We start from the raw sequence: 56,767 nt of genomic DNA on the forward strand, positions 1-56,767 counted from the left end.
AGGCAGGGAGGCGTGCATGACGATCGGCCTGACGGGACTGTTGCTGGTGGCCGGCGGGGGTGCCCTGGGCGGTATGGGACGCCTGGCCCTTGCCAGCCTGGTGGCCCGCCACCTGGGCGCCGGCTTTCCCTGGGGCACCCTGGCGGTCAATCTCAGCGGTGCGCTGCTGATGGGATTGCTGGCGGGCGTGCTGGGGCCGCCGACCCCTGGTGGCGCCGGGCCGGTCTGGCAGTTGCTGGCGATCGGGCTGCTCGGGGGCTATACCACGGTGTCGTCGCTCAGCCTGCAGACCCTGACGCTGTGGCAGCAGGGACGCACGCACGCCGCCCTCGCCAATCTGCTGGCGACGCTCGTGGTGGGCCTGCTGGCACTCGTGTTCGGCAGGTGGCTGGCGCTGGTCTGGTGGTCGCCATGAGTGGCGGCATGACCGCCTGGCCTGCCTATCTCGCGGTGGGGCTCGGCAGCGCCCTGGGGACCTCGCTGCGCTACCTGGTCGCGCTGGCGATGGCGGGTAGCGCCGCCCCCGCCTTTCCCTGGGCGACCCTGGCGGTGAATGCGCTCGGTTCCTGGCTGATCGCCGCTTTCGCCGCCTACGCCGCGCGGCGCACCAGCGGGCGAGTGGCGCGCTGGCAACCCTTCCTGGTGGCCGGCTTCTGCGGTGGCTTCACCACCTTCTCGCTGTTCGGGTTCGAGACGCTCCGGCTGCTCGAGCAGGGCAGGGCGGGCCTGGCGCTCACCTATGTGCTGCTCAGCGTGGTGCTCTGGCTGGCGGGGGCCTGGTCGGGCCATCGCGTCGGGCACCGCGCCGCGACGCGGGCCTGACGCCATCTGCCTATCGGACGGGGGCGGGCTCAGCCCTTGCGGCTTCGCTTGCCGGCCTTGCCGCCGCCAGCGGTGGCGGTCGCTGCCGGCTCGGCCACGGCGCCGCCGTGGCCACGCCCTTCTTCCTGGAAGTGCGCCCGTACCAGGGCCAGCAGCCCCTGGGTCGAGGCATCGAAGTCCTGGCTGTGCTCGTCGATGCGTTCGCTGATCTCGCCGGCGATGCGCTTGCCGAGCTGCACGCCCCACTGGTCGAAGGAGTTGATGTTCCAGATCACCCCCTGGACGAACACCTTGTGCTCGTAGAGCGCGATCAGGGCACCGAGATTCTTCGGCGTCAGCTCGTCGAGCAGCAGCACGCTGGAAGGGCGGTTGCCGGGGCAGCTGTAGGGGTCGAGCCGGCTGCCGCTCTGGCTGCCCTCCATGAAGGCGTTGGCCTGGGCCAGCATGTTGGTGAGCAGGGCGAAGTGATGGTCTTCCACCCCCGGCTCGGGCTTCAGCGAGGCGATGAAGTCGATGGGCACGTAGCGGGTGCCCTGGTGCAGCAGCTGGAAGAAGGCGTGCTGGCCGTTGGAGCCGGTCTGCCCCCAGACGATGGGGCCGGTCTTGTAGTCCACCGGGTGGCCGAAGATGTCCACCGACTTGCCGTTGGACTCCATGTCGAGCTGCTGGAGGAAGGAGGGCAGCTGATGCAGCGCCTGGTCGTAGGGCACGATGGCCTGGGTCTCGGCGCCGACGAAATTGATGTACCAGATGCCGATCAGCGCCATCAGCACCGGCATGTTCTCGCGGAAGGGCGCGGTCAGGAAGTGCTGGTCCATCTCGTAGGCGCCCTCGAGCATCTCGATGAAGCCGTCGAAGCCGATGGAGAGCGCGATGGGCAGGCCGATCGACGACCACATCGAGTAACGCCCGCCGACCCAGGCCCAGAACTCGAAGACGTTCTCCTCGCGGATGCCGAACTCCATCGCCGCCTGGCGGTTGGTGGAGGCGGCGATGAAGTGGGCGCCGACGTCGGCGTCCTCGCCGGCATTGTCGAGGAACCAGCGGCGCGCGGTCTTGGCGTTGAGCAGCGTCTCCTGGGTGGAGAAGGTCTTGGTCGAGACGATGAACAGGGTGGTGGCCGGGTCGAGGCGCTTGAGCACCTTCTGGATATGGGCGCCGTCGACGTTGGAGACGAAATGGAAGTTGAGCTCCGGGTGGCGGTACTTGAGCAGCGCCCGGCTGGCCATGTTGGGGCCCAGGTCGGATCCGCCGATGCCGATGTTGACCACGTCCTTGATGCGCTCGCCGCTGTAGCCCTTCCACTCGCCGCTGCGCACGGCCTCGGAGAATGCCCGGATCTGCTCGCGGGTGCGCTGGATCTCCGGCATCACGTCCTGGCCGTCGACCATCAGCGGTCCCTCGCCCTGGTTGCGCAGGGCGGTATGCAGCACCGGGCGGTTCTCGGTGACGTTGATGATGTCGCCGGAGAACATCTGGGCGCGGCGCTGCACCAGCGCCGAGTGGTCGGCCAGCTCGAGCAGCTTGTCGAGCACGGCGCCCGAGATGGCGTGCTTGGAGTAGTCGAGGAACAAGCCGCCGACGCGCAGGCTCATCTTCTCGAAGCGCTGCGGGTCGGCGGTGAAGTAGTCGCGGATACGGTCGTCGGCGGTCTGCTCGTGCAGGCGCGTCAGGGCCTGCCAGGTGACGCTGCGGGTGAGCTGGAACATGGTGGCCTCACATCTCGTGGCGTTATGCGTTGTCGTAATAAGGGTGTCATTCGCCGGTGCGGCTGGCGACCCAGGCCCCGGCATCGGGAACGGCCATCTCGTAGGCCTGGGTGAGCCAGGGCGAGCTGATCAGGAAGTCGGCGCTGGCCGCGTTGCAGGCCACCGGGATGTTCCACAGGGCGGCCAGGCGCAGCAGCGCCTTGACGTCGGGGTCGTGGGGCTGGGGGGCGAAGGGATCCCAGAAGAAGATCAGCAGGTCGAGCTTCTGCTCGGCGATCAGGCCGCCGATCTGTTGATCGCCGCCCAGCGGGCCGCTCATCAGCCCGGTCACCGGCAGCGCCAGGGTGTCCGAGACGCGCCGGGCGGTGGTGCCGGTGCCGATCAGCTCGTGATCGGCCAGGGTCTCGCGCCAGCGCGCGGCCCACTCCAGCAACTCCTCCTTCTTGCCGTCGTGGGCGATCAGCGCGATGCGCTTGCGCGCCGGCAGGGTGCGGCGCACGCTGCGCCGCGGGCGTGGGTCAGTCATGGTCTCCCACCTCGAGGATCTTCAGGGTGTTGGTCCCGCCATGGGCGTTCATGTGATCGCCCCGGGTCAGGATGACATGATCCCCGGGCTCGGCAATGCCTTTCTCCACCAGCAGCGCCAGCGCCCGGTCGTTGACCTCGGTGGGTGCCATCTCGCTGGTGTCGAAGGGCAGCGAGACCACGCCGCGGTAGAGCGCCATGCGCCGCTGGGCGATGGGGCTGTGGCCGAGGCCGACGATCGGCAGCCCCGAGCGGATCCGCGAGGCGATCAGCGGCGTGTAGCCGGAGGCGGTCATGCAGGCGATGGCGGCCACCCCGGCGAGGTGGTTGGCGGCGTACATCGCCGACAAGGCGATGGTCTCGTCGATCTGGGTGAAGCCCTCGTGGATGCGGTGCCCGGACTCCTGGGCGATGCGCTCGCGCTCGGCGCCCAGGCAGACCCGGTCCATGGCCTCGATGGTCTCCACCGGGAAGTCGCCGGCGGCGGTCTCGGCCGAGAGCATCACCGCGTCGGTGCCGTCGAGCACGGCGTTGGCGACGTCGAACACCTCGGCGCGGGTGGGCAGCGGCGATTCGATCATCGACTCCATCATCTGGGTGGCGGTGATCACCGCGCGGTTCAGGGCCCGGGCGCGCTTGATGATGCGCTTCTGGATGCCGATCAGCTGGGCGTCGCCGATCTCCACGCCGAGGTCGCCGCGCGCCACCATCACCGCCTCGCTGGCCTCGATGATGCCGTCGAGGGTCGCCGCGTCGGCCACTGCCTCGGCGCGCTCGAGCTTGGCCACCAGGCCGATCTCCTTGCCGGCATCTCCCAGTAGTTCCCGAGCTTCGCGCATGTCGGCGGCGGAGCGCGGGAAGGACACCGCGAGATAATCCACGCCGATGGCGATCGCGGTCTGCAAGTCGGCGCGGTCCTTGTCGGTGAGCGCCGGGGCCGAGAGCCCGCCGCCCTGCTTGTTGATGCCCTTGTTGTTGGAGAGCTTGCCGCCGACCGCCACGCGGGTGTGGATCTCGCGGCCCCTCACCGCATCGACGTCGAGCACCAGGCGGCCGTCGTCGAGCAGCAGGCGGTCGCCGGGGGCGACATCGTCGGCCAGGGTCTTGTAGTCGCAGCCGACGCGCTCGACGGAGCCTTCATCGCTGCCCAACGCCATATCGAGGATGAAGGGTGCGCCCTCCTCGAGGGTCACCGCACCGTCGCGAAAGCGGGCGATGCGGATCTTGGGCCCCTGCAGGTCGCCCAGGGCGGCGACGCTGCGGCCCTGGCGGTCGGCGATCTCGCGCACCGCCGCGAGGCGACGGCGGTGGTCGTCGGGCGCGCCGTGGGAGAAGTTGAGGCGCACCACGTCGACGCCGGCGGTGATCATCGCCTCCAGCACGCCGTCGCGGTCGCTGGCCGGGCCCAGCGTGGCGACGATCTTGGTGCGGCGGATGGGATCGTGAAGCGGTGTGCTCGACATGGCGGGCTCCTCCGGTGGGCGGTGTTGTTGTGGGGCTACGATAGCGTCTTTCTGGTAAGTTTACTACATAAAGGCGCATCATGATGCTGCAAGGCCTCTGTGGGATCATGCAGATGAATCGAGGCATCAGATCGAACTTCATCCGCGTGGTGCGGCATTGCGGGGATATCTGTGGCTTGGCCATGGCAGAACCATATGTTGTAAAGTTACTAAAAAGTACTTGAGTCTTTTTGTTGGGTGGTCCACATTGAGGGGCAGAATGAGCCGCAGGCCGTCACGCAGGGACGAGATCGACGCCGGTCGCCAAGCCTGGATGCCTCCGCCAATCGGCTCAGCCACGACCCACCAGAACGCCACTGGAGCGAGAGGAAACGCCATGACGCTCAAGATCGCCATCAACGGCTTCGGCCGCATCGGCCGCAACGTGCTTCGCGCCCTGTACGAGAACGGCTACCGCAACCGCGTGAAGGTGGTCGCCATCAACGACCTGGGTGATCCGGCCCTCAACGCTCACCTGCTGCGCCACGACACCGTGCATGGCCACTTCCCCTTCAAGGTGGAGCACGACGAGGAGAGCCTCAGCGTCGACGGTGACCGCATCGCCATCCTCTCCGAGCGCGACCCGGCCGCCCTGCCCTGGAAGACGTTGGGTGTCGACCTGGTGATGGAGTGCACCGGCCTGTTCACCAAGCGGGACGCGGCCGCCAAGCATCTCGAGGCCGGTGCCCAGCGGGTACTGATCTCCGCCCCGAGCCCGGACGCCGACGCCACCGTGGTCTATGGGGTCAACGAGGACGTGCTGACCGCCGAGCACAAGGTGGTCTCCAACGCCTCCTGCACCACCAACTGCCTGGCGCCGGTGGCCAAGGCACTGAATGACAGCGTGGGCATCGAGAACGGCCTGATGACCACGGTGCACGCCTACACCAACGACCAGAACCTGTCCGACGTCTACCACAGCGACCCCTACCGGGCGCGCAGTGCCACCCATTCGATGATCCCCACCAAGACCGGGGCCGCCGCCGCTGTGGGCCTGGTGCTGCCCGAGCTGGCCGGCAAGTTCGACGGCCTGGCGGTGCGGGTGCCGGTGATCAACGTCTCCCTGGTCGACCTGGTGTTCACCGCCGGTCGCGACACCACCAAGGAGGAGATCAACGCCATCGTCGCCAAGGCCGCCGAGGCATCCAAGGTGCTGGCGGTCAACGCCCAGCCGCTGGTCTCCATCGACTTCAACCACGACGCCAACTCCTCCACCTTCGACGCCAACCATACCCGGGTGAACGGTCGCCTGGTCAAGGTGATGGCCTGGTACGACAACGAGTGGGGGTTCTCCAACCGCATGCTGGACACCGCCCTGGCCATGCAGGCGGTGAGCGACGCCAAGCGCGAAGCGGCCTGATCGCCTGACTTGACCCGGCCAGCCGTCGGGTCTTGAATCGAACGCCGGGACGGGAGACCGTTCCGGCGTTCGCGCGTCCTGGGTCCGCCCGTACCGAGTGTCGCTCCGATCCCTTCTTTCGCAAGGACGCGTCATGCTGCCCGATTACTCCTGGCTCGCCTGGAGCCTGATCGTGACCTCCACCTACCTCACCGGCGTCTCCAAGGGGGGCTTCGCTGGCGGTTTCGGCACCCTCTCGGTGCCGCTGATGGCGCTGGCCATCGGGCCCATCGAGGCAGCCGGCCTGCTGCTGCCGCTGCTGCTGGTGATGGACGCCGTCACCGTGCGCGCCTGGTGGGGCCGCCACGACGGTGCCGAGGTGCGCCGACTGGTGCCCGGCCTGGGGGTCGGGGTGGTGATCGGTACCCTGCTGGCCGGCACCCTCGACGAGGACGGGGTGCGCCTGCTGCTCGGCGTGCTCTCCCTGCTGTTCGCCGCCTATATGCTGCTGCGCCCGGCGGCGGGGCGACCCATCTCGCCGCGCTGGGCGCTGCCGGCCGGCACCGGCTGCGGCTTCACCAGTTTCCTGGCCCATGCCGGGGCACCGCCACTCAACCTCTACCTGATCCCGCGCCGGCTCTCCAAGGAGACCTTCATCGCCACCAGCGCCATCGCCTTCGCCGCGGTCAACCTGATCAAGCTGCCGCCCTACCTGTGGCTCGGCGAGATCAACCTGACCAGCGCCTGGGCGTCGCTGGCGCTGGTGCCGGTGGCCTGGGCCGGGGTGAAGAGCGGCCTGTGGTTGCAGCACCGGGTCAGCGAGGTGCTCTTCTACCGCCTGGTGATACTCGCCATGGCCATCGTCGGCGTGCAGCTGGTGGTCAAGGCGCTGGGGTAGAGGAACAAAGCCACGCCGAGGCGGGTGAACTGACCCCAGTGGTTGGGCGGTTCATTCACCCGGGGCCCGACACCTACTCAGGAATATGCCAGGTCTCGGGGCACTCACTGCTGCGAAACAGCCGCTGTGCCGTGTCACGGTTGCGCCGCTCGGCGAGGGTCTCGCGGTTCCCGCTGAGCGCCGCCAGCAGGGGTTCGGTGGCGTGGCGCACGGTGAGCAGCGTCAGGTCGTCGTGGCGCTCGAGGGCATAGTCGGCGGCCAGCGCCTCGACCAGTGGCTCGAGGCGTGCGGGGTGTGAGTCGAGGCAGAGCGACAGACGCATGGCGCCGCTGTCGGCCAAGTTGGCGTGCACGCCGGCCTCGACGAGGCGGCCGAGGATATCGTGTTGCCGGGCCTCGTCCATGAACGAGAGGTCCCGGGGGTGGATCTCCAGCAGCACCTGCTCCTCGGCGAGGATGAAGGCCGGCGTGGCGGCACTCGCCCCCTCGGCCGAGATGACGCTGGGCGGGGCATCGAGCGTCTCGAAGGAGCGTACCGTCAGCGGGATGCCCTTCTCCCGCAGCGGGGCCAGGGTCTTGGGGTGGATCACCTTGGCGCCATGCCAGGCCAGCTCGATGGCCTCGTCATAGGAGAGCCGCTTCAGCTGTATGGCGTTGTCGAAGCGGCGCGGGTCGGCGTTGAACAGCCCCGGCACGTCCTTCCAGATCACCAGCTCCCCGGCGTCCAGGCAGTGGGCGAGAATCGCCGCGCTGAAATCCGAGCCCTCTCGGCCGAGGGTCGTCGAGACCCCGTCGGGGGTGCCGCCGATAAAGCCCTGGGTCAGCAAGAGCCTGTCGCCGTCGAGGGCGCGGACCCGTTCGCGGGTGGCGGGCCAGTCGATATTGGCGGCCTGGTGGCAATCGTCGGTGATGATCAGTTCACGGGCGTCTCGCCACTCGGTGGCCACGCCGGCCTCGTTGAGCCAGGCAGCGATGAGGGTGGTCGAGAGCAGTTCACCGAAGCCGACCGTCTGGTCGTAATGGAAGGCACGCGGTTCCCGCCGGTGTGCCTGATGCCGCCGGTCGAGCTCTGCGAACAGCGCCTCGAGTTTCTCGGCGACAGGCGCGGCCAGGTCGCCGAACAGGGCGTCGACGGTGGCGAGGTGGGCGTTCCTCATCTCGTCGAGTCGGCTGCGGTAGTCCCGGTCATCGTCGCTGCGCGCGGCGGCGAGCAGCGCCTCCAGGGCATTGGTGGTCTTGCCCATGGCCGAGACCACGACCACCAGCGGTCGCGTCCTGACGCTTGCCAGCAGTTCGCCCAGATGGCGGATGGCCGCGGCGTCCTGGATCGAGGCGCCGCCGAACTTGTAGACCGTGGTCATCCCTGGCTCTCCCTGTCAGTCGAGGTGGCTATGGGCACCATGCGGCAATTCCGGGCCAGGGAAAAGGGGGAATGGTGGGAGAGGGAAAATGAGTGGCTCAGGAACGAAAGAAGCACCCGCGGGTGCTTCCTTCGTCATGGTGCTTGGAGCTCAGCTCAGCCGCTGCATATAGTCCACATAGCCGAAGGTTTTCACCGTGCGCACCTCGCGGCTCGCCTCGCCGACCCGGCAGATCGACGGCAGGCGGATGCCGTTGAAGGTGGTGGTCTTGACCATGGTGTAGTGGGCCATGTCGGTGAACACCAGGCGGTCGCCGATGGCCAGCGGCGCATCGAAGCTGTACTCCCCCACCACGTCGCCGGCGAGACACGTCAGGCCGCCCAGCCGGTAGCTGTACGCCTTCTCGCCCGGTTCACCCGCGCCGATGATCTCGGGCCGATAGGGCATCTCCAGCACGTCAGGCATGTGCGCGGTGGCCGAGGTGTCGAGGATGGCGATGGGCCCGCCGTTCTCGACGATGTCCAGCACCGAGCAGACCAGGAAGCCGGTGTTCAGCGCGATCGCCTCGCCGGGCTCCAGGTAGACGGTGAGGTGCGGATGGCGCGCCTTGAAGTCGCGGACCACCCGCACCAGCCGCTCGACGTCGTAGTCCTCGCGGGTGATGTGGTGACCGCCGCCGAGGTTCATCCACTTCATGCTGCCCAGATAGTCGCCGAACCTGGCCTCGAAGGCGGCCAGGGTCGCTTCCAGGGCGTCGCTGTTCTGCTCGCACAGGGTGTGGAAGTGCAGCCCCTCGAGCCCTTCCAGGTCCTCCGGTTCGAGGTCCGCGGCCCGGGTGCCGAGCCGCGAGCCCGGGGCGCAGGGATCGTAGAGCGGCACCGTGCCGGTGGAGTGCTCCGGATTGACCCGCAGCCCGCAGGAGACGCGGCGGGGCGCCGCCGCGACCGTGTCGCGAAAGCGCCGCCACTGGCCCGGCGAGTTGAAGCTGAGGTGGTCCGCATAGCGCAGCACCACGGCCATCTCCGGCTCGGTGAAGGCCGGCGAGTAGACATGCACCTCGCCGCCGAAGGTCTCGGCGCCGAGGCGTGCCTCGTCCTGGCCGCTGGAGGTGGTCCCCACCAGGTAGTCGCGGATCATGGGGAAGCAGTCCCACATGGCGAAGCCCTTGAGTGCCAGCAGGATCCTGGCCCCACTGCGCGTCTGGACCTCGCCGAGGAGCTCCAGATTGCGGCGCAGCAGGGCGTCGTCCACCACGTAGGCCGGCGACGGGCAGGCGTGGATATCGAAGGGATAAGCCGTGTCTGCCATCGTCGATCAGGCCAGCGGGTCGTGGTCGGGGTCGAGCTCGACCATCTGCCACGGCAGGCCCATCTCGCCGATGCGCGCCATGAAGGGGTCGGGATCGAGCTGTTCGACGTTGAACACGCCCGCGCCCTTCCAGAGGCCCTCGAGCATCAGCATGGCGCCGGTCACCGCCGGCACGCCGGTGGTGTAGGAGATCGCCTGGGACTTGACCTCCGCATAGCACGCCTCGTGGTCGCAGATGTTGTAGATGTACACCTTGCGCCGCTTGCCGTCCTTGATGCCGTCGAGGATCACGCCGATATTGGTCTTGCCCTTGGTGCGCGGGCCGAGCGACGCCGGGTCGGGCAGCACCGCCTTGAGGAACTGCAGCGGGGTGATCTCGCGGCCCTCGAACTCGATCGGCTCGATGCTGGTCATGCCGACGTTCTCGAGCACCTTGAGGTGGGTGATGTACTTCTCGGAGAAGGTCATCCAGAAGCGGATGCGCTCCAGACCCTTGATGTTCCGCGACAGCGACTCGAGTTCCTCGTGGTAGAGCAGATAGAGGTCCTTCTCGCCGATGCCGTCGAAGTCGAAGGTGCGCTTCTCGGCCAGTGGCGCGGTCTCCTTCCACTCGCCCTTCTCCCAGTAGCGACCCTTCGCGGTGATCTCGCGGATGTTGATCTCCGGGTTGAAGTTGGTGGCGAACGGGTAGCCGTGGTCGCCGCCGTTGGCATCCAGGATGTCGATGCGGTGGATCTCGTCGAACAGGTTCTTCTGGCCGTAGGCGCAGTAGATGTTGGTCATGCCCGGGTCGAAGCCGCAGCCCAGGGTGGCCATGTTGCCGGCCTCGGCGTAGCGCTCCTGGAAGGCCCACTGCTCCTTGTACTCGAACTTCGCCTCGTCGGGGTGCTCGTAGTTGGCGGTGTCGAGGTAGGGCACGCCGGTGCGCAGGCAGGCCTCCATGATGGTCAGGTCCTGATAGGGCAGGGCCACGTGGATCAGCACGTCCGGCTGGAACGACTCGATCAGCGCCACCAGCGCCTCCACGTCGTCGGCATCCACCTGGGCGGTCTCGATCGGGCGATCCAGCTGGTCGGCGATCGCCTTGCACTTCGCCTCGTTGCGACTGGCCAGCAGGATCTCGCTGAAGACCTCGGGGTGCTGGGCGCACTTGTGGGTGACGACGCCGCCGACGCCACCGGCGCCGATAATCAGGACTTTGCTCATGGGGGTTCGAATCCAGATCGGGAAATGTCAACAGTGGTAGGGTCTTATCGGTAGTGGGCCGCCTCCGCGCCCCCGACCCGATGCCACCCCGGTCTTGGCCTCGCCCGGCTCCCCGACAGGAGGAGGCGAGTGGGCGCTGATAATGGCGTCCCCTGAGGCTGGTATCAAGTGGTTTTCGCGTCAAGGCCCGGACGAAAGTGCCGGGGGGTGGGGGCGGAGGGTGGCGCCTTCCCCGCGGGCAGACTGTGGAAGGAGACCCGGGCGGGCGGGGCGGCGGCACTGGTGAACGACCAGACACGAAAAAAGCACCCGCAGGTGCTTGATTCGTCGACTTGATTGGTGGAGGCGGCGGGAATTGAACCCGCGTCCGCCAGCACTCGCCCATTGGCTCTACATGCTTAGGTCCGTCTTTTGATTTAACGCGACTGGCTCCGACGGGCAGGATCCAGCCTCGCGATTCCTCGTCAAGTTTAGCGATTGGCGAGAGGACACCACCAACCGCGATCCCATCAGTCTTGGCTCATATCCCGTCGGCGATGAATGGGCACATCGCGTTCGGGCCGGGCTAGAAGCTAACAGCGTTTAAGCTGCCAGCGCGCCCTGAGCGTAGTTGTCGTCGTTTGCGACTATTTAGTCGTGATGTTGGATTTACGAGATACATCACGCTCTCGGCATGCACCGCAGGGGTTGTCACCGGCGTCGAAACCATGTCGCCCCCATAGCGCCTATCCTATCAGGATGGACGGTCTTGTGACACCTCAGGCCTTGTTTTGTTCACGCATGATGCGCCCCTTCTGCCGCTGCCAGTCGCGGTCCTTCTCGGTGGCCCGCTTGTCGTGCAGCTTCTTGCCCGTCACCAGCGCCAGCTCGCACTTCACCCGGTTGCCCTTCCAGTAGAGCTTGAGCGGCACGCAGGTGTGCCCCTTCTCCTGGCTGCGCGAGAAGACCTTGGCGATCTCCTTGCGGTGCAGCAGCAGCTTGCGGGTGCGGGTGGGGTCGGTCACCTCGTGGGTGCTGGCGGTGTTGAGCGGCATGATATGGCTGCCCAGCAGCCAGGCTTCGCCATCCTTGATCAGGATGTAGGTGTCCGTCAGCTGCGCCTTGCCGGCGCGCAGGCTCTTCACTTCCCAGCCGGCCAGCACCAGGCCGGCCTCGAAGGTCTCGTCGATGTGGTACTCGAAGCGTGCCTTCTTGTTCAAGGCGATGACGTTGCTGCCGGGCCCCTTGCCCTTGCCCTTCTTGTTGGCCATGAAACCTCGTATCGTGTTCTGCCGATGGCGGCTGCCCCTCCGATATGGGGGGAAGCGTGGTACCATTCAAGGCGCGAAATAACGACTTATGATACGCCCTGGGCACGGTGAAGTCAGCGGAGAGCTCAATGCCAACGGTTAATCGGTCCGCCATGGTGCGGCATACCCCCCAGGACATGTTCGACCTGGTCAACGACTTCGAACGCTACCCGGAATTCCTGCCCGGGTGCCGGCGGGCGCGGTTGATCGAGCATGATTCCGAACACCTGATTGGCGAGATGACCCTGGGGCGGGCCGGTATCGAGCAGAGCATCACCACCCGCAACGATCTCTTCGAGCCCGAGCGCATCGAGATGTCGCTGGTCAAGGGGCCCTTCAAGCGCCTGCGCGGACGCTGGCTGTTCACCCCCATGGGCGAGGACGCCTGCAAGGTGAGCCTGGAGATGGAGTTCGAGTTCGCCAGCCGCCTGCTCGGCATGGCCTTCGGCAAGCTCTTCCAGCAGGTGGCCGGGCAACTGGTGGACTCCTTCAGCCGCCGCGCCGACGACCTCTACGGGCGCTAGGCCATGGGTACCATCGCCATCGAGGTGGCCTTCGCTCTGCCGGAGCAGCAGTGCCTGGTGGCCCTGGAGGTGCCGGCGGGCACCACGGCACGGGAGGCCGTGGCCCTGGCCGAGTTGGAGCAGCGCTTCCCCGAGCTGCCGCTCGAGACCTTCCGCGAGGCCGACCTCGGCCTCTTCGGCAAGCCGCTGCGCGACCCCGAGCACCACGTGCTGCGCCCCGGCGATCGCGTCGAGATCTATCGACCGCTGGCGCTCGACCCCAAGGCGGCGCGCGCCGAGCGCGCCCGCACCAGACGCTGACGCCCCGGGCCGAGGTGGCTCGGCGCCGGGGCGTCGCGGGGGCAGGCGTGGGTCAAAGGTCGAGCGGTTGGCTGGCCGGCTCGCCACCCTGGGGGACGGCAACGCCACCTTCCGGTTGAGGCTGCGGTTGGGGGTCCTGCATGATCGGGTCGTCCATGGGGTCGAGGCCCTCGGTCTGGGGGCCGATGCCCTCGATGGGGCGCAGCTCGATGTCGCCGCTGAGGTCGCCCTCGCGCTCGATATTGGCCAGCCGGTCGTTGGCGAAGGTCAGGGTGACCCGGCGTCTGTCCACGCCGCCATAGGCCTCGTCGAGGCGGAACACGTAGTCCCACTGGTTGGCATCGAAGGGGGCCTCCAGCAGCGGGCGCCCCATCACCCGGACGACCTGCTCGCGGCTCATGCCGGGCTGGAGCTGCCCGACCATGTCGGCGGTCACCAGGTTGCCCTGGGGGATGTCGCGCTTGTAGACACCGAAGTAGCTGCAGCCGCTGCTCAGCAGCAGCAGGGCCGAAAGGGTGACGATTCCTGTCAACTTTTGCATTTGCGCCTGTTCTTCACTATCGTGGAGTTCGGTCGATGATACCCGACCCTACCCGATACTGCGAAGAGCGACCATGGCCGACCAGAACCATGAACTGCGCAAGGCCGGTCTGAAGGTGACCCTGCCGCGCGTCAAGATCCTGCAGATCCTGGAGCATGCCCCGGGACAGCACCACCTGAGCGCCGAGGACGTCTACAAGGCGTTGCTGGAGGCGGGCGAGGACGTGGGCCTGGCCACCGTCTATCGCGTCCTCACCCAGTTCGAGTCGGCCGGCCTGGTGATCCGCCACAATTTCGATGGCGGCCACGCCCTGTTCGAGCTCTCCCAGGACGAGCACCACGACCACATGGTGTGCCTCGAGAGCGGCGAGATCATCGAGTTCTTCGACGAGACCATCGAGCGGCGCCAGCAGGAGGTCGCCGAGGAACACGGCTTCGAGCTCGTCGACCATGCGCTGGTGCTCTATGTGCGCCCCAAGGGCTCCAAGGCGACCCGTCAGGAAGGCATCCACTCGAAGAAGTGACCGCACGCGGCGTCGAGAGTAGCGCCCTGAACAGGCATACGGCCCCGATCGTCGATCGGGGCCGTGTTAGTTCTGGGGCAGGGTGGCGTGATCAGTGGTGCGGGCGCTGGCTGGCGTCGAGCATCTCGCGGGCGTGGGCCAGGGTATGGTCGGAAAGGTTGACCCCGCCGAGCATGCGCGCCAGTTCGCCGACCCGGCCGGCCTCGTCGAGCAGCGCCATGCGGGTCAGGGTGGTATCGCGCTTCGCCCGCTTCTCGATATGCAGGTGGTGATGGGCCTGGGCGGCCACCTGGGGCAGGTGGGTGACGGTCAGCACCTGGCCCTGGCCGCCGAGCCGGCGCAGCAGCTGGCCGACGATCTCGGCGGTGGCACCCGAGACCCCCACGTCGACCTCGTCGAACACCAGGCAGGGAATGGTCGAGTGGCGCGCCGCGACCACCTGGATCGCCAGGCTGATGCGCGACAGCTCGCCGCCGGAGGCGACCTTGGTCAGCGGCCGCGGCGGCTGGCCGGGGTTGGCGCTGATCAGGAAGCGAACACCCTCGAGCCCCTCCGCGGCGGGGGCGTCGCGGGCCTCCACCTCGACCTCGAAGCGCGCCTTGCCCATGGCCAGGAAGGCGAGCTGCTCCTGCACCGCCTGGGCGAAGCGCGCAGCCGCCCGGCGCCTCGTCTCGCCCACGCCGCGCGCCTGCTCGCGCCAGGTGTCGCGCAGGGTGTCGACCTCGGCGGAGAGCGTCTCGAGGTCCTGTTCGCCCCCCTCCAGCCCTGAGAGCTCTGCCTGCAGTTGGCAATGCAGTGCGGTGACCTCCTCGGGCATCACGTGGTGCTTGCGGGCGATGCGGTGCACCTCGCCCAGCCGCTCCTCGACCCAGGCCAGGCGCTCCGGGTCGAGCTCGGTGGTGCCGGCGAAGTGGTTGAGCTCGCGGGACGCCTCCTCGACCTGGATGCGGGCGTCGCCCAGCATGGTCAGGGCCTCGGCGAGGGCGCCGCGGTCGCTGCCCGGCAGTGCCGCGAGCCGGTTGATCGCCTGGGTGAGCCGCGTCAGGGCACCGCCCTCGTCGTTGTCGCAGCACGCGGCGGCGAACTGGGCCTCGCGCAGCCGCTCCTCGGCGTGGGCGAGCTCCTCCTGCTCCTCCTCGAGGGCCTTGAGCTCGTCTTCCGCCAGGGCCAGCTGGTCGAGCTCCTCGACCTGATAGCGCAGCAGTTGACGACGGGCCTGGAGCTCGTCGCCGTCCTCGGCCAGGCGCTTGAGGCGACGCCGAGCCGCCTGCCAGCGGCGGAAGGTCTCGCCCAGCTGCGTCACCGCCTCGCGGTGGCCGGCGAAGTCGTCGAGCAGGCGCAGGTGAGTCTCTTCGCGCAGCAGCGCCTGGTGGGCGTGCTGGCCGTGGATCTCGATCAATCGCTCGCCCAGCGACCTGAGGTCCCCCACCGTGGCCGGCTGGCCGTTGATCCAGGCCTTCGAGCGGCCGGCGGCGGTGACCACCCGGCGCAGCAGGCAGTCGTCCGCCGGTAGCTCGCGGGCCTCGAGCCAGGCCCGCGCCTCGGGAAGGGCGCGGATGTCGAAGCGGGCGGCGAGGTCGGCGCGCTCGCAACCGTGTCGCACGCTGGCGGCATCGGCGCGTTCGCCCAGGCAGAGCCCCAGGGCGCCGAGCAGGATCGATTTGCCGGCCCCCGTCTCGCCGGTGATGGCGGTCATGCCGCCGGAGAGTTCCAGCTCCAGATGGTCGACGATGGCGAAGTCGCGAATGGCCAGCTCTGTCAGCATGACGCCTCCCCGGGGTCGGTTCGAGATCACTGTCTATCCATACACATCATGTGCGTTTATACAGTAGCCCAGGGTGGCCGACAATGCACGTCGGCGACGTCGAAGTGCACCGTCTTTGCGTCCCGGCTTGAGTTCGGCGTACCCAGCCCCATATATCCTCGCAGACTACGTACACGTTTCGACAACCCTGTCGGGTGGCGCCCGCGCCGCCCCGCAACGTTCCATAGCGGCATTTCAGGAGACCTACATGGCCAAAGACCCCCAGACCCCGCTGGACGAGGAACTCGCCCGCCAGGAGGAGGAGGCCGAGCCTCGGGTGCAGGAGGACGAGGTCGAGAGCGCCCTCGAGGGCGCCGAGGAGGCCGAGCAGATCGCCCAGGAGGCCGAGGCCTCCGACAACCCGGAGGCCGAGGTGCTGGCGGCCCGCGTCGAGGAGCTCGAGCAGAGCGTGGCCGAGGCCAAGGACCAGGCGCTGCGTGCCGCCGCCGAGGCGCAGAACGTGCGGCGCCGTGCCGAGCAGGAGGCCGAGAAGGCGCGCAAGTTCGCCCTGGAGAAGTTCGTCAAGGAGCTGCTGCCGGTGGTCGACAGCCTGGAGAAGGCGCTCGAGGCCATGGGCGAGGACGCCACCGAGGCCCACCGCGAGGGCGTCTCGATGACGCTGAAGATGCAGCACGACGTGCTCGGCAAGTTCGGCGTCGAGGTGGTGGAGCCCCATGGCGAGCCCTTCGACCCGCAGTACCACGAGGCGATGGCCATGGTGCCCAACCCCGAGCTCGAGCCCAACACCGTGATGGAGGTGATGCAGAAGGGCTACCTGCTCAACGGGCGCCTGGTGCGACCCGCCATGGTGGTGGTGAGCCAGGCCGCCGGCTGACGGCGATCAACAAATGGGGGCACGGGTCTTGAAAAGCGCCGAGCGGCCCCCAGATAGACGACAACTCCGCGGCGAAGGCCGCAGAACGCGACTTTCAGAAACACTGCAACGACTTTCGAGGATTTCCTATGGGACGCATCATCGGTATTGACCTGGGGACCACCAACTCCTGTGTCGCCGTGCTCGACGGCGACAGCGCCAAGGTGATCGAGAACGCCGAGGGCGCGCGCACCACGCCGTCCATCATCGCCTACACCGATGATGGCGAGATCCTGGTGGGCCAGGCGGCCAAGCGCCAGGCGGTCACCAACCCGCAGAACACCCTGTACGCCATCAAGCGCCTGATCGGCCGTCGCTTCAAGGACGATGTCGTGCAGAAGGACATCAAGATGGTGCCCTACGCCATCACCGAGGCCGACAACGGCGACGCCTGGGTGGAAGTGAAGGGCAAGAAGCTGGCACCGCCGCAGGTCAGCGCCGAAGTGCTGAAGAAGATGAAGAAGACCGCGGAAGACTACCTGGGTGAGGCGGTCACCGAGGCAGTCATCACCGTGCCGGCCTACTTCAACGACTCCCAGCGGCAGGCCACCAAGGACGCCGGGCGCATCGCCGGCCTCGAGGTCAAGCGCATCATCAACGAGCCCACCGCGGCGGCGCTGGCCTACGGCATGGACAAGTCGCGCGGCGACAAGACCATCGCGGTCTACGACCTGGGCGGCGGCACCTTCGACATCTCGATCATCGAGGTGGCCGACGTCGACGGCGAGACCCAGTTCGAGGTGCTGGCCACCAACGGCGACACCTTCCTGGGCGGCGAGGACTTCGACCTCAAGCTGATCAACTACCTGGTCGATCAGTTCAAGGCCGACAGCGGCATCGACCTGTCCGGCGACAACCTGGCCATGCAGCGCCTCAAGGAGGCCGCCGAGAAGGCCAAGATCGAGCTGTCCAGCGCCCAGCAGACCGACGTCAACCTGCCCTACATCACGGCCGACAACACCGGGCCCAAGCACCTCAACGTCAAGGTGACCCGGGCCAAGCTCGAGTCGCTGGTGGAAGACCTGGTGCAGCGCTCCATGGGGCCGTGCAAGACCGCGCTGGCCGACGCCGGCCTGTCGGCGTCCGAGATCGACGACGTCATCCTGGTCGGCGGCCAGACCCGCATGCCCATGGTGCAGAAGAAGGTCGCCGACTTCTTCGGCAAGGACGCGCGCAAGGACGTCAACCCCGACGAGGCCGTGGCCGTGGGGGCGGCGATCCAGGGCGGCGTGCTGGGCGGCGACGTCAAGGACGTGCTGCTGCTCGACGTCACCCCGCTGACGCTCGGCATCGAGACCCTGGGCGGCGTGATGACCCCGCTGATCGAGAAGAACACCACCATCCCGACCAAGAAGACCCAGACCTTCTCGACCGCGGACGACAACCAGACCGCCGTGACCATTCACGTACTGCAGGGCGAGCGCAAGCAGGCCGGCGGCAACAAGTCGCTGGGCCGCTTCGACCTGGCCGACATTCCGCCTGCCCCGCGCGGCGTGCCGCAGATCGAGGTCGCCTTCGACCTGGACGCCAACGGTATCCTGCACGTCTCGGCCAAGGACAAGGCGACCAACAAGGAGCAGTCGATCGTCATCAAGGCCTCCAGCGGCCTCTCCGACGAGGAGATCGAACAGATGGTCCGCGACGCCGAGGCCCACGCCGACGAGGACAAGAAGTTCGAGGAGCTGGTCCAGCTGCGCAACCAGGCCGACGGCATGGTCCACGCCTCGCGCAAGACCCTCGAGGAAGCCGGCGAGCACGCTTCGGACGAGGAGAAGCAGGCCATCGAGAGCGCCATCGCCGAGCTCGAGGAGGCACTCAAGGGCGACGACAAGGACGCCATCCAGAGCAAGCTGGATGCCCTGACCGAGGCCTCCGGCAACCTGGCGCAGAAGATGTACGCCGCCCAGGCCGAGGCCGCGCAGCAGGCCGGTGGCGAGGCCGAGGAGGCCAGTGCCAAGCAGGAAGATGACGTGGTCGACGCCGAGTACGAGGAAGTCAACGACGACCAGAAGAAGCAGTAAACCACGACATCTAAGCCACGGATGACGCCAGCGCGGGGGCCCGACTCCCGCGTTGGTGTTTCCGCGGTGTCGCTACGGAGGCGGACAGACCCATGTCCAAACGTGACTATTACGAGGTGCTGGGCGTTGAGCGCGGGGCCGACCAGAAGGACATCAAGAAGGCCTATCGGCGCCTGGCCCAGAAGTTTCACCCCGACCGCAACCCGGACGACGACACGGCGGCGGCCAAGTTCCGCGAGGTCTCGGAGGCCTACGAGGTCCTGACCGACAGCGAGAAGCGCGCCGCCTACGACCAGTTCGGCCATGCCGGCGTCGACGGCCAGGGCGGCGGCTTCGGGGCGGGCGGCTTCGGTGGCGCCGGGGCCGGGGGCTTCAGCGACATCTTCGGCGATGTCTTCGGCGACATCTTCGGTGGCGGCGGCGGGCGGCGCCATCCCAACGCCCCGGCCCGCGGCAGCGACCTGCGCTACAACCTCGAGCTCGACCTCGAGAGCGCGGTGACCGGCACCACCGTCGACATCCGCGTGCCGCGCCACGTCGAGTGCGAGCGCTGCGACGGCGGCGGCGCCGAGCCGGGCTCCTCCAAGGAGACCTGCCCGACCTGCGGCGGCCACGGCCAGGTGCGCATGCAGCAGGGCTTCTTCGCCGTGCAGCAGACCTGCCCGACCTGTCACGGCAGCGGCCAGCACATCAAGGTGCCGTGCCACAAGTGTCACGGCGAGGGCCGGGTGCGCGAGACCCGCACCCTGTCAGTGAAGATCCCCGCCGGGGTGGACACCGGCGACCGCATTCGTCTCAACGGCGAGGGCGAGGCCGGCATCAACGGCGGCCCGCCGGGCGACCTCTACGTGCAGGTGGCGATCAAGCCGCACCACATCTTCCAGCGCGAGGGCCGTCACCTGCAGTGCGAGGTGCCGATCAACTTCATCGACGCCGCCCTCGGCGGCGAGCTCGAGGTGCCGACGCTGGACGGCCGGGTCAAGCTGAAGATCCCGCCCGAGACCCAGACCGGCAAGCTGTTCCGCCTGCGCGGCAAGGGCGTCAAGCCGGTGCGCGGCGGCCCGCCGGGCGACCTGCTGTGCCGCGTGGTGGTCGAGACCCCGGTCAAGCTCAACGAGGAGCAGAAGGACCTGCTGCGCCAGCTCCAGGAGAGCCTCGGCGAAGGCAACAGCCACTCGCCGCGCAAGACCAGCTTCTTCGACGGCGTGAAGAAGTTCTTCGAGGACATGAAGCCGTAACCTCCCGGCTTCCGCCCCGACGCGAAGGGCCCCCGGTATCGTCGGATGCCGGGGGCCTTCTGTGTTCGGACCTCAGCGCTGAAGATGGTCCAGGCGCCAGGCCAGCGCCTCGCGGGCCGGCTGCCACAGCGGGTCGCGGGGCAGTACCAGCGGTGTGTCATCCAGCTCGCAGAGCCAGCGGTTGTCGGGCGCCAAACAGGGCTTGTTGAGGGCCGGCTGTCCTCGGCTCTGTCCGACCCTGAGGCGTGTCAGGCAGCCAAGCGCGTCGACCATGGGTTGTCCGCCTCATTCCCTGTGCAGTGTTGCTGTCACGTTATCACGCCGGTCGAGAGAAGGTGGTCACCCTCTTTGATAGTAACCAGTCGGTGATCTCGCGACACACTCGCAATGTGTTCGGGGAGGGAGAGCTCGAGCGCCAGACAGTTGTTGCAAAAAATGCACTGACTGCCCTGGCGGCGGGGTGATGCCCGATGATCCGTCTGGTCGAACACGTCGTTCTGCTCGAATAGGCGGCGGGGCTGGCGCCGAGTGGGCGGCTCGTCATAGGCTGAGCCTTCCAGCGACAGACGAAGGGAGAGGGCCATGCCGATTTCACGCGCGGAGATCGCCACCGAGTCCGGGGCGAAGCTGATCAACCGCCTGTGCAAGCACTGGGCGCACAAGCTGGAGGTGGAGCACGAGGAGGGCGAGGGCCGGGTGACCTTCGAGGACGGCACCTGCCTGATGCAGGCCGAGGCGGACAAGCTGGTCGTCGCCATCGAGGCCCTCGACGAGGAGGGCCTGGACCGCCTGGAGGGGGTCGTGGCGAGCCACCTCGAGCGCATGGCGGGCGACGAGGAACTGGTCATCGTCTGGGAGAATTGAGCGTCGCTGCACCGACACCGCGTGTCGCCCACCTGGGCATGCTGCTGTGGGCGGTACTGGTGGGGCTGTCGTTTCCCGCCGTGGGGCTGATGAGCGAGCTGCCGCCGCTGTCGCTCACCGCGCTGCGCTTCGCCATCGCCTGTGCCGGGCTCTGGTGGCTGGTACGGCGTTCCCCGGCCTTCCTCCCCGGCTGGCGGGCGCTGCCGCTCTACGGCCTGATGGGGCTCTGCCTGGCGGGCTTCTTCGGCGCCATGTTCTGGGCGGCGCACCATGCCACGGCGCTCTCCATGGCCACCCTCTTTGTCACCGTGCCGCTGCTGGCCTTCCTGCTGGGGCTGGGGTTCGGGGTCGAGCGCCGGGCCTGGCGGCTGCCGGCGATCCTCGGCCTGGGGGCGGCCGGGGCGTTGGGGCTGGCCTTCGCCGAGTCGCTGGGCGAGTCGGCGGGGTTCGGCCTCGGCAGCGGCGAGGCGGTGTTCTTCCTGGGTTGCCTCTCCTCGGCGCTCTACCCGGTGCTCAGCAAGTGGGGGCTGGCCAGCGGGCGCCTGGCCGATTCGGCGGCGGTGCGCACCTTCTGGAGCCTGGGCCTGGGCGGGGGGCTGATCGGGCTGCTGGGCCTGGCGATCGAGCCCGTCGGGCGCCTCGCCATGATGAGCCGGCACGACCTCCTGCTGCTGGTCTATCTGGGGCTGTTCTCCAGTGCCCTGACCTTCTGGCTGATGCAGCGGGCCACTGCGGCGCTCACCCCCGGGGCGGTCACCGCCTACGGCTATCTGGTGCCCTTCGTCTCCATGCTGTTGCTGTTCATCGAGTCGCCGGAGCGGATCGGCTGGGTGTGGCTGCCGGGCAGCCTGCTGGTGCTGACGGCCATCGCCCTGCTGTTGCGCAACGGCCGGCCGCCGAAGCCGTTGCCCTGAGCCGCCGGGCGGGCTCATTCGGCCTGGTCATCGGCCGCTGGGAGCAGGTGAGCGAAGCGGCCGCGGATCTCGTCGTGAATCGCCCGGGCGTTGCCCGCATGGCGGCGCGAGAAGTGGAAGGGCACCAGCTGATCGACGCCGGCCGCGGCGGCGATCTCGCCGCAGGCGCGGGCGGTGAGGTGGCCGGTGAGTCGTGCCTGGCCGGCCTCGCGGGCCAGGAAGGGGGCCTCGCAGAACAGCACCTGGGCGCCTCGGGCCAGGGCGATCAGGCGCCGGCGGTTCTCCGCGGTGTCGCCGAGGTCGGTGGCGTAGACCAGCCGCTGGCCGGGTTCGGTGAGCAGCAGAGCCTCCGCCAGTCGTGCCGCCTGCCAGCGCTCGCCGTTGGGCAGGGTGAGCCAGGCGGCACCGTCGCCGGCCAGCACATGGTGCTTGAGTTCGCCCAGCCAGGGGCCGGGCGGCCAGCCGAGGGCCTCCAGTCGTTCCTTGCGCACCTTCACCTGGAGGTCGGGCTCGAAGGCGAAGGCGAGCACCGGGGTGCCGTGATCCAGCGTCGCCGCGCTCACGCGAAAGCCGAGCTCCTCGTGCAGCACGCCGTCGGTCGCCGGTCGCGGCGGCAGGGGCGTCGGCCGTTGTTCGCCGGCGGTGAGGCGGCAGCGCTCGAGCCGTTCGCCGTGCAGCTCGTTGACCTCGAAGCGGGGTGCCTTGTCGCCCACCCGATCCCAGAGCACGCCACGGATCTGCCCGGCAAGATGATCGGCCAGGCCCGGCGGGCCGTAGAACCGGCAGGCGGGGAAGGCGCCGATCCGCGAGCGCAGCAGCCAGGGGAAGCCGCCGATATGGTCGAAGTGGGCGTGGCTGATGAAGACGTCGGTCACCTGATGGGCGAGGCGCGCCGGCAGCCGACCGGGGTCGCCCAGGTCGAACAGCAGGCTGCGCTTCTGGTGCCTCAGGCGCAGGTGCAGCAAGGGGTCGCCGAAGACGCCATTGACCAGGGTCGCGGTCAGGGTGGTGAGCCGGATCTGGGGGCGTGGCCCCGGCCTGACCGCCAGGGGGGCGGGCATTTCGGTCGGCTCGGCGGCGGGCCGGGTCGGCCTCGTCGCGGCGAGATGGGGGCGGGCGGTGCCCAGTTGTCCGTCGCCGCGGCGCTGGGCATCGCGAATCACCAGGGTGGCGGTCGGCTCGGTCAGCGGTGGCGCCCGCAGTCGCAAGGATTCTCCCTCCAGGGCGAGCACCTCGCCCAGGGCCTGGGTGCGACCCCGGGCATCGAGCAGCCCGACCTGCCGGCCGCGCCAGGCGGCGGGGGCCGAACGCGGTGGCGGCGTGCCGACCACCGCTAGGCGTGACAGGTCGAGCGCCTGCGCGGTGGCGTCGGCGAGGTAGGCGTTCCAGGCCTCGGTGCGGCGCCGGGTGCGCAGCTGCCGCCCCGGGTGGCGGGCCCGCGGGTCCGGGGGCAGCGTCAGCCGTTCGAGGCCGAGGGCGTGGCACTCATGGCTCAGCGGGCCGGGGTTGGCGTCGGCGGCCAGCATGACCAGGGCGGTTACCCGCCCGGCCGCGGCGAGCGCCGGCAGCAGCTCGGCCCCGGCGGCGCCGCGGACCACGCCGGGGGCATCCAGCAGGAGCGGGCCGTCCGGCACGAGGTCGACCAGCCGGCGTAGCGCCTCGATCAGCGGCAGGCGAAAGCGGGCGCTGTCCAGGGTCGCCAGCGCCTGCATGGCCTCGAACCGCCAGTGGCCCCCCTCTTCCGACTGCGGGTCCCAGCGCCCCAGGCCGACGGCGCCGGGCGGGCCGACGCCGGGTAGCCCGGGGTCGGCGCTCAGGCAGCGGCAGGCCCGGCCTTCGTCGGCCAGGCTGGCGGCCGCGGCCCTGGCCAGGGTGCTCTTGCCGCTGCCCGGGGCGCCGGCCAGCAGCACGCGTTCGTGCCGCTGAAGCAGTGCCAGCAGGGGGTGGTCCGGTGGCAGGCGGTCGGGGGGCGAGTGCATCGCGGTGACCCTCGCATCGATACGCCCAGTGTGGGCGATTCCTCCGCGGCTGCCCAAGCTCATCGTCGCCCTCGGGGAGGGGCGGCTCTGGTATACTCCACCCCATTCTCAATGCCATGACAGTTCAGGAGTCCGCATGACCCGTATCGCCATCGTCGGTGTCGCCGGCCGCATGGGCCGCACCTTGGTCAATGCCGTGCAGCAGGATGCCGGTGCCACCCTGGCCGGCGGCATCGTCGAGCCGGGCAGTTCGCTCGCCGGCGCCGATATCGGCGAGCTGGCGGGCGTCGGCAGGCTGGGTGTCACCGCGGTGGACTCGCTGGAGGCCATCGTCGATGACTTCGACGTGTTGATCGACTTCACCGCCCCCCGGGTGACGCTGGCCAACCTGGCGTTCTGCGCCGCGCATGGCAAGCGCATCGTCATCGGCACCACCGGGCTTTCCGACGACGAGCTGGCCGAGCTCGACGGCTACCGCGACCGGCTGCCCATGGTCTTCGCGCCCAACATGAGCGTGGGGGTCAACCTGACCCTCAAGCTGCTGGAGACCGCCGCCAGGGCGCTGGGAGACGAGGGCTACGACATCGAGGTGATCGAGGCGCACCACCGCCACAAGGTCGACGCGCCCTCCGGCACGGCGCTGAAGATGGGAGAGGTGGTCGCCGAGAGCCTGGGCCGCACCCTCAAGGAGCACGGCGTGTTCGAACGGGTCGGCCAGTGCGGCCCGCGCACCGACAAGGAGATCGGCTTCGCGACCGTCAGGGCGGGCGATATCGTCGGCGAGCATACGGTGATGTTCGCCACCGAGGGCGAGCGCATCGAGATCACCCACAAGGCGTCGAGCCGCATGACCTTCGCCAAGGGGGCGGTACGCGCGGCGCGCTGGGTGGCCGGCCAGGGCAACGGCCGCTACGCCATGCAGGACGTGCTCGGCCTGTGAGCCCAGGACAGTCGTAGATGCCCAAGCGTCCGGGATGTCGGGGCTGATCCGTCGGCAGGCCTGCGAGGAGGCGCTGTGAACCCTTCCCTGGGCGCTACCGATTCCTTCCCTGGAATCGGACCTCCTCTTCGGCCTGCCCCCGGCGCCCCTCGGGTGTCCAGCGGGGTAGGCCTGCAGGGGGTGGTCGTCGGGCGCCATTTCCTGTAACATCTCCAAAATTTTGGCCGGGCGCATGGGCAGGAGCCCTGAACGCGCTTGTTGCTTCGGCCCTGGCATTCCGAGCGAATGACAACAAGCGGGATGAGACCGGTCTTCATCGGGTTTCGTCCCGCTTTTTTGCGGGCCGGCCACCCGGGGCCGCGCCCCGGCGAGCAGTATTCCTTGACGAGCCGTCGTTATATAAACATGGGAGGACGTTGCGTTGAACAGACCCGCGATACTGGCCTTGGAAGACGGCAGTGTATTCCACGGCACGGCCATCGGCGCCGATGGGCAAACGAGCGGTGAGGTGGTGTTCAATACGGCCATGACCGGCTACCAGGAAATCCTGACCGATCCTTCCTATACCCGACAGATCGTCACCCTGACCTACCCGCATATCGGCAATACCGGGGTCAACGCCGAGGACGTGGAGTCGGGCGCCATCGCCGCTGCCGGCCTGGTGATCCGCGACCTGCCGCTGCTGGCCAGCAACTTCCGCTCCGAGCAGTCGCTCTCCGATTATCTCACCAGCCAGAACGTGCTGGGCATCGCCGACATCGACACCCGCCGCCTGACCCGCATCCTGCGCGACAAGGGCGCCCAGAACGGGGCGATCCTGGCCGGTAGCGACGCCGAGGGCGACGCCGCCGTCGCGCGTGCCCTGGAAGCGGCCCGCGCCTTCCCCGGGCTCAAGGGCATGGACCTGGCCAAGGTGGTCTCCTGCCAGACGCCCTACGAGTGGAGCGAGGGCGAGTGGGCCCTGGGCAAGGGCTACGCCGATACCACCCAGGGCGAACGCCCCTTCCACGTGGTCGCCTACGACTACGGCGTGAAGCGCAATATCCTGCGCATGCTCGCCTCCCGCGGCTGCCGCCTCACCGTGGTGCCGGCCCAGACCCCGGCGTCCGAGGTGATGGCCATGAACCCCGACGGCGTCTTCCTGGCCAACGGCCCGGGGGACCCCGAGCCCTGCGACTACGCGATCAGGGCGATCGGCGAGATCCTCGAGACCGAGTTGCCGGTGTTCGGTATCTGCCTGGGCCACCAGCTGCTGGCGCTGGCCAGCGGGGCGAAGACGGTGAAGATGAAATTCGGCCACCACGGCGCCAACCATCCGGTGCAGGACCTCGACAGCGGCCAGGTGATGATCACCAGCCAGAACCACGGCTTCGCCGCCGACGAGGCGACCCTGCCGGCCAACCTGCGCGCCACCCACCGTTCGCTGTTCGACGGCTCGCTGCAGGGGGTCGAGCGCACCGACCGCCCGGCCTTCAGCTTCCAGGGGCACCCCGAGGCGAGCCCGGGGCCGCGCGACGTGGCGCCGCTGTTCGACCGCTTCATCACCATGATGCAGGCACGCCGCTAAGCGCTGATCCTCACCACCGAGTCCGTTCTTACACCGATTTAGCCGCGGGAACCGTCATGCCCAAGCGTACCGACATCCAGAGCATCCTGATCATCGGCGCCGGCCCGATTGTCATCGGCCAGGCGTGCGAATTCGACTACTCCGGCGCCCAGGCCTGCAAGGCCCTGCGCGAGGAGGGCTACCGGGTCATCCTGGTCAACTCCAACCCGGCCACCATCATGACCGACCCGGTGATGGCCGATGCCACCTACATCGAGCCGATCACCTGGCAGGCGGTGGCGAAGATCATCGAGGCCGAGCGCCCCGACGCCGTGCTGCCCACCATGGGCGGCCAGACCGCGCTCAACTGCGCGCTCGATCTCGACAAGCACGGCGTGCTCGAGAAGTACGGCGTGGAGATGATCGGCGCCAACGCCGACGCCATCAACAAGGCCGAGGACCGCGACCTCTTCGACCAGGCGATGAAGCGCATCGGTCTGGAGTGCCCCAAGGCCGAGGTGGCCCATAGCATGCAGGAGGCCTGGCGCATCCAGGCGTCGCTGGGCTTCCCGGTGATCATCCGCCCCTCCTATACCATGGGCGGCTCCGGCGGCGGCGTGGCCTACAACAAGGAGGAGTTCGAGGAGATCTGTAGCCGCGGCTTCGAGCTCTCGAACAACCATGAGTTGCTCATCGACGAGTCGCTGCTGGGCTGGAAGGAGTACGAGATGGAGGTCGTGCGTGACAAGCACGACAACTGCATCATCGTCTGCGCGATCGAGAACTTCGACCCCATGGGCGTGCACACCGGCGACTCCATCACCGTGGCCCCGGCCCAGACGCTGACCGACAAGGAGTACCAGATCATGCGCGACGCCTCGCTGGCGGTGTTGCGCGAGATCGGCGTCGAGACCGGTGGCTCCAACGTGCAGTTCGGGGTCGACCCCGACACCGGTCGCATGGTGGTCATCGAGATGAACCCGCGGGTGTCGCGCTCCTCGGCCCTGGCCTCCAAGGCCACCGGCTTCCCGATCGCCAAGATCGCCGCCAAGCTGGCGGTGGGCTACACCCTGGACGAGCTCTCCAACGACATCACCGGCGGCCGCACCCCGGCCTCCTTCGAGCCGTCCATCGACTACGTGGTCACCAAGATCCCGCGCTTCACCTTCGAGAAGTTTCCCCAGGCCAACGACCGCCTGACCACCCAGATGAAGTCGGTGGGCGAGGTGATGGCGATCGGCCGCACCTTCCAGGAGTCGCTGCAGAAGGCGCTGCGCGGCATGGAGACCGGCAACGACGGCCTCGATCCCAAGGTCACCGATTTCACCGGCGAGGCCCTGGCGCACATCAAGGGCGAGTTGCAGGCCGCCGGCGCCGAGCGCATCTTCTTCGTGGCCGACGCCATGCGCGCCGGCATGAGCGTCGACGAGATCTTCGCGCTGACCAATATCGACCCCTGGTTCCTGGTGCAGCTCGAGGACCTGGTGCTCACCGAGGCCGAGGTGGCCAAGCGCTCGCTTTCCGACTTCTCGGCCCGGGAGCTGTTCCGGCTCAAGCGCAAGGGCTTCTCCGATGCTCGCCTGGCCAGCCTGCTCGGGGTCTCCGAGAAGGAGTTTCGCAAGACCCGCCAGAAGGCCGGCATCCGCCCGGTCTACAAGCGGGTCGATACCTGTGCCGCCGAGTTCGCCTCGGATACCGCCTACATGTACTCCACCTACGAGGAGGAATGCGAGGCCGACGTCTCCGACCGCCAGAAGATCATGGTGCTGGGCGGCGGGCCCAACCGTATCGGTCAGGGTATCGAGTTCGATTACTGCTGCGTGCACGCCGCCCTCGCCATGCGCGACGACGGTTACGAGACCATCATGGTCAACTGCAACCCGGAGACCGTCTCCACCGACTACGACACCAGCGACCGCCTCTATTTCGAGCCGGTGACCCTGGAGGACGTGCTGGAGATCGCCGACAAGGAGCGGCCGGTCGGGGTGATCGTGCAGTTCGGCGGCCAGACGCCGCTCAAGCTGGCTCGCGAGCTCGAGGCCGCCGGGGTGCCGATCATCGGTACCACCCCGGACGCCATCGATCGCGCCGAGGACCGCGAGCGCTTCCAGCAGATGATCGACAAGCTGGGCCTCAAGCAGCCGCCCAACGCCACCGCGCGCAGCTTCGAGGAGGCCTTCGTCAAGGCCGAAGCGATCGGCTATCCGCTGGTGGTGCGTCCCAGCTACGTGCTGGGTGGCCGCGCCATGGAGATCGTCTACGACGCCTCGGAGCTCGAGAACTACATGACCCATGCGGTCAAGGTCTCCAACGACTCGCCGGTGCTGCTCGACCATTTCCTCAACGCCGCCATCGAGATCGACATCGATGCCGTCTCCGACGGCCACCAGGTGGTGATCGGCGGGATCATGCAGCACATCGAGCAGGCCGGGGTGCACTCCGGCGACTCGGCCTGTGCGCTGCCGCCCTACTCGCTGCCCGCCGAGGTGCAGGACGAGATGCGCGACCAGGTCAAGCGCATGGCGGTGGAGCTCGGGGTGGTGGGGCTGATGAACGTGCAGCTCGCCTGGCAGGACGGTGAGATCTACGTCATCGAGGTCAATCCGCGCGCCTCGCGCACCGTGCCCTTCGTCTCCAAGTGCATCGGTACCTCGCTGGCCCAGGTGGCGGCGCGCTGCATGGCCGGCAAGACCTTGGCCGAGCAGGGCTTCGAGCGCGAGCTCGTGCCGCACTTCTACAGCGTCAAGGAGGCGGTGTTCCCGTTCAACAAGTTCCCCGGGGTCGATCCCATCCTGTCGCCGGAGATGAAATCCACCGGCGAGGTGATGGGCAGCGGCGACACCTTCGCCGAGGCCTTCTACAAGGCGCAGCTGGGGGCCGGCGAGGCGATCCCGGCGCTCACGGGCGATCGCAAGGCGTTCCTCTCGGTGCGCGAGCCCGACAAGGCGGGTGTTATCGAGGTGGCCCGTTCTCTGCTAGCATTGGGTTTTGCACTGTGCGCGACCCGCGGCACCGCCGCCGCCCTCCAGGCCGCCGGCCTCGAGGTGGACGTCGTGAACAAGGTCTTCGAAGGTCGCCCGCATATCGTCGATCTGCTCAAGAACGACGAGATTGCCTATATCGTCAATACTACCGAGGGTCGTCAGGCGATCAGTGACTCCTCGGTGATCCGCCGTACCGCGCTCGCCCGCAAGGTGCCCTACGCCACCACCCTGGCGGGGGCCAGTGCCGTCTGTATGGCGCTGGAATACGGTGACGAGATCACGGTGCGACGGCTTCAGGAACTGCATGCAGGAGCTGCACAATGAACAAGGTCCCGATGACCGTTGCCGGTGAGGCACGCCTGCGCCGCGAGCTCGAGGAGCTCAAGAGCGAGGCGCGGCCCAGGGTGATCGCTGCCATCGCCGAGGCCCGCGAGCACGGCGATCTCAAGGAGAACGCCGAGTACCATGCCGCCCGTGAACAGCAGGGTTTCATCGAGGGGCGCATCCAGGAGATCGAGGGCAAGCTCTCCAATGCCCAGGTGATCGACGTCACCAAGCTGCCGCGCACCGGCAAGGTGATCTTCGGCGTCACCGTCGAGCTGATCAACCTCGACAACAACGAGGAGGTGACCTACCGCATCGTCGGTGAGGACGAGGCCGACATCAAGGCCGGTCGCATCTCGGTCACCTCGCCCATCGCCCGCGCCCTGATCGGCAAGGAGGAGGGCGACGTGGTGGCGGTCCGGACCCCCGGCGGCGACGTCGAGTATGAGATCGGCGGGGTCGAACACCTCTGACCCAAGCTCGAAGCCTTAAGCTGGAAGCTTGAAGAAAGACACCCCGCGACCATGGCCGCGGGGTGTCTTGTAGCTGGAGGTGCTGCATCATGCTGGCTTCCAGCTTCCAGCTTCCAGCTTCCAGCTTCCAGCTTCCAGCTCGCGCGAAGCGCGTCAGTGCCGGCCGTGGTGACCTTCGAAGCGCTTGACGTTGGAGAGCTTCGGGTTGGCCTGGGGATTCCGGCGGTAGAGCAGCGCCATCTTGCCGATGGTCTGCACCGGCTCCGCACTGCAGGCGGCGACGAGCTCATCGAGCATGGCGGCGCGGTCGTCGCGCTCGGCCAGGGCCAGCTTGATCTTGATCAGCTCGTGGTCGGTGAGCGCCCGCTCGAGCTCGCCCAGCACGCCCTCCGAGATGCCGTTCTCGGAGACCGTGACCACCGGATTCAGGTGGTGGCCGATGCTGCGATATGCTTTCTTTTGTGCCTGTGACAAGCTCATGGTATCTTGCGTCTTCCCGGTTGCGCGCTGCGCACATGGTACGGTGAAACGCCGCGCGGCGAAAGCGCGGACTCGTTCCACACCGCCCCGGGCCCGCAGGTCAGGACCCTGTCGTATCCCCGGGTTCTGCCGGAATCCGTTCGACCGACCGCCTGTCTGTCATTCCCGCTTCATCCCAGGTGACGCCGTGGCAACTTCCTCCTCTTCCCGCAAGGGCACCGGCCAGGGTGCCAGAAAGCACGGCGCCAGCAAGAGCAGCGCCGGCTGGCTGAAGGAGCACTTCGACGACCGCTACGTGCAGCGTAGCTGGCAGGACGGTTACCGCTCCCGGGCCAGCTACAAGCTGATGGAGCTCGACGACAAGGACCGGCTCCTGCGCCCGGGCATGACGGTGATCGACCTCGGCGCCGCCCCCGGCGGCTGGAGCCAGGTGGCGGCGGAGCGGGTCGGGCCCGAGGGCGTGGTGATCGCCTCGGACATCCTCGAGATGGACGCCCTGGCCGGCGTCGAGTTCATCCAGGGGGATTTCACCGAGGCGCCGGTGCTCGAGGCGATCCTCGCCGCCCTGGGGGGGCGCCCGGTGGACCTTGTGATGTCCGACATGGCCCCCAATATGAGTGGTATGGCGGCAATCGACCAGCCCCAGGCGATGTACCTGGTGGAGCTGGCGCTGGACCTGGTGCACCAGACCCTGTCGCCGGGCGGCCGGTTGCTGGCCAAGGTGTTCCAGGGAGAAGGATTCGATGCCTACCTGAAGGCGCTGCGTGGCAGCTTCGCTCGGGTGGTGACGCGCAAGCCGGAGGCCTCGCGGGCGCGTTCCCGCGAAGTCTACCTGCTGGCAGAGAATTTTCGCGGCTGAGGCGACACCTCGGCCCCAGAGACGTGCGAAGCGCTTCGATAGGCAGGGACTACTGGCGTCATTGCCGGACATGGCGCCTCGACTGTGTCACAGTGGAGCATGAAGCAGACCGGGCGGGCCGATTCGCCCGCCGGTGGCTGAACACGGCCCGCTCATGTAGTGTCCAAGATGCCAGGCGCATCCGGCTGACAGACTTTTGCAATTGAGGGTGGTCCCTTGAACGACATGGCGAAGAACCTGATTCTGTGGTTGGTCATCGCGGCAGTGCTGCTGACGGTGTTCAACAACTTCAGCGTCGACAGCGCACCCCAGACGACGAACTACTCGCAGTTCGTCCAGCAGGTGCAGAACCAGCAGGTCCGCAGCGTGACCATCGATGGCTACAAGATCACCGGTGAACGCACGGACGGCTCCCAGTTCCAGACCATCCGCCCGGCGGCGGAAGATCCCAAGTTGATGGATGACCTGCTCTCCAACAACGTCACCGTGGTCGGCAAGGAACCCGAGCAGCAGAGCTTGTGGACGCGCCTGTTGATCGCCAGTTTCCCGATCCTGTTGATCCTGGCGATCTTCATGTTCTTCATGCGCCAGATGCAGGGTGGTGCCGGCGGCAAGGGCGGGCCGATGAGCTTCGGCAAGTCCAAGGCCAAGCTGCTCTCCCAGGATCAGATCAAGACCACCTTCTCCGACGTGGCCGGCTGCGATGAGGCCAAGGAGGAGGTCGAGGAGCTGGTCGACTTCCTGCGCGACCCGACCAAGTTCCAGCGCCTCGGTGGCACCATCCCGCGCGGCGTGCTGATGGTCGGCCCGCCGGGTACCGGCAAGACGCTGCTGGCCAAGTCCATCGCCGGCGAGGCCAAGGTGCCGTTCTTCTCGATCTCCGGCTCCGACTTCGTCGAGATGTTCGTCGGCGTGGGTGCCTCCCGCGTGCGCGACATGTTCGAGCAGGCCAAGAAGCAGGCGCCCTGCATCATCTTCATCGACGAGATCGATGCCGTGGGCCGCTCGCGCGGTGCCGGCATGGGCGGCGGCAACGACGAGCGCGAGCAGACCCTCAACCAGCTGCTGGTCGAGATGGACGGCTTCGAGGCCAACGAGGGCGTCATCGTCATCGCCGCCACCAACCGTCCCGACGTGCTCGACCCGGCGCTGCTGCGCCCGGGCCGCTTCGACCGCCAGGTAGTGGTGCCGCTGCCCGATATTCGCGGGCGCGAGCACATCCTCAACGTCCACCTGCGCAAGGTGCCGCTGGCCGACGATGTCAAGCCGTCGCTGATCGCCCGCGGGACCCCCGGCTTCTCCGGCGCCGACCTGGCCAACCTGGTCAACGAGGCGGCCCTGTTCGCGGCGCGGCGCAACAAGCGCCTGGTGGGCATGGATGAGCTCGAGCTGGCCAAGGACAAGATCATGATGGGCGCCGAGCGTCGCTCCATGGTCATGACCGAGAAGGAGAAGCTCAACACCGCCTACCACGAGTCGGGCCACGCCATCATCGGCTTGGTGATGCCCGAGCACGACCCGGTCTACAAGGTCACCATCATCCCGCGCGGCCGTGCGCTGGGCGTGACCATGTTCCTGCCCGAGGAGGATCGCTACAGCCTGTCGCGCCAGCAGATTCTCAGCCAGATCTGCTCCCTGTTCGGCGGCCGCATCGCCGAGGAGATGACGCTGGGCCCGAACGGGGTGACCACCGGGGCGTCGAACGATATCAAGCGCGCCACCGAGCTGGCGCACAACATGGTCGCCAAGTGGGGCCTCTCCGAGGAGATGGGGCCGATCATGTACGACGAGGACGAGTCGCACCAGTTCCTCGGTGGCCCCGGTCAGGGCGGCAAGCTCAAGTCCGGCGAGACCACCACCAAGCTCGACAAGGAAGTGCGCAAGATCATCGACGACTGCTATGCCCAGGCCAAGCAGATCCTCGAGGACAACCGCGACAAGCTGGATGCCATGGCCGAGGCGCTGATGCTGTACGAGACCATCGACGCCACCCAGCTCAAGGACATCATGGAGGGGCGCGATCCGCGTCCGCCCGAGGGGTGGGACGACCCGAGCAGCGGTGCCCCCTCGGCCGGGGAGCCCGATGCCGAGGTCGCACCGGAGACGCCGGAGCAGGTCGATGACGGCGACGAGGAGGACGACGGGCCCCGTCGCCGGCCTTCCGACCCGCTGGGCGGACCGGCCGGTTGAGGCCCGCCCCCTCCCGACTGGCAGGCGCCCCGCGGGGGCGCCTGCGCCATTTCTGGCTCTCCGCTCTCCGACTCTCAGGCTTTCGATTCCGACACCATGATGGACGACTCTCCCGCCACCTCCCTGCCGTGCGGTCGGCACCGGCTCGATCTCTCCTTTCCCCGGGTGATGGGGATCCTCAACGTCACCCCCGACTCCTTTTCCGACGGCGGTCACCACCTGGCGCTGGATGACGCCCTGCGCCATGCCGAGCGGATGCTGGCCGAAGGGGCGGCGATCGTCGACGTGGGCGGTGAATCCACCCGCCCCGGCGCCGACCCGGTCAGCCCGCAGCAGGAGCTGGATCGGGTGGCGCCGGTGGTGGAGGCGCTGGTGCGCGAGCTCGATGCCCTGGTGTCGGTGGATACCAGCAGCCCGATCGTCATACGCGAGGTGGCGTCCCTCGGTGCCGGCCTGATCAACGACGTGCGGGCCCTGGAGCACGAGGGCGCGCTGGAGGCGGCGGCCGGCAGCGGCTTGCCGGCCTGTCTGATGCATCGCCAGGGCGAGCCCCGCGACATGCAGCGGGCGCCCCACTATGATGTGCCGGTGGAGGAGGCGGTGGCCGACTTCCTCGAGGCCCGGGTGGCCGCCTGCGAGGCCGCCGGCCTGCGCCGCGAGCGCCTCCTGCTGGACCCGGGCTTCGGTTTCGGCAAGACCGTCGAGCATAACCTGCGCCTGCTCAATCGCATGGAACGCCTGGTACAGCTCGGCCTGCCACTGCTGGTGGGCATGTCGCGCAAGAGCATGATCGGCAAGGTGCTCGCGCGACCGGTGGAGGAGCGCCTGCCGGGCGGGTTGGCCCTGGCGGCGCTGGCCGTCGAGCGCGGGGCGCGAATCCTGCGTGTCCACGATGTCGGGCCCACCGTGGACGCCGTGAACATGACCTGGGCCGTACTCAAGGAAGGTTGCGAGCATGACTAGACGCTATTTCGGCACCGATGGCATTCGCGGCACGGTGGGGGAGGCCCCCATCACTGCCGACTTCATGCTGAAGCTGGGCTGGGCCACGGGGCGTGTGCTGGCCCGCGAGCATGGCCGCGCCCGCGTACTGATCGGCAAGGACACGCGGATCTCGGGCTACATGTTCGAGTCGGCCCTGGAGGCGGGATTGTCCGCCGCCGGCGTCGACGTTGTGCTGCTCGGTCCCATGCCCACTCCGGGCATCGCCTACCTGACGCGGACCTTTCGCGCCGACGCCGGCATTGTCATCTCGGCGTCCCACAACCCCTTCGCCGACAACGGCATCAAGTTCTTCTCCGCGGAGGGCGTCAAGCTGGCCGACGAGGTCGAGGCGCGCATCGAGGCGATGCTCGAGGAGCCGCTGACCACCGTGGCCGCCGACCGCCTGGGCAAGGCGATGCGGGTCGACGATGCCGCCGGCCGCTACATCGAGTTCTGCAAATCGACCATCCCCGACCGGGTCAGCCTCCATGGCCTGCGAATGGTGGTCGATTGCGCCCATGGTGCCACCTACCACATTGCCCCCAGCGTGTTCCGCGAGCTCGGCGCCGAGGTCAGCCTGATCGGGTCCCAGCCGGACGGCCTCAACATCAACCACGAGGTGGGCTCGACCCACCCGGCGGCGCTGCGGGCGGCGGTGATCCAGCAGGGGGCGGATCTGGGCGTGGCCCTGGACGGCGACGGTGACCGGGTGCTGATGGTCGACGCCGACGGCCGCGAGATCGACGGCGACGACATCCTCTATCTGATCGCCCGCGACCGCCATGCCCGCGGCGACCTGGGTGGCGGCGTGGTCGGTACCCTGATGTCCAACTTCGGCCTCGCGGCGGCCCTCGAGGAGCTGGATATCCCCTTCGAGCGTGCCAGGGTGGGCGACCGCTATGTCACGGAGCGCCTGGCCGCCAACGGCTGGCAGCTCGGTGGTGAGTCTTCCGGCCATATCGTCTGCGGCCATGTGCAGACCACTGGCGATGGCATCGTCTCGGCGCTCCAGGTGCTGGCGATCATGGTGCGGGAGGGGCAGCCGCTGAACCGCTTGCTGGCCGGTCTCGAGAAGGCGCCCCAGGTGCTGGTCAATGTGCGGCTGACGCCGGGCACCGATGCCAAGGCGCTGATGGACATGCCGGCGTTGCAGGACGCCGTGGCCGGCGTGGAGGCGGAACTGGGCGATCAGGGGCGGGTACTGCTGCGTCCCTCGGGCACCGAGCCGCTGATCCGGGTGATGGTCGAAGGGCGTGCCCACCTGGATGTCGACGGCCTGGCTCGTCGTCTGGCCGCCGAGGTCGAGGCGCTGCTGACGTGAGCCCGTCTTCGTTCGGATCGACCGCCCTGTCGACGACGGCCTTGTGGTTGTCTTGACAGGGTGGCTCCTATACCATTTCGCACCACCTTGAAAGAGGACAGCCGATGCGTACACCGCTGATCGCCGGTAACTGGAAGATGAACGGATCCCTGGCGCTGATCGAGACCTTCGGTCAGGCCTTCTCCCGGGGAGGGGTACCGGCGGACATCGAGGTGGCGCTGATGGTGCCTTTCCCGTTTCTCGGCGCCGCCGCTCGCGCGCTGGGAGAGACGCCGGTTGCCGTCGGGGCCCAGACGCTGAACGATCAACCGTCCGGCGCTTTCACCGGTGAGGTCAGCGGCGGCATGCTCGCCGAGTCGGGGGCCCATTACGTGTTGGTGGGGCACTCCGAGCGTCGCTCGCTGTACGGTGAAGACGATGCGGCGGTGCTGGCGCGGGTCCGGGCGGCGCTCTCCTGTGGCCTCGTACCGCTGCTGTGCCTCGGCGAGACCCTCGAGGAGCGCGAGGCGGGGCGCACCGAGGCGGTGGTGCTGGGGCAGCTCGAGGCCGTGTTCGACGCCCTGTCTCCGGAAGAGCGCAATAAGCTGGTGATCGCCTACGAGCCGGTCTGGGCCATCGGTACCGGCCGGACCGCCACGCCGCAGCAGGCCCAGGCGGTGCATGCCGCCATCCGTGACCGCCTCGAGCGCTATGACGGTTCCCTGGCCCACGAGATGCGCCTCCTCTACGGCGGTAGCATGAACGCGAACAACGCGGCCGAGCTGCTCGCTCAGCCGGACATCGACGGCGGCCTGGTGGGCGGTGCTTCGCTCAAGGTCGACGATTTTCTAGCCATTTGCCAGTCAGCAGGTTGAATCCATGCAAGTTGCCATTCTCATGCTCCATGTGGCGATCGCCATCGCCCTGGTCGTCCTGATCCTGCTTCAGCAGGGCAAGGGCGCCGAAGCCGGTGCCGCCTTCGGTGGCGGGGCCTCACAGACGGTGTTCGGCTCCCGCGGCAGCGGTGGCTTCCTGTCGAAGTTTACCGCCGTGCTGGCGGCCTCCTTCTTCGCCACGTCCCTGGCACTGGCCTGGTACGCCACCCAGCAGGCGAGCCAGGCGCCGGAGGCCGGGATTCCCGACTCGCGGCTGATCGAGCAGCAGCGGAGCGTCCCGACCCTTGACGACGAGGGCCGAGACGTGGATAATGCCGCGCCAGTGCTGGAGGAAAACGACGGCTGAGCCATCGGCTTCATTGTCCGTCGCAACCCCGGCCTCCCCGATGCCGAAGTGGTGGAATTGGTAGACACGCTATCTTGAGGGGGTAGTGACCTTAGGGTCGTGCGGGTTCAAGTCCCGCCTTCGGCACCATCTGATACGCCATGAGCCGTGACGCCGAGTGCGCAAGGGTCGTCGGATCATCAGACGCAGGATTGGCAGTAGTGGTGGCTTTGATGCCTTGACGACAGCACGCGTCAGGCATACAATCACCGACCTAGATTGATGCGGGGTGGAGCAGTCTGGTAGCTCGTCGGGCTCATAACCCGAAGGTCATCGGTTCAAATCCGGTCCCCGCTACCATCTTCCTGGCAGGCGCCTTCCGGAGGTTGAACCCGGAAACATGGGGCTGCCGCCTAGCCGAAGTGGTATTACAGGTTTCTTGTGAAAGCCCCTTCCTGTGAAGGGGCTTTTTGTTAGCAGCTTGCCTGGAACGCATGGCGTCGAGGGCGCTGTTTCGGGCAACGCCAATCAGCCACCTGACTTTCCTGTTCACTCCCGGCCAGGTGCCTGATGCAACGGCTGTAGGAGCTTTTCCGTGGCAATCAAGGATGCTGCGCTGCATGCGCTGATCGAGCCGGTGGTCACGGCCATGGGGTTCGAACTGTGGGGCATCGACTTCCTGTCCCAGGGCAAGCACTCGCGCCTGGTGATCTATATCGATCACGAGGAGGGGGTGAGCGTGGAGGATTGCGCCGATATCAGCCGCCAGGTCAGTGCCGTACTCGATGTCGAGGACCCGATTCGCGGTGAATACCGCCTGGAGGTCTCCTCGCCTGGTCTGGATCGGCCGCTCTATACCCTCGACCAGTTCGCGCGCTATCGCGGTCACCAGGTGAAGCTCAAGCTGCGTGTTCCCTATGAGGGCCGCCGCAAGTTCCAGGGGCTGCTGGCCGGCATCGAGAACGACGAGGTGTTGCTGCAGCTCGACGGCGAGGAGTACTGCTTTCCCATCGACAGCATCGACCAGGCACACATCGTGCCCCGGTTCGAGGAGTGATCCCGGCCCCCGCGGGTGGCGAACGAGCACGGTGCTCAAGGACAGGTTTTCTGGCGAGGCATAGGCATGAGTAAAGAAATTCTGACGGTCGTTGATGCGATCTCCAACGAGAAGGGCGTTCCCCGAGAGGTGATCTTCGAGGCCGTCGAGGCGGCCCTGGCCAGCGCATCGCGCAAGCGCTTCGAAGGTGAGGAAGCCAGCGTGCGGGTGCACATCGATCGTCGCACCGGTGACTACGAGACCTTCCGCCGCTGGGAAGTGGTCGAGGACGATGACTTCGATGGGCCCGACGCCCAGATCAAGCTCTCCTTCGCCGAGCGTCGCGACCCGCCCCTGGGGCTGGGTGACGTGGTCGAGGAGCAGATCGAGAACGCCACCTTCGGCCGTATCGCTGCCCAGACCGCCAAGCAGGTCATCGTGCAGAAGGTACGCGAGGCCGAGCGCGCCGAGGTGGTGCGCCTGTATGCCGAACGCGAAGGCGAACTGGTCGCCGGCATCGTCAAGAAGACCACCCGCGACGGCCTGATCATCGATCTCGGCGACAATGCCGAGGCCTTCCTGCCGCGCAGCGAGATGATCCCCGGCGAACGCTACCGCATGAACGAGCGGGTCCGTGCGCTGTTGACCAAGGTCGATCCCGAGGCGCGCGGTGCCCAGCTGATCCTGTCCCGCACCTGCCCGGAGCTGATCATCGAGCTGTTCAAGATCGAGGTGCCGGAGATCGCCGAGCAGCTCATCGAGATCAAGGGAGCGGCACGCGATCCCGGTTCCCGGGCCAAGATCGCGGTCAAGACCAATGACCGGCGCATCGACCCGGTGGGGGCCTGCGTGGGTATGCGGGGCTCCCGCGTCCAGGCGGTCTCGTCCGAGCTGCAGAACGAGCGCGTCGACATCGTGCTGTGGGACGATAATCCTGCCCAGCTGGTGATCAACGCCATGGCGCCGGCGGATGTCGCCTCGATCCTCGTCGACGAAGACGCCCATGCCATGGACGTGGCCGTCGCCGAGGATAACCTGGCCCAGGCCATCGGCCGCAGTGGCCAGAACGTGCGCCTGGCATCCGAACTCACCGGCTGGCGTCTCAACGTCATGACCGAGGAGGAGTCCGAGGCCAAGCGCGACCAGGAGATCGACAGCCTGGTCGAGCACTTCATCCAGCACCTGGACATCGACGAGGAGGTCGCGCGCCTGCTGGTCGAGGAAGGCTTCACCTCGATCGAGGAAGTCGCCTACGTGCCGGTGGAGGAGATGCTCGAGATCGAGGAACTCGACGAGGAGCTCATCGAGGAGTTGCGTGCTCGTGCCAAGGACGAGTTGCTGAACCTGGCCATCGCCTCCGAGGAGGAACTCGACGGTGCCCAGCCGGCCGACGACCTGTTGGAGATGGAGGGCATGGAGCGCCACCTGGCCTTCATCCTGGCCAGCCGCGGGATTGTCACCATGGAGGATCTCGCCGAGCAGTCCGTCGATGATCTGATCGACATCGAGGGGATGGAAGAGGAGCGCGCCGCGGCACTGATCATGACCGCCCGTGCGCCATGGTTCGAAAGCGAATAGCCGAGAACGAATAGATCGAGAGCGAATCGCTCGTCGTCGAATCATTCGAGTCAGGAATCATTCGATAGCGAACAGTATTAGGTCACGGGCTGAGGAGGGTCGTAATGTCAGAGATGACCGTTAAGGATTTTGCAGCGAAGGTGGGCCGCGACGTGCCCCGCCTGCTGGAACAGATGAAAGAAGCCGGGCTCGAGCACCAGTCCGAGGTCGATGCCGTGTCCGAGGAGGACAAGCGCCAACTGCTCGATTTCCTCACCAAGAGTCATGGCGGCGGCGGTGCCGGGGCCAGGAATCGCATCACCCTGACCCGCAAGACCAAGAGTCGCATCAAGACCGGTGAGCGGGGCAAGACCATCGAGGTGCAGGTCCGCAAGAAGCGCACCTACGTCAAGCGTGCCGAGGAAGAGGCGCCCGCCCCCGAGCCGGCCGAAGAGAGTGGTCCGCGCCAGTTGGTCGGCGATATGGCCGACTCCCAGCAGGCCCGAGCCGAACAGGAGGCCCGCGAGGCCGAGGCGGATCAGGCGCGTGTCGCCGAGGAGGCGGCGCGTGAGGAAGCCGCCAAGGCCGAGGCATCGCGAGCGGCCGAGGAGGCGAAGGCGGTGCCCGAGATCCCGGTGCCCGAACTGAACGAGCCGCCGGCCGACGAGCCGCCGGCGCCACCCAAGGAGGGGCGCAGCGATCGCCGTACGGCGCCGCCGAAGAAGGCGGCCGCCAAGAAGGGGCGCGGTGGTCGCGACGATGACGATCGCGGCGAGCGCGAGGAGCGTCGCCGTGGCGGCAAGAAGGTCAAGCGTGCCGAGCGTCGCGGCGGGCGCCGTGGCGCTACCCAGGGCGGCGGCAAGCACGGCTTCCAGAAGCCGACCCAGCCGATCGTGCGCGAGGTGTCGATCCCCGAGTCGATCAGCGTTGCCGACCTGGCCGACAAGATGTCGATCAAGGCCAACGAGGTCATCAAGGCCATGTTCACCATGGGCGCGGCGGTGACCATCAACCAGACCATCGACCAGGATACCGCGGCCATCGTGGTCGAGGAGATGGGCCACAAGCCCAAGCTGGTCAAGGACGATGCGCTGGAGACCGAGGTCCTCGAGGGCATCTCCTACGAGGGCGAGGAGATCACCCGGTCGCCGGTGGTCACGGTCATGGGCCACGTCGACCACGGCAAGACCTCGCTGCTCGACCATATCCGCCAGGCCAAGGTGGCGACCGGCGAAGCCGGCGGCATCACCCAGCATATCGGCGCCTATCATGTGGAAGGCAAACACGGCGGCGTGACCTTCCTGGATACCCCCGGCCACGCGGCGTTCACCGCCATGCGGGCCCGCGGGGCCAAGGCCACCGACGTGGTCATCCTGGTGGTGGCCGCCGATGACGGCGTGATGCCCCAGACCGTCGAGGCCATCGAACACTCGAAGGCCGCCGAGGTGCCGCTGGTGGTGGCGGTCAACAAGATCGACAAGCCCGGTGCCGACCCCGACCGGGTCAAGAACGAGCTGTCCCAGCATGGCGTCATCTCCGAGGAGTGGGGGGGCGACACCCAGTTCGTCCACGTCTCCGCCAAGACCGGCGAGGGCATCGACGAACTCCTCGAAGCCGTGCTGCTGGTCTCCGAGGTGCTCGAGCTCAAGGCCGTGCCGGAGGCACCCGGCAAGGGCGTGGTGGTCGAGTCCCGCCTCGACAAGGGCCGCGGTCCGGTGGCCACCGTGCTGGTCCAGAACGGGACCCTGAAGAAGGGCGACATCGTGCTCGCCGGCCTGCACTATGGCCGTGTGCGCGCCTTGACCAACGAGCTCGGCCAGCAGGTCGATGCCGTGGGCCCGGCGATGCCGGTGGAGATCCAGGGCCTCGACGGGACCCCGGATGCCGGTGACGACTTCATGGTGCTGGCCGACGAGAAGAAGGCCCGCGAGATCGCCAACTTCCGCCAGGGCAAGTACCGCGAGGTGCGCCTGGCGCGCCAGCAGAAGGCCAAGCTGGAGAACATGTTCAGCCAGATGGGCCAGGACGAGGTGGCCAAGGTCAACATCGTGCTCAAGGCCGACGTCCAGGGCTCGCTGGAGGCGATCAAGGGGGCGCTGGAGGAGCTCTCCACCGACGAGGTGCAGGTGGCCGTGGTCTCCTCCGGCGTGGGCGGCATCACTGGCACCGACGCCAACCTGGCGCTGGCGTCCGAGGCGATCGTGGTCGGCTTCAACGTGCGTGCCGACGCCGCCGCCCGCGAGATCATCGAGCGAGAGGGCCTGGATCTGCGCTACTACAGCGTGATCTATCAGCTGATCGACGAGGTCAAGCAGGCCATGAGCGGCATGCTGGCACCGGAGTGGAAGGAGGAGATCGTCGGCGTGGCCGAGGTCCGCGACGTCTTCCGCGCACCGAAGATCGGCGCCGTGGCCGGCTGCATGGTGGTCGAGGGCACCGTGCACCGCAACAAGAAGATCCGCGTGCTGCGCGACAACGTGGTGATCTACGAGGGCGAACTCGAGTCGCTGCGTCGCTTCAAGGACGACGTCCAGGAGGTGCGCAACGGCATGGAGTGCGGCATCGGCGTGAAGAACTACAACGACGTCCAGGTCGGCGACAAGATCGAGGTCTTCGATCAGGTCAAGGTCGAGCGGACCCTCTGAGGGTCGAGGAGCGATCATGCGCGAGTTCAAGCGTACCGACCGGGTGGCCGACCAGCTCCAGAAGGAGCTGGCGGTGCTCATCCAGCGCGAGGTCAAGGACCCGCGCCTGGGCATGGTCACGGTGAGCGGCGTCGAGGTCAGCCGTGACCTCGGCTATGCCGACGTCCACGTGACGCTGCTGGGCGAGGATACCGCCGAGCGCATCCAGGAGAACCTCAAGGTGCTGCGCCAGGCCGCCGGTTTCCTGCGTGGCCAGATCGCCCGTCGCATCAAGCTGCGTCATGTGCCGGAGCTGCGCTTCCACTACGACGAAAGCGTGGTGCGCGGCCAGCGGCTGTCGTCGCTGATCGAGGAAGCCGTGGCCAGCGATCGGGCGCGCCAGGATGACGAGCCTGCCGATGAGTCCGGCAGCAAGGACGGGCGGGACTGATGGCACGTCGGCGTCGCGGTCTGCCGGTGAACGGGGTGTTGCTGCTCGACAAGCCCAAGGGGCTGTCGAGCAACCACGCCCTGCAGCGGGCGAGGCGCCTGTTCCAGGCACAGAAGGCCGGTCACACCGGCACCCTCGACCCGATGGCGACGGGACTGTTGCCGGTCTGCTTCGGCGAGGCGACCAAGTTTTCGGCGCATCTGCTGGCGGCCGACAAGGTCTACCGCACCCGGGTGGAACTCGGTGTGACCACCGAAACCGGTGACGCCGAGGGCGAGGTGCTCGAGCGCCGTGAGGTGCCCCGGCTCAGTGAGGCCGATATCGAGGGCGTGCTCGAGCGCTTCCGCGGCGAGATCGACCAGGTGCCGCCCATGCACTCGGCGCTCAAGCATCAGGGACGCAAGCTCTACGAGCTGGCCCGGGAGGGCAGGGCGGTCGAGCGTGCAGCGCGGCGCGTGACGGTGTATGATGCCCGGCTGCTCGCCTTCGAAGATGAGGCCTTCGAGCTGGAGGTGCGCGTGAGCAAGGGCACCTACATCCGCACGCTCGCCGAGGACATCGGCGAGGAGCTGGGGTGTGGCGCCCACATCAGCGCCCTGCGCCGGCTCGCCGCCGGGCCCTTCGAGGCCTCCGGCATGCTGACCCTCGACGAGCTCGAGGCGCTGCCTGGGCAGGCCGAGCGCGAGGGGCGACTGCTGCCCGTCGACGTACTGGTGGCGCATCTGCCGCGCCTCGATGTCGACGCTGCCGCGGCCAGTCGCCTGACCCACGGTCAGGCGGCCCGAGTCGACACCGGGGGGCTGGCCGTGGACGAAACGGCGAGACTCTACCGTGCCGAGGCCTTTCTTGGTCTCGGAACGGTGACGGGGCCACAGGAGGTGGCACCGAAGCGGCTGCTGAGCACGGCGGCCGATTGAAGGGAAAGACGCTCGAGACTGCAAATATGCGTGGTCTCACACCTACATCATTCAGGCATATTGCTTACTGGAGAGACAGATGGCACTGACCGCTGAACAGAAGGCCGAGATCGTCAACGAATTCGGCCGTGGCGACAACGACACCGGTTCCCCCGAAGTGCAGGTGGCCCTGCTGAGCGCCAACATCGATGGCCTGCAGGACCACTTCAAGACCAACAAGCAGGATCACCACTCCCGTCGTGGCCTGATCCGCATGGTCAACCAGCGCCGCAAGCTGCTGGATTACCTGAAGCGCAAGGACTTCGAGCGCTATCAGGCGCTGATCCAGCGTCTGGGCCTGCGTCGCTAAAGAAAAGGGTATTTCGCTACTGCGCTCGATGTTTTGGTAAAGGGTTGGTCGCCGGCGGTGCCGGTGCGCCGGCCCGGTCGTATCCTCAGTGTAGCGGTCTGCACTGAGGTCAATGCGCTCCGGCGGCAACCAGCCTCTCGTCGCTCGTCACGCGAAATCCTCCTTTTCTTCAGGTCATTCGAAACGGGCAGCCTTCGGGCTGCCCGTTTCGTTTTTGGGCCTGCAGCATGAGGGGCCCCGGGGGCAGGCTGGAGAGGAGGTCTTTTGCCAGGGAAGGCAAAAGTAGCGCCCAGGGACGGGTTTACAGCGCCTCCTCGAAGGCCTGTCGCCGGATCAGCCCGGTAATGCTATGGCGGAAACGCTGCTATATGGTGGCCCTGGCGCGCGTCAACCCCTAAAATGGTCGCCGAGTCGAAACGACCCAAACACAGACAAGTTGAAGGAAGAGTCGCCGTGAATCCGGTCAAGAAAACGTTTCAGTACGGTCGCAGCACCGTCACCCTGGAAACCGGGCGCATCGCCCGCCAGGCCTCCGGTGCCGTGATGGTCACCATGGACGACACCGTGGTGCTATGCACCGTGGTGGCGCGGAAGGAAGCCAACCCCAACCAGCCCTTCTTCCCGCTCTCCGTGCACTACCAGGAGAAGACCTATGCGGTGGGCAAGATCCCCGGGGGCTTCTTCAAGCGTGAGGGGCGCCCCACCGAGAAGGAAACGCTCACTTCGCGGCTGATCGACCGCCCGATCCGCCCGCTGTTCCCCAAGGGCTTCATGAACGAGGTGCAGGTGATCTGCACCGTGCTCTCCACCGACCGCAACCATGACCCGGACATCGCCGCCCTGCTCGGCACTTCCGCGGCCCTGGCCATCTCCGGCGTGCCGTTCAACGGCCCCATCGGTGCCGCGCGGGTGGGCTTCGACGAGGAGAAGGGCTACTTCCTCAACCCCACCGTAGAGGAGCTGGCCAGCTCCGAGCTGGATATGGTGGTCGCCGGTACCGAGAAGGCCGTGCTGATGGTCGAGTCCGAGGCCAAGGAGTTGCTCGAGGACGAGATGCTCGGCGCCGTGCTCTACGGCCACCAGGAGATGCAGGTCGCCATCCAGGCCATCAACGAACTGGTCGCCGAGGCCGGCAAGCCGAAGTGGGACTGGCAGCCGCCGGCGGAAAACACCCCCCTCAAGGAGGCCGTGGCCCAGGCCTTCGAGACCAGGGTAGGCGAGGCTTACCGCATCACCGACAAGATGGCCCGCCAGGACGCCCTCGCCGAGCTCAAGGCCGAGGCGGTCGAGCAGCTCGCCGGCGAGGAGGAGGGCCAGTTCGACGCCGATGACGTCAAGGGCGCCTTCGCCGGCCTGGAGAAGCGCGTGGTGCGCTCCCGGGTCATCAAGGGCGAGCCGCGCATCGACGGTCGTGACCACAAGACCGTGCGACCGCTGGCCATCGAGGTGGGCACCCTGCCCAAGACCCATGGCTCGGCGATCTTCACCCGCGGCGAGACCCAGGCGATCGTCATCGCCACCCTGGGCACCCTGCGCGACGCCCAGCTGATCGAGTCGCTGGAGGGCGAGCGCAAGGACCGCTTCCTGCTGCACTACAACTTCCCGCCGTACAGCGTGGGCGAGGCCGGCTTCATGGGCGGGCCGAAGCGTCGCGAGATCGGCCACGGCCGCCTGGCGCGCCGCGGCGTGCAGGCGATGCTGCCCGACGACGCCGACTTCCCCTATACCATCCGCGTGGTCTCCGAGATCACCGAGTCGAACGGCTCGAGTTCCATGGCCTCCGTATGCGGCTCCTCGCTGGCGCTGATGGATGCGGGCGTGCCGATGAAGGCGCCGGTTGCGGGGATCGCCATGGGGCTGGTCAAGGATGCCGACGGCTTCGCCGTGCTCACCGACATCCTCGGCGACGAGGATCACCTCGGCGACATGGACTTCAAGGTGGCCGGCTCGGCCGCCGGGGTGACCGCCCTGCAGATGGACATCAAGATCGAGGGCATCAACGAGGAGATCATGGAGGTCGCCCTGCAGCAGGCCAACGAGGCACGCCTGCACATCCTCGAACAGATGAACGCGGTGATCGGCCAGAGCCGTGCCGAGGTGTCTGAGAACGCCCCCTCCATGGCCACCATCAAGATCGACCCGGAGAAGATCCGCGACGTCATCGGCAAGGGTGGTGCCACCATCCGCAAGATCTGCGAGGACACCGGCGCCTCCATCGACCTCGATGACGACGGCACCGTGCGCATCTACGCCGAGGACAAGGCGGCAGCCAAGAAGGCCATCGATACCGTGCTGGCGATCACCGCCGAGGCGGAGATCGGCAAGCTCTATCGCGGCAAGGTGGTGCGCATCGCCGACTTCGGCGCCTTCGTCAACATCATGCCGGGGACCGACGGCCTGGTGCATATCTCGCAGATCGTGCCCGAGCGGGTCAACGACGTGCGCGACTTCCTCAACGAGGGCGACGAGATCGTGGTCAAGGTGCTCGACATCGACAACCGCAACCGGGTGAAGCTCACCATCAAGGAGATCACCCCGGAAGAGAAGGCCGCCTTCGAGGCCGAGGAGGCCGCCGAGCCCCAGCTGTGAGCCGTAAGCCGTAAGCTTTAAGCCGTAAGAAAAACCGCCGCCAGGACCATGCCCTGGCGGCGGTTTTCGTTTGATCGTCGCGGCTTACCCGGCGACAGGCCTACGCGGAGGCGCTGTGAACCCCTCCCTGGGCGCTACTTTTTCCTTCCCTGGAAAAAGACCTCCGCTCCGACCTGTCCCCGGCGCCGCTAGGATGACGGTATGTGCTTACCGCTCGATCGCGAGTGCGACGCCCTGCCCACCGCCGATGCACAGGGTCGCCAGGCCCTTCTTGGCGTCGCGGGCGATCATCTCGTGCAGCAGGGTGACCAGGATGCGGCAGCCCGAGGCGCCGATCGGGTGACCCAGCGCGATGGCGCCGCCGTTGACGTTGACCTTGGAGGTGTCCCAGCCGAGTTCCTTGTTGACCGACAGCGCCTGGGCGGCGAAGGCCTCGTTGGCCTCGATCAGGTCCAGGTCGTCGAGGCTCCAGCCGGCCTTCTCGAGGCAGCGGCGGGTGGCCGGTGCCGGGCCGATGCCCATGATCGCCGGGTCGACGCCGGCGTTGCTGTAGGCCTTGATGCGGGCCAGGGGCTCGAGGCCTAGTGCCTGGGCCTTCTCGGCGGAGCAGATCATCACCACGGCGGCGCCGTCGTTGAGGGAGGAGGCGTTGCCGGCGGTGATGGTGCCGTCCTTCTTGAAGGCCGGGCGCATGCCGCCGAGCTTGTCGGCCGTGGTTTCACGGGGGTTCTCATCGGTGTCGAAGACCACCGGGTCGCCCTTGCGCTGGGGAATCTCGACCGGCACGATCTGGCCCTTGAACTTGCCTTCCCTGATGGCGGCGGCGGCCTTCTGCTGAGAGCCGGCGGCGAACTCGTCCATGGCCTCGCGGGTAATGCCGTACTTCTCGGCCAGGTTCTCGGCGGTGATACCCATGTGGTAGTTGTTGAAGGCGTCCCACAGGCCGTCGTGGACCATGGTGTCGATGGCCTTCCAGTCGCCCATGCGCTGGCCGTTGCGCGAGTTGGGCAGCACGTGTGGCGAGGCCGACATGTTCTCCTGGCCGCCGGCAATGATCAGCTCCGCGTCGCCGCAGCGGATCGCCTGGGTGGCCAGGTGCAGGGCCTTGAGGCCTGATCCGCAGACCTTGTTGATGGTCATGGCGGGCACGGTATCCGGCAGGCCGGCCTTGATGGCGGCCTGGCGGGCGGGGTTCTGGCCGACCCCGGCGGTGAGCACCTGGCCGAGCAGCACTTCGTCGACCTGGTCGGCGGCGACGCCGGTGCTGGCCATGATGTCCTTGATCACCAGGGCCCCGAGGTCGCTGGCGGGAATGCCGGCCAGGGAGCCACCGAAGGCACCGACGGCGGTGCGGCGTGCTGCAACGATCACCACTTCTTGCATGAGGAGTTACTCCTGAGGTCAGTCGCGGGCGGTAGTCCCGCCAGCATAGGGGACTCTTGTGCGCAGCGGCAATGCCCAAATGGGGGCGATGCCCGGATCACTCAGTATAGCGGGAGGTGGCGCGCGATGCAGGAAGGCATCGGCGGCACCGCCGGCCACCGGGCTCAGGCCAGCTGGACGGGGATGGCATTGCTGGTGTGGCTGACGGCGTTGCCTTCCTGCAGGTAGACCAGGGCCGGTTGGTGGGCCTCGAGCTCGGCTTCACTGTAGTGGGCATAGCTGCAGATGATCACCCGGTCGCCGACGCCGGCGAGATGGGCCGCCGCCCCGTTCACCGAGATGACCTGCGAGCCCTCCTCGGCGCGGATGGCATAGGTGGTGAAGCGCTGGCCGTTCTCGACGTTGTAGATCTGTATCTGTTCGTTCTCGCGGATGCCGGACATGTCCAGCAGGTCGCCGTCGATGGCGCAGGAGCCCTCGTAGTTGAGGACGGCGTGGGTGACACGGGCCATGTGCAGCTTGGCCTTGAGCATGATGGTCAGCATGGGCAGGGATATCCTCTCTTGCCGTCGCCGCGGACTCAGTGCGGCAGGGTCAGGGTCAGGTTGTCGATCAGTCGGGTCGGGCCGAGCCGGGCGGCAGCGAGCAGTCTGGCCTCGCGGGTCGCCGGGGTGATCGGGCCCAGGTCGGGAGCGCGCAGTTCCAGGTAGTCGGGCACGAAGCCGGCATCGCGCAGACGGGCCAGGCCCGCTGCCAGGGTGGTCTCGATCGGCTCGCCTGCCTCCAGTGCCTGGCGCAGCTCCTCCAGTGTTCGATAGAGACGCGGGGCGATGGCCCGCTGCTCCGGGTCGAGATAGCCGTTGCGCGACGACAGTGCGAGGCCGTCATTGGCGCGCACGATGGGGACGCCGACGATCTCGATGGGGAAGTGGAGGTCGGCGACCAGGCGACGGATCACCGCCAGTTGCTGGTAGTCCTTCTCGCCGAAGCAGGCCACCTGGGGCTGCACCAGGTTGAAGAGCATGCCGACGATGGTGGCGACGCCGTCGAAGTGCCCCGGGCGCGAGCCGCCGCACAGCCCCTCGCTGACCTCGAGGACCCGGATCTGCGTCTGGGCCTCCAGGCGGCGAGGGTAGATCGTGGCGGTCGCCGGGGCGAACAGCAGGTCGCAGCCGGCGCCGGCGAGCTTCTGCTGGTCGTCGGCGAGGGTGCGGGGGTAGGCGTCCAGGTCCTCGTTCGGACCGAACTGCATCGGATTGACGAAGATGGTGGCCACCACCACATCGGCGTGGCGGCGGGCGCTCTCCACCAGCGCCAGGTGGCCGGCGTGCAGGTTGCCCATGGTGGGCACCAGGCCGATGCGCAGGCCACGTCGACGGCGATCGTCGAGGGCCTCGCGCAGGGTGGCGATCTCATGCAGGGTACGCATCGGGCGGCCTCCTAGAAGCAGTGTTCCTCGGCCGGGAAGCGCCGGGCCTTGACGTCCTCGTGGTAGCGGCGGAAGGCACCCTGGATGTCGTCGGCCTCCACCAGGAAATTCTTGACGAAGCGCGGGGTGCGGCCTTGGGTCACGCCCAGGACGTCGTGCATCACGAGTATCTGGCCGTCGGTGTCGGGGCCGGCGCCGATGCCGATCACCGGCACGTCGAGGGCCTCGCTCACCGCGCGCCCGAGGCTCGCCGGCACGCATTCCAGCAGGATCGCCGAGGCGCCGGCCTCCACCAGGGTGCGGGCATCCTCGAGGATGCGGGTCGCCTGCTCGGTATCCCGGCCCTGCACCTTGTAGCCGCCGAGCTGATAGACCGACTGGGGGGTCAGGCCCAGGTGAGCGCAGACCGGCACGCCGCGGCGGGTCAGCTCGCGGATGCCGTCGGCCATCCAGGCCTCGCCTTCCACCTTGACCAGTTCGGCGCCGGCGCGCATCAGCTCGGCGGCGTCCTGCAGCAGGCGCTCGGGGCTCGAGTTGCTCATGAACGGCAGGTCGGCCATCAGCAGGCTCGCCTCCTTGCCGCGCGCCACGCAGCGGGTGTGGTAGCAGATCTCGGCGAGGGTCACCGGCAGGGTGCTGGCGTGGCCCTGCAGGACCATGCCCAGGGAGTCGCCCACCAGCAGGACCTCGATCCCGGCGCCGCCCGCGGCGCGGGCGAAGGAGGCATCATAGGCGGTCAGGCAGCTGAAAGGCTCACCGCCGCGCTTGAAGGCCTGCAGCGTGCTCAGGGTGACGGTTTTCATGGCGTGCTCTCATGTTGTCGTCGGCGTGGCCTGCTCGGGCCCCGTCTCGGGTGTAACCTGCAATTGTTACCCGAACCGCCCCGGAGTGTCGATAGGTAACACTCGGGGTGGCCGTGTCAGGCAGTGGGTAACACCGGGCGTAGGCTGCCGTCGTCCAGCTTCCTGGCCAGATCGATGACCCGGTGGCCGTCGGGTAGTCGCAGCGACGGGGCCAGCTCTGCCAGTGGCACCATCACGAAGGCGCGGTGCTCCATCTCGGGGTGGGGCAGCGTCAGGCGCGGCAGCGCCAGGCGTCGATCATCGAAGAGTAACAGATCCAGGTCCAGGGTGCGGGGCCCCCAGTGGCGCCGGCGGACCCGGCGGTGACGCTGCTCCAGGGCCTGCAACTGGTCGAGCAGGGCCAAGGGCGAGAGGCGGGTCTCGAGGAGCGCCACGGCGTTGATGAAATCGGGTTGGTCCTGGGGGCCGACCGGGCGGCTGACATAGAGCCGCGAGGCGGCACGCCGCCGGGTCAGGGGCAGTCGGTCGAGTGCCGCCAGGGCGCGCTCGACCTGGTGGCGCGGGTCGTCGAGATTGCTGCCCAGGCCGATCCAGGCGCGCTGACCGCTCATGCGTCGCTCGAGGGGCCCCGGGGCTTGCGTCGCCGCCGGCGCCGCTTGCGGGGCACGCCGCTGCCGGCCGGGTCGGCCCCGACCTTGCCCAGCAGGCGCCGCTGCTCGTGCTCGTCGGCCTGCTGGAAGGCGGTCCACCAGTCGCCGAGCTCCGGTTCGAGCTCGCCGGCGGCCTCGCGCAACAGCAGCAGGTCGTAGGCGGCACGGAAGCGGGGGTGCTCGCGGGTCTGGTAGACGCGTCGGCCGCGGCGCAGCGGCAGGCGTTGCTGCAGATCCCAGATGTCGCGCATCGGGAGGCTGAAGCGCTTGGGAATCGAGATGTGCTGGAGCTGGTGCGACACCACCTGCTGGGAGGCGGCCTGCAGGGCTGGAATTGGCGGCATGTCGTCCGCTTCCAGGGCCGCCTGACGCCGATGTACCGGCCCCCAGAGGAGGGCGGCAAAGAGGAAGGCCGGCGTGACCGGGCGCTCCTCGGCGACGCGACGGTCGGTACTTTCCAGTGCCAGCTCGACCAGACGCTCGGCCCAGGGCAGCTCGGCCATGGCCTCGTCGGCTTCGGGGAAGAGCATGGCGAACAGGCCGTAGTGGCGCAGCAGGTGGAAGGTGTCGACACCGTGGCCGGCCATGAACAGCTTGAGTATCTCGTCGAATAGCCGTGCCGGCGGGATCTGCAGCAGCAGTGAGGCGTGCTCGCGGATCGGTGCCTCGCTCTCGGGGGCGATGCGGAACTCGAGCTTGGCGGCGAAGCGCACCGCGCGCAGCATGCGCACCGGGTCTTCCCGATAGCGGGTGGCCGGATCGCCGATCAGGCGCAGGGTGCGCGCCTCGATATCGTGTACACCATCGGCGAAGTCATGGATCGAGAAGTCGGCGATGCTGTAGTAGAGGGCATTGACGGTGAAGTCGCGACGCAGGGCGTCTTCCTGGATGTTGCCCCAGACGTTGTCGCGCAGCAGCAGGCCGTCGTCGGACTGCTGGGCGATGTGATCGCCGTGATCGTCGCCCGGCTTACCGCGGAAGGTGGTGACCTCGATCACCTCGCGACCGAAGCGCACGTGCACGATGCGAAAGCGCCGGCCGATGATCCGCGAATTGCGAAACAGATCCTTGACCTGCTCCGGGGTGGCGTCGGTCGCCACGTCGAAGTCCTTGGGCATGCGGCCGAGCAGTGAGTCGCGGATGCAGCCACCCACCAGGTAGGCCTCGAAGCCGGCATTGTGAAGGCGATAGAGGACCTTGAGCGCCGCATCGCTGAAGTGCTGGCGCGACACCGGGTGCTCCTGGCGCGGAATGATGCGTGGCCCGGGGCTACCGCCGGGCGCATCCTGAGGGCCGAGCAGGGATCTGAGGTGCTCGCCCGGGCTCTGCAGAAAGCGGGTAAATCCTTTGAACATGCGGCGATATCGACTCGCGGGGGTACGAAAAGCGTTGAGTGTAGCCGACGCCCGACACCTTGCAAAGCATCGGGCGGTATCGCGCTCACGGATGGCGCGGAAGAAGCGGTGTGAATAAAGCAGAAGGGGGAGGCCAGATGGCCTCCCCCGTCAAGCAATTCTGCAGCATCCATGCTGCTGATTCTTCTTCGTGATGGCGCATCGCCTTGAATACGCACCACAGTCACCAAGGAGAATTTCAGGCAAGCAGTGTTGTTGTCCTTGTTGACGCTCCTGACGGCGACCACCTCGTATTCAAAACAATAATCCAACCACGACGGCATGAAGATATGCCTCCCTCCGGCTTGTTGGTGTTGTTGCCGGAAGTGCACCTCGACGGCACTTGTTCTTGTTGGCTGCCGTAGGCTGGTGCGTCGCGTCCTGATGGCTCCGGTGCTTCGGGCGTCTTGTTCTTGTTGACCCGAAGGGCTCACGCGACTCGGCCGTTGTGCTTGTTGTCGGTCGTCGCGTATGCAGCGTCCAGGGCCCGGGGTGTTGTTCTTGTTGGCGGGCGGGCCCGTCACTCCTCGCTGCCCTGTTGTTGTTGTTGGCAGTGGGTGACATCCGGATTTGTTTTTCTTGCCCTATAGTGTAGCAGGGGGCATGCCATGTCATTTTTGCCCTTTTAAAATCATGATGTTGCAGATTGCGGGTCGATTGGCAGTATCGATGGGTGGCGGGAGTGTTACCGGATTGGCCCCGTCGCGGGGCACTTCCTGGGTGGGAAGGTAACAAGTGGTGCAGAAGCGGGCCGCGAGGCGGAAAAGACACGCCCGCGGTGTCGGCCGCGGGCACTAGCACCTTGGTCTAAGGCGTCGGGGGCATGGCACGGAGGAGGGCCGTGCCTGGCTCACCCGGCACTGCGCTTGGGACTCTTCTTGCGCGGGATGCCGAGCCGTTGGCGACGCTCCCACAGGCACTTGCGACTGATGCCGAGCTTCTGGGCGAGTTCGGTCTCGCTCATCTGGTCCTGATGCTCGAGCACGAAATGCTGGAAGTAGTCCTCCAGCGAGAGGTCCTCCTCGGCGTCGGCCGATTCGGCGGCGGTGGCGCCGCCGATGCTGGTCGGGGTGGCGGCGGCCACCGGTCGTGAAGGGGGCGCTAGCCCCAGGTCGTCGGGGTGGATCAGGTGGCCTTCGGCGAGGATGACGCCGCGCTCCAGGGCGTTCTCCAGTTCGCGCACGTTGCCGGGCCAGGGGTAGTCGTGGATGGTCCGCCGAGCGGCCCGGGAGAGCCGCAGCCCCTCGCGACCGTGGCGGTGGCAGGCCTTGTCGAGCAGGATGTCGGCGATCTCGAGAATGTCGTCGTCGCGCTCGCGCAGTGGCGGCAGGTCGATCTGCATCACGTTGAGGCGGTAGTAGAGGTCGAGGCGAAATTCGCCGGTGCGCGACAGGGCGCGCAGGTCACGGTGGGTGGCGGCGATCAGCCGCACGTCCACGTGGCGGGTTTCCACCGAGCCGATCTTGCGGATCTCGCCCTCCTGCAGCACGCGCAGCAGGCGTGCCTGGGCATCCAGCGGCAGTTCGCCGATCTCGTCGAGGAACAGGGTGCCGCCGTCGGCGGCCTCCACCAGGCCGGTGCGGGCGGCGCTGGCGCCGGTGAAGGCCCCCTTCTCGTGGCCGAACAGCTCGGACTCGATCAGCGTTTCGGGAATCGCCGCGCAGTTCACGCAGATCAGCGGTGCCGTAGCGCGCCTGCTCTGCTGATGGATGGCGCGCGCCACCAGCTCCTTGCCGGTGCCCGACTCGCCCTGGATCAGCACCGTGACGTCGGCGGGCGCGGTCTTGCGGATGCGGGTGTAGACCACCTGCATGGCGGCGCAGCTGCCGATCATCTGCTGCGCCTGGCCGCCCGGTTCGGTGATGTCGGGGGGCTCGGCGCTTCGGGTGGCCTGCTGGTGCAGCACCCGCGCCACGGTCTCGAGCAGCTCGTCGTGATCGAATGGCTTGGCCACATAGTCCACCGCGCCGAGCTTCAGGGCCTCCACCGCCGAGCGCATGCTGGCGTAGCTGGTCATGATCAGCACCGGAATGGGCGCGGCGCGACTGATCAGCTCGGTGCCGGGCTCGCCGGGCAGGCGCAGGTCACTGATCACCAGGTCGAAGCGCTGGGGGTCGAGCGCGAGGGCCTCGGCCACCGAGCCGGCTTCGCTGACCCGGTAGTCGTGGCGCTCCAGCAGCCGCCGCAGCGCGGTGCGGATGATGGCTTCGTCTTCAACGATCAGAATCCGGCTCATCGGGGCTTTCACCATCCTGTCGGTTGAGGGGCAGCCAGAGGCTGATGCGGGTGCCGCGTGACTGCCCGGGGGGCGGGGAGTCGATATCGATCTGCCCGCGATGCTCGGCGATGATGCTGTAGACCAGCGGCAGGCCGAGCCCCGTACCCTCGCCGGGCGGCTTGGTGGTGGTGAACGGCTCGAACAGGTGGTCGCGGACGCGCTCGTCGATGCCGTGGCCCTCGTCGGTTACGGTGACCAGCAGCCAGTCGCCTTCCGGGGTAGCGTCGACGACCACCCGACCGCCCGGCTCGCTGGCGTCGCGTGCGTTGCCGAGCAGGTTGATCATCACCTGCAGCAGCCGCTGGGCGTCGCCCTGGACCTCCAGGTCAGGAGGGCAGAGGTTATGGTAATCCACATCCTCCCCCGAGCGGGCCAGGTGGATCAAGTGCAGTGCCTCGTCGGTGATGGTGGCGATCGATACCGGGGCGAAGGGCTGGCCCGCGACATGGCGGCCGCCGTGGGCGAAGCCGACCAACGACGAGACGATGCGCGAGACGCGGTCGGTGAGCTGCTGGATCTGCCCGGCGGTCTCGAGCAACTGGGGGTCGTCGGTGTCGTAGCGCAGGTTCTGGGCCAGCGAGGAAATGCCGGTGATGGGGTTGCCGATCTCGTGGGCCACCCCGGCGGCCAGCTGGCCGATCGAGGCCAGCCTGGCGGCGTGCACGAGCTCGTCCTCCAGCCACTTCATCTCGCTGTGGTCCTCGATCAGGATCACCTTGCCACCGCGCTCGTCGTCGTCGTCCTCGAGCTCGGCCTTGTGCAGGGTCAGGTAGCGCAGCCCCCCCTCCAGGGCCACCGGTTGCTTGTAGAGATGGCTGTGGGGCTCGGCGAGGATGCGCCCGAGCAGTTCGTCCCAGGGCGCGGGCAGGCTGTCGCGGCGGGCACCGATCACGCTCTCGCCGGGGATGCCGGTGAGTGCCGAGAGGGCATCGTTCCACATCAGCAGCTCGCCGTCGTCGCCGAAGGCGCACAGCCCCACGGGCAGGCGGGTCAGGGTGCGGCGATGGTAGCGGCGCAGGCCGTCGAGCTCCCGGGCCAGCCCGGTCAGGCGCGAGCGGTAGGCCTCCAGCCGGCTCTCGACGAAATGGATGTCTTCGGTGGCGTCGCCGCCATCCTGGCGGTAGGGCAGGTAGCGGTCGACGATGTCCTGGGCCACCGAAGGCCCCATCAGGCCGGAGAGGTTGGCCTGGATGCGGTCGCGCAGGCGGCGCAGCGCATAGGGGCGGCTCTCCAGCGGCGAGAGGTGCAGCGCCGCCAGGGCGCGGTCGACCTCGCGCGAGGCGACGTCGTCACCCAGCGCCCGGGCCAGATGGTGCTTGAACTCCTCGCCGTTGGCGGCCTCCAGCGGCAGTCGCATGGGCCGGATCACCGCGTCGACCGAGCAGGCCTCGGCGGCGGCCCGCTCGCCCGGCGAGGTGCGGGTGGCCAGGGAGACCAGGATCAGGATCAGGATGTTGGCCGCCAGGGAGACCAGGGTCACGATGTACCATGCCGGCTCGCCGGACAGCGCCTCGAGCCCCGGGGGCAGCACCACCAGGGGGGGCAGATCGGTGAGCAGCGGTGGCCAGAGGCCGGCCAGCCAGATCAGGGTGCCGGCGACGAGGCCCGACACCATGCCCTTGCGGTTGGCCCCGGGCCAGTAGAGCAGCGCCAGCATGCCCGGCAGGCACTGGGCCATGCCGATGAAGGCGGCCAGGCCCAGGGTGGTGAGGTCGTGATTCACCCCGATGGTGCGGTAGAAGAGCCAGCCGCCGAGGATCACGGCGCCGATCAGGCCCCGGCGCAGCCAGCGCAGCCAGCGGTAGAGGTCGGGCTGGTCCACCGGTGGGTGGGCCACCAGCACCAGGTGGTTGAGGATCATCCCCGACAGCGCCAGGGAGATGATGATCATGGTACCGCTGGCCGCCGCCAGGCCAGCGATGAAGGCCAGGGCCCCGACCCACCAGGACTCCGAGAGGGCGAAGGCCAGGTAGGCCGCCCCGATCCCGGTGGTCTCCGCCCCGAGGCGCTGGGCGGCCCACAGGATCAACGGCACCGGCAGCGCCATCAGCAGCAGGAACAGCGGCAGCGTCCAGGCGGCCTGGAGCAGGGTGCGCCGGGAGAGGGTCTCGGCGAAGGTGATATGGAACATGTGCGGCATCAGGAAGGCCGCGGCGAAGAACAGCAGCAGCAGGGTGCGCCACTGGGCCGGGTCGAGGTGCTCGACCCCGGCCTGGGCCGCACGCCCGGGGCCGTCGAGCCAGGTCTGGAGGTCGGCGGGGCCGTCGAAGACGACGAACAGGGCGAAGGCCCCTAGCGCCAGCATGGCGCCGAGCTTGACCGCCGACTCCAGGGCGATGGTGACGAGCAGGGTGTCGTGGCGGGCATGCAGCCGGGTGTGGCGGGCGCCGAAGAGGATGGTGAACAGGGCGATCAGCATGCAGAAGGCCAGCGCCAGCAGCGACGGCGAGGCGGCCCCGGTCATCA

Annotated in this window: 49 protein-coding genes, 2 tRNA genes and 1 other RNA gene (1 of these 52 cut by a window edge); 31 read left to right on the top strand and 21 right to left on the bottom strand. The window is 67.8% G+C overall.

Translation table 11 applies throughout. From position 1 onward, the window contains the following. The first annotated feature begins 16 nt into the window (after positions 1-16). The gene (locus tag AC5W54_RS01880; protein WP_495960371.1) at positions 17-415 is read left to right on the top strand and encodes a fluoride efflux transporter FluC; all 399 of its coding nucleotides are present in this window, start codon (positions 17-19) and stop codon (positions 413-415) included. Positions 416-423: 8 nt separating this feature from the next. Further along, positions 424-822 (top strand): fluoride efflux transporter CrcB, encoded by a 399-nt coding sequence (crcB, locus tag AC5W54_RS01885; RefSeq protein WP_495960372.1) that lies wholly within the window; start codon positions 424-426, stop codon positions 820-822. Positions 823-851: 29 nt separating this feature from the next. On the opposite strand, the gene pgi is transcribed toward crcB, so the two are convergent. Genes pgi through pyk form a run of 3 tightly spaced genes read right to left on the bottom strand, consistent with a single transcriptional unit; the run spans position 852 to position 4,519 of the window. Beyond that, entirely contained in the window at positions 852-2,531 is a 1,680-nt protein-coding gene (gene pgi / locus AC5W54_RS01890; RefSeq protein WP_495960373.1) for a glucose-6-phosphate isomerase, read from the bottom strand. Between the two features lie 46 nt (positions 2,532-2,577). Beyond that, complete coding sequence (locus AC5W54_RS01895) at positions 2,578-3,057, bottom strand: methylglyoxal synthase (protein ID WP_495960374.1); 480 nt, start codon at positions 3,055-3,057, stop codon at positions 2,578-2,580. Then, positions 3,050-4,519, bottom strand: coding sequence for a pyruvate kinase (pyk, locus tag AC5W54_RS01900; protein ID WP_495960375.1), 1,470 nt, complete (start codon positions 4,517-4,519; stop codon positions 3,050-3,052). The genes AC5W54_RS01895 and pyk overlap by 8 nt, the downstream gene beginning before the upstream one ends. A 376-nt stretch (positions 4,520-4,895) precedes the next feature. Here pyk and gap point away from each other — a divergent pair, with 376 nt between their 5' ends. Together gap and AC5W54_RS01910 are read left to right on the top strand one after the other, a co-directional pair. After that, positions 4,896-5,918, top strand: coding sequence for a type I glyceraldehyde-3-phosphate dehydrogenase (gene gap / locus AC5W54_RS01905; RefSeq protein ID WP_495960376.1), 1,023 nt, complete (start codon positions 4,896-4,898; stop codon positions 5,916-5,918). A gap of 133 nt (positions 5,919-6,051) precedes the next feature. After that, complete coding sequence (locus tag AC5W54_RS01910; protein ID WP_495960377.1) at positions 6,052-6,795, top strand: sulfite exporter TauE/SafE family protein; 744 nt, start codon at positions 6,052-6,054, stop codon at positions 6,793-6,795. A gap of 73 nt (positions 6,796-6,868) precedes the next feature. Here the strand turns inward: AC5W54_RS01910 and AC5W54_RS01915 are convergent, their stop codons facing one another. The 5 genes from AC5W54_RS01915 to smpB all read right to left on the bottom strand — a co-directional run bounded on the left by AC5W54_RS01915 (position 6,869) and on the right by smpB (position 11,919). Next, entirely contained in the window at positions 6,869-8,155 is a 1,287-nt protein-coding gene (locus tag AC5W54_RS01915) for an aspartate kinase (RefSeq protein ID WP_495960378.1), read from the bottom strand. Between the two features lie 150 nt (positions 8,156-8,305). Then, complete coding sequence (gene nspC / locus AC5W54_RS01920) at positions 8,306-9,463, bottom strand: carboxynorspermidine decarboxylase (protein WP_495960379.1); 1,158 nt, start codon at positions 9,461-9,463, stop codon at positions 8,306-8,308. Positions 9,464-9,469: 6 nt separating this feature from the next. Further along, on the bottom strand, positions 9,470-10,669 hold the full coding sequence (locus AC5W54_RS01925; RefSeq protein ID WP_495960380.1) for a saccharopine dehydrogenase family protein: 1,200 nt from the start codon (positions 10,667-10,669) through the stop codon (positions 9,470-9,472). A 337-nt stretch (positions 10,670-11,006) separates the two neighbouring features. Continuing rightward, positions 11,007-11,387: a transfer-messenger RNA gene (gene ssrA, locus AC5W54_RS01930) on the bottom strand. Between the two features lie 40 nt (positions 11,388-11,427). Continuing rightward, positions 11,428-11,919: an SsrA-binding protein SmpB gene (gene smpB, locus AC5W54_RS01935; RefSeq protein WP_495960381.1), complete on the bottom strand. Its 492-nt coding sequence runs from the start codon at positions 11,917-11,919 to the stop codon at positions 11,428-11,430. A 128-nt stretch (positions 11,920-12,047) separates the two neighbouring features. On the opposite strand from smpB, the gene AC5W54_RS01940 reads away from it, so the two are divergent. Together AC5W54_RS01940 and AC5W54_RS01945 are read left to right on the top strand one after the other, a co-directional pair. After that, complete coding sequence (locus AC5W54_RS01940) at positions 12,048-12,482, top strand: type II toxin-antitoxin system RatA family toxin (RefSeq protein ID WP_495960382.1); 435 nt, start codon at positions 12,048-12,050, stop codon at positions 12,480-12,482. Positions 12,483-12,485: 3 nt separating this feature from the next. Next, positions 12,486-12,782 (top strand): RnfH family protein, encoded by a 297-nt coding sequence (locus AC5W54_RS01945; protein WP_495960383.1) that lies wholly within the window; start codon positions 12,486-12,488, stop codon positions 12,780-12,782. Between the two features lie 52 nt (positions 12,783-12,834). Here the strand turns inward: AC5W54_RS01945 and AC5W54_RS01950 are convergent, their stop codons facing one another. Further along, positions 12,835-13,323, bottom strand: a complete 489-nt coding sequence (locus AC5W54_RS01950) for an outer membrane protein assembly factor BamE (RefSeq protein WP_495960384.1) — start codon at positions 13,321-13,323, stop codon at positions 12,835-12,837. 73 nt (positions 13,324-13,396) lie between these two features. On the opposite strand from AC5W54_RS01950, the gene fur reads away from it, so the two are divergent. After that, a complete protein-coding gene (fur, locus tag AC5W54_RS01955; RefSeq protein WP_495960385.1) occupies positions 13,397-13,846 on the top strand; it encodes a ferric iron uptake transcriptional regulator in 450 nt (149 codons plus the stop codon). Positions 13,847-13,937: 91 nt separating this feature from the next. Here the strand turns inward: fur and recN are convergent, their stop codons facing one another. Further along, on the bottom strand, positions 13,938-15,611 hold the full coding sequence (gene recN, locus AC5W54_RS01960) for a DNA repair protein RecN (RefSeq protein ID WP_495960386.1): 1,674 nt from the start codon (positions 15,609-15,611) through the stop codon (positions 13,938-13,940). 247 nt (positions 15,612-15,858) lie between these two features. Here recN and grpE point away from each other — a divergent pair, with 247 nt between their 5' ends. From grpE to dnaJ, 3 genes are all read left to right on the top strand, one after another. Beyond that, positions 15,859-16,485 (top strand): nucleotide exchange factor GrpE, encoded by a 627-nt coding sequence (gene grpE / locus AC5W54_RS01965; protein WP_495960387.1) that lies wholly within the window; start codon positions 15,859-15,861, stop codon positions 16,483-16,485. A 128-nt stretch (positions 16,486-16,613) separates the two neighbouring features. Next, positions 16,614-18,545 carry a molecular chaperone DnaK gene (dnaK, locus tag AC5W54_RS01970; RefSeq protein ID WP_495960388.1) on the top strand — a complete coding sequence of 644 codons (1,932 nt, stop codon included), beginning with the start codon at positions 16,614-16,616 and terminating at the stop codon, positions 18,543-18,545. Positions 18,546-18,637: 92 nt separating this feature from the next. Next, positions 18,638-19,783: a molecular chaperone DnaJ gene (dnaJ, locus tag AC5W54_RS01975; RefSeq protein WP_495960389.1), complete on the top strand. Its 1,146-nt coding sequence runs from the start codon at positions 18,638-18,640 to the stop codon at positions 19,781-19,783. A gap of 72 nt (positions 19,784-19,855) precedes the next feature. On the opposite strand, the gene AC5W54_RS01980 is transcribed toward dnaJ, so the two are convergent. Further along, positions 19,856-20,056, bottom strand: coding sequence for a hypothetical protein (locus AC5W54_RS01980; RefSeq protein WP_495960390.1), 201 nt, complete (start codon positions 20,054-20,056; stop codon positions 19,856-19,858). Between the two features lie 309 nt (positions 20,057-20,365). Between AC5W54_RS01980 and AC5W54_RS01985 the strand changes: the two genes are divergently transcribed. Both AC5W54_RS01985 and AC5W54_RS01990 read left to right on the top strand, forming a co-directional pair. Beyond that, positions 20,366-20,647: a DUF2218 domain-containing protein gene (locus AC5W54_RS01985; RefSeq protein WP_495960391.1), complete on the top strand. Its 282-nt coding sequence runs from the start codon at positions 20,366-20,368 to the stop codon at positions 20,645-20,647. Then, positions 20,644-21,561 (top strand): EamA family transporter, encoded by a 918-nt coding sequence (locus AC5W54_RS01990; protein WP_495960392.1) that lies wholly within the window; start codon positions 20,644-20,646, stop codon positions 21,559-21,561. Before AC5W54_RS01985 ends, AC5W54_RS01990 begins: the two co-directional genes overlap by 4 nt. Before the next feature lie 14 nt (positions 21,562-21,575). Here AC5W54_RS01990 and AC5W54_RS01995 read toward each other — a convergent pair whose 3' ends face one another. Beyond that, entirely contained in the window at positions 21,576-23,540 is a 1,965-nt protein-coding gene (locus tag AC5W54_RS01995; RefSeq protein WP_495960393.1) for a Clp1/GlmU family protein, read from the bottom strand. A 136-nt stretch (positions 23,541-23,676) separates the two neighbouring features. Here AC5W54_RS01995 and dapB point away from each other — a divergent pair, with 136 nt between their 5' ends. The 4 genes from dapB (at position 23,677) to greA (ending at position 29,807) form a co-directional block, all read left to right on the top strand. Beyond that, complete coding sequence (dapB, locus tag AC5W54_RS02000; RefSeq protein WP_495960394.1) at positions 23,677-24,480, top strand: 4-hydroxy-tetrahydrodipicolinate reductase; 804 nt, start codon at positions 23,677-23,679, stop codon at positions 24,478-24,480. Between the two features lie 421 nt (positions 24,481-24,901). Beyond that, the gene (carA, locus tag AC5W54_RS02005; RefSeq protein ID WP_495960395.1) at positions 24,902-26,047 is read left to right on the top strand and encodes a glutamine-hydrolyzing carbamoyl-phosphate synthase small subunit; all 1,146 of its coding nucleotides are present in this window, start codon (positions 24,902-24,904) and stop codon (positions 26,045-26,047) included. Positions 26,048-26,103: 56 nt separating this feature from the next. Beyond that, entirely contained in the window at positions 26,104-29,334 is a 3,231-nt protein-coding gene (gene carB / locus AC5W54_RS02010) for a carbamoyl-phosphate synthase large subunit (protein WP_495960396.1), read from the top strand. After that, positions 29,331-29,807: a transcription elongation factor GreA gene (gene greA / locus AC5W54_RS02015; RefSeq protein ID WP_495960397.1), complete on the top strand. Its 477-nt coding sequence runs from the start codon at positions 29,331-29,333 to the stop codon at positions 29,805-29,807. Before carB ends, greA begins: the two co-directional genes overlap by 4 nt. Before the next feature lie 153 nt (positions 29,808-29,960). On the opposite strand, the gene yhbY is transcribed toward greA, so the two are convergent. Then, complete coding sequence (gene yhbY, locus AC5W54_RS02020) at positions 29,961-30,287, bottom strand: ribosome assembly RNA-binding protein YhbY (protein ID WP_495960398.1); 327 nt, start codon at positions 30,285-30,287, stop codon at positions 29,961-29,963. 187 nt (positions 30,288-30,474) lie between these two features. On the opposite strand from yhbY, the gene rlmE reads away from it, so the two are divergent. From rlmE to pnp, 15 genes are all read left to right on the top strand, one after another. Beyond that, positions 30,475-31,146, top strand: coding sequence for a 23S rRNA (uridine(2552)-2'-O)-methyltransferase RlmE (rlmE, locus tag AC5W54_RS02025; RefSeq protein WP_495960399.1), 672 nt, complete (start codon positions 30,475-30,477; stop codon positions 31,144-31,146). 216 nt (positions 31,147-31,362) lie between these two features. Next, the gene (ftsH, locus tag AC5W54_RS02030) at positions 31,363-33,336 is read left to right on the top strand and encodes an ATP-dependent zinc metalloprotease FtsH (RefSeq protein ID WP_495960400.1); all 1,974 of its coding nucleotides are present in this window, start codon (positions 31,363-31,365) and stop codon (positions 33,334-33,336) included. Between the two features lie 96 nt (positions 33,337-33,432). Then, on the top strand, positions 33,433-34,299 hold the full coding sequence (gene folP / locus AC5W54_RS02035; RefSeq protein WP_495960401.1) for a dihydropteroate synthase: 867 nt from the start codon (positions 33,433-33,435) through the stop codon (positions 34,297-34,299). Next, positions 34,292-35,641 (top strand): phosphoglucosamine mutase, encoded by a 1,350-nt coding sequence (gene glmM, locus AC5W54_RS02040; RefSeq protein WP_495960402.1) that lies wholly within the window; start codon positions 34,292-34,294, stop codon positions 35,639-35,641. The genes folP and glmM overlap by 8 nt, the downstream gene beginning before the upstream one ends. A gap of 104 nt (positions 35,642-35,745) precedes the next feature. After that, the gene (gene tpiA / locus AC5W54_RS02045; RefSeq protein ID WP_495960403.1) at positions 35,746-36,495 is read left to right on the top strand and encodes a triose-phosphate isomerase; all 750 of its coding nucleotides are present in this window, start codon (positions 35,746-35,748) and stop codon (positions 36,493-36,495) included. A 4-nt stretch (positions 36,496-36,499) separates the two neighbouring features. Continuing rightward, a complete protein-coding gene (gene secG, locus AC5W54_RS02050; RefSeq protein WP_495960404.1) occupies positions 36,500-36,862 on the top strand; it encodes a preprotein translocase subunit SecG in 363 nt (120 codons plus the stop codon). A gap of 42 nt (positions 36,863-36,904) precedes the next feature. Beyond that, a tRNA-Leu gene (locus tag AC5W54_RS02055) sits at positions 36,905-36,991 on the top strand. A 133-nt stretch (positions 36,992-37,124) separates the two neighbouring features. Further along, positions 37,125-37,201, top strand: a tRNA-Met gene (locus AC5W54_RS02060). 235 nt (positions 37,202-37,436) lie between these two features. Beyond that, complete coding sequence (gene rimP, locus AC5W54_RS02065; protein WP_495960405.1) at positions 37,437-37,898, top strand: ribosome maturation factor RimP; 462 nt, start codon at positions 37,437-37,439, stop codon at positions 37,896-37,898. A gap of 66 nt (positions 37,899-37,964) precedes the next feature. Next, complete coding sequence (nusA, locus tag AC5W54_RS02070; protein WP_495960406.1) at positions 37,965-39,455, top strand: transcription termination factor NusA; 1,491 nt, start codon at positions 37,965-37,967, stop codon at positions 39,453-39,455. A gap of 104 nt (positions 39,456-39,559) precedes the next feature. Then, positions 39,560-42,079, top strand: coding sequence for a translation initiation factor IF-2 (infB, locus tag AC5W54_RS02075; RefSeq protein ID WP_495960407.1), 2,520 nt, complete (start codon positions 39,560-39,562; stop codon positions 42,077-42,079). Positions 42,080-42,095: 16 nt separating this feature from the next. After that, a complete protein-coding gene (gene rbfA / locus AC5W54_RS02080; protein WP_495960408.1) occupies positions 42,096-42,509 on the top strand; it encodes a 30S ribosome-binding factor RbfA in 414 nt (137 codons plus the stop codon). Further along, positions 42,509-43,426, top strand: a complete 918-nt coding sequence (gene truB, locus AC5W54_RS02085; RefSeq protein ID WP_495960409.1) for a tRNA pseudouridine(55) synthase TruB — start codon at positions 42,509-42,511, stop codon at positions 43,424-43,426. Before rbfA ends, truB begins: the two co-directional genes overlap by 1 nt. A 79-nt stretch (positions 43,427-43,505) precedes the next feature. Continuing rightward, on the top strand, positions 43,506-43,775 hold the full coding sequence (rpsO, locus tag AC5W54_RS02090; RefSeq protein ID WP_421417218.1) for a 30S ribosomal protein S15: 270 nt from the start codon (positions 43,506-43,508) through the stop codon (positions 43,773-43,775). 453 nt (positions 43,776-44,228) lie between these two features. Next, positions 44,229-46,364, top strand: a complete 2,136-nt coding sequence (pnp, locus tag AC5W54_RS02095; RefSeq protein ID WP_495960410.1) for a polyribonucleotide nucleotidyltransferase — start codon at positions 44,229-44,231, stop codon at positions 46,362-46,364. A gap of 207 nt (positions 46,365-46,571) precedes the next feature. On the opposite strand, the gene AC5W54_RS02100 is transcribed toward pnp, so the two are convergent. From AC5W54_RS02100 to AC5W54_RS02135, 8 genes are all read right to left on the bottom strand, one after another. Continuing rightward, positions 46,572-47,747 carry an acetyl-CoA C-acetyltransferase gene (locus AC5W54_RS02100; RefSeq protein ID WP_495960411.1) on the bottom strand — a complete coding sequence of 392 codons (1,176 nt, stop codon included), beginning with the start codon at positions 47,745-47,747 and terminating at the stop codon, positions 46,572-46,574. Between the two features lie 164 nt (positions 47,748-47,911). After that, complete coding sequence (gene panD, locus AC5W54_RS02105) at positions 47,912-48,292, bottom strand: aspartate 1-decarboxylase (protein ID WP_495960412.1); 381 nt, start codon at positions 48,290-48,292, stop codon at positions 47,912-47,914. 35 nt (positions 48,293-48,327) lie between these two features. Beyond that, entirely contained in the window at positions 48,328-49,176 is an 849-nt protein-coding gene (gene panC / locus AC5W54_RS02110; RefSeq protein WP_495960413.1) for a pantoate--beta-alanine ligase, read from the bottom strand. A gap of 11 nt (positions 49,177-49,187) precedes the next feature. Next, positions 49,188-49,979: a 3-methyl-2-oxobutanoate hydroxymethyltransferase gene (panB, locus tag AC5W54_RS02115; protein ID WP_495960414.1), complete on the bottom strand. Its 792-nt coding sequence runs from the start codon at positions 49,977-49,979 to the stop codon at positions 49,188-49,190. Between the two features lie 116 nt (positions 49,980-50,095). Beyond that, positions 50,096-50,590 carry a 2-amino-4-hydroxy-6-hydroxymethyldihydropteridine diphosphokinase gene (gene folK, locus AC5W54_RS02120; protein ID WP_495960415.1) on the bottom strand — a complete coding sequence of 165 codons (495 nt, stop codon included), beginning with the start codon at positions 50,588-50,590 and terminating at the stop codon, positions 50,096-50,098. Further along, the gene (gene pcnB, locus AC5W54_RS02125) at positions 50,587-51,984 is read right to left on the bottom strand and encodes a polynucleotide adenylyltransferase PcnB (RefSeq protein ID WP_495960416.1); all 1,398 of its coding nucleotides are present in this window, start codon (positions 51,982-51,984) and stop codon (positions 50,587-50,589) included. The genes folK and pcnB overlap by 4 nt, the downstream gene beginning before the upstream one ends. Positions 51,985-52,873: 889 nt before the next feature. After that, positions 52,874-54,259: a sigma-54-dependent transcriptional regulator gene (locus AC5W54_RS02130; protein WP_495960417.1), complete on the bottom strand. Its 1,386-nt coding sequence runs from the start codon at positions 54,257-54,259 to the stop codon at positions 52,874-52,876. Further along, positions 54,237-56,767 carry the 3' portion of an ATP-binding protein gene (locus AC5W54_RS02135; protein ID WP_495960418.1) on the bottom strand. The gene runs 430 nt beyond the window's last position, so only the last 2,531 of its 2,961 coding nucleotides appear in the window; its start codon lies beyond the right edge, outside the window; its stop codon occupies positions 54,237-54,239. The genes AC5W54_RS02130 and AC5W54_RS02135 overlap by 23 nt, the downstream gene beginning before the upstream one ends.

The sequence above is a fragment of the Halomonas sp. LMYGS-3 genome (genome assembly GCF_059509875.1).

What these genes read in the sequence shown, in the direction of transcription:
- rpsO (WP_421417218.1), top strand. Translation starts at nt 43,506, where the DNA reads ATGGCACTGACCGCTGAACAGAAGGCCGAGATCGTCAACGAATTCGGC.
- pcnB (WP_495960416.1), bottom strand. Translation starts at nt 51,984, where the DNA reads ATGTTCAAAGGATTTACCCGCTTTCTGCAGAGCCCGGGCGAGCACCTC.
- AC5W54_RS01980 (WP_495960390.1), bottom strand. Translation starts at nt 20,056, where the DNA reads ATGGTCGACGCGCTTGGCTGCCTGACACGCCTCAGGGTCGGACAGAGC.
- tpiA (WP_495960403.1), top strand. Translation starts at nt 35,746, where the DNA reads ATGCGTACACCGCTGATCGCCGGTAACTGGAAGATGAACGGATCCCTG.
- pgi (WP_495960373.1), bottom strand. Translation starts at nt 2,531, where the DNA reads ATGTTCCAGCTCACCCGCAGCGTCACCTGGCAGGCCCTGACGCGCCTG.
- recN (WP_495960386.1), bottom strand. Translation starts at nt 15,611, where the DNA reads ATGCTGACAGAGCTGGCCATTCGCGACTTCGCCATCGTCGACCATCTG.
- fur (WP_495960385.1), top strand. Translation starts at nt 13,397, where the DNA reads ATGGCCGACCAGAACCATGAACTGCGCAAGGCCGGTCTGAAGGTGACC.
- AC5W54_RS01925 (WP_495960380.1), bottom strand. Translation starts at nt 10,669, where the DNA reads ATGAGCAAAGTCCTGATTATCGGCGCCGGTGGCGTCGGCGGCGTCGTC.
- AC5W54_RS01880 (WP_495960371.1), top strand. Translation starts at nt 17, where the DNA reads ATGACGATCGGCCTGACGGGACTGTTGCTGGTGGCCGGCGGGGGTGCC.
- crcB (WP_495960372.1), top strand. Translation starts at nt 424, where the DNA reads ATGACCGCCTGGCCTGCCTATCTCGCGGTGGGGCTCGGCAGCGCCCTG.
- greA (WP_495960397.1), top strand. Translation starts at nt 29,331, where the DNA reads ATGAACAAGGTCCCGATGACCGTTGCCGGTGAGGCACGCCTGCGCCGC.
- nspC (WP_495960379.1), bottom strand. Translation starts at nt 9,463, where the DNA reads ATGGCAGACACGGCTTATCCCTTCGATATCCACGCCTGCCCGTCGCCG.
- dnaK (WP_495960388.1), top strand. Translation starts at nt 16,614, where the DNA reads ATGGGACGCATCATCGGTATTGACCTGGGGACCACCAACTCCTGTGTC.
- panD (WP_495960412.1), bottom strand. Translation starts at nt 48,292, where the DNA reads ATGCTGACCATCATGCTCAAGGCCAAGCTGCACATGGCCCGTGTCACC.
- pyk (WP_495960375.1), bottom strand. Translation starts at nt 4,519, where the DNA reads ATGTCGAGCACACCGCTTCACGATCCCATCCGCCGCACCAAGATCGTC.
- AC5W54_RS01945 (WP_495960383.1), top strand. Translation starts at nt 12,486, where the DNA reads ATGGGTACCATCGCCATCGAGGTGGCCTTCGCTCTGCCGGAGCAGCAG.
- nusA (WP_495960406.1), top strand. Translation starts at nt 37,965, where the DNA reads ATGAGTAAAGAAATTCTGACGGTCGTTGATGCGATCTCCAACGAGAAG.
- yhbY (WP_495960398.1), bottom strand. Translation starts at nt 30,287, where the DNA reads ATGAGCTTGTCACAGGCACAAAAGAAAGCATATCGCAGCATCGGCCAC.
- AC5W54_RS01940 (WP_495960382.1), top strand. Translation starts at nt 12,048, where the DNA reads ATGCCAACGGTTAATCGGTCCGCCATGGTGCGGCATACCCCCCAGGAC.
- AC5W54_RS01915 (WP_495960378.1), bottom strand. Translation starts at nt 8,155, where the DNA reads ATGACCACGGTCTACAAGTTCGGCGGCGCCTCGATCCAGGACGCCGCG.
- AC5W54_RS01910 (WP_495960377.1), top strand. Translation starts at nt 6,052, where the DNA reads ATGCTGCCCGATTACTCCTGGCTCGCCTGGAGCCTGATCGTGACCTCC.
- secG (WP_495960404.1), top strand. Translation starts at nt 36,500, where the DNA reads ATGCAAGTTGCCATTCTCATGCTCCATGTGGCGATCGCCATCGCCCTG.
- infB (WP_495960407.1), top strand. Translation starts at nt 39,560, where the DNA reads ATGTCAGAGATGACCGTTAAGGATTTTGCAGCGAAGGTGGGCCGCGAC.
- truB (WP_495960409.1), top strand. Translation starts at nt 42,509, where the DNA reads ATGGCACGTCGGCGTCGCGGTCTGCCGGTGAACGGGGTGTTGCTGCTC.
- smpB (WP_495960381.1), bottom strand. Translation starts at nt 11,919, where the DNA reads ATGGCCAACAAGAAGGGCAAGGGCAAGGGGCCCGGCAGCAACGTCATC.
- glmM (WP_495960402.1), top strand. Translation starts at nt 34,292, where the DNA reads ATGACTAGACGCTATTTCGGCACCGATGGCATTCGCGGCACGGTGGGG.
- rbfA (WP_495960408.1), top strand. Translation starts at nt 42,096, where the DNA reads ATGCGCGAGTTCAAGCGTACCGACCGGGTGGCCGACCAGCTCCAGAAG.
- grpE (WP_495960387.1), top strand. Translation starts at nt 15,859, where the DNA reads ATGGCCAAAGACCCCCAGACCCCGCTGGACGAGGAACTCGCCCGCCAG.
- panC (WP_495960413.1), bottom strand. Translation starts at nt 49,176, where the DNA reads ATGCGTACCCTGCATGAGATCGCCACCCTGCGCGAGGCCCTCGACGAT.
- folK (WP_495960415.1), bottom strand. Translation starts at nt 50,590, where the DNA reads ATGAGCGGTCAGCGCGCCTGGATCGGCCTGGGCAGCAATCTCGACGAC.
- dnaJ (WP_495960389.1), top strand. Translation starts at nt 18,638, where the DNA reads ATGTCCAAACGTGACTATTACGAGGTGCTGGGCGTTGAGCGCGGGGCC.
- carB (WP_495960396.1), top strand. Translation starts at nt 26,104, where the DNA reads ATGCCCAAGCGTACCGACATCCAGAGCATCCTGATCATCGGCGCCGGC.
- panB (WP_495960414.1), bottom strand. Translation starts at nt 49,979, where the DNA reads ATGAAAACCGTCACCCTGAGCACGCTGCAGGCCTTCAAGCGCGGCGGT.
- AC5W54_RS02100 (WP_495960411.1), bottom strand. Translation starts at nt 47,747, where the DNA reads ATGCAAGAAGTGGTGATCGTTGCAGCACGCCGCACCGCCGTCGGTGCC.
- AC5W54_RS01895 (WP_495960374.1), bottom strand. Translation starts at nt 3,057, where the DNA reads ATGACTGACCCACGCCCGCGGCGCAGCGTGCGCCGCACCCTGCCGGCG.
- gap (WP_495960376.1), top strand. Translation starts at nt 4,896, where the DNA reads ATGACGCTCAAGATCGCCATCAACGGCTTCGGCCGCATCGGCCGCAAC.
- dapB (WP_495960394.1), top strand. Translation starts at nt 23,677, where the DNA reads ATGACCCGTATCGCCATCGTCGGTGTCGCCGGCCGCATGGGCCGCACC.
- AC5W54_RS01995 (WP_495960393.1), bottom strand. Translation starts at nt 23,540, where the DNA reads ATGCACTCGCCCCCCGACCGCCTGCCACCGGACCACCCCCTGCTGGCA.
- AC5W54_RS01985 (WP_495960391.1), top strand. Translation starts at nt 20,366, where the DNA reads ATGCCGATTTCACGCGCGGAGATCGCCACCGAGTCCGGGGCGAAGCTG.
- AC5W54_RS02130 (WP_495960417.1), bottom strand. Translation starts at nt 54,259, where the DNA reads ATGAGCCGGATTCTGATCGTTGAAGACGAAGCCATCATCCGCACCGCG.
- AC5W54_RS01950 (WP_495960384.1), bottom strand. Translation starts at nt 13,323, where the DNA reads ATGCAAAAGTTGACAGGAATCGTCACCCTTTCGGCCCTGCTGCTGCTG.
- folP (WP_495960401.1), top strand. Translation starts at nt 33,433, where the DNA reads ATGATGGACGACTCTCCCGCCACCTCCCTGCCGTGCGGTCGGCACCGG.